This window comes from Bradyrhizobium sp. JYMT SZCCT0428 (genome assembly GCF_018131075.1).
Lineage (GTDB): Bacteria > Pseudomonadota > Alphaproteobacteria > Rhizobiales > Xanthobacteraceae > Bradyrhizobium.
Map to the genome: position 1 here is coordinate 282,965 of NZ_JAFCLS010000001.1, position 55,160 is coordinate 338,124.

61 protein-coding genes (1 of these 61 cut by a window edge) are annotated in these 55,160 nt (G+C 61.2%); 22 read left to right on the plus strand and 39 right to left on the minus strand.

From position 1 onward, the window contains the following. The first annotated feature begins 206 nt into the window (after positions 1-206). Entirely contained in the window at positions 207-482 is a 276-nt protein-coding gene (locus JQ575_RS01465; protein WP_312015862.1) for a hypothetical protein, read from the plus strand. Between the two features lie 23 nt (positions 483-505). Here JQ575_RS01465 and JQ575_RS01470 read toward each other — a convergent pair whose 3' ends face one another. The 3 genes from JQ575_RS01470 to JQ575_RS01480 form a co-directional block, all read right to left on the minus strand. Beyond that, positions 506-1,318, minus strand: a complete 813-nt coding sequence (locus tag JQ575_RS01470; RefSeq protein WP_212031506.1) for an aspartate dehydrogenase — start codon at positions 1,316-1,318, stop codon at positions 506-508. Positions 1,319-1,460: 142 nt separating this feature from the next. Beyond that, the gene (locus tag JQ575_RS01475; RefSeq protein WP_249166359.1) at positions 1,461-2,510 is read right to left on the minus strand and encodes a ShlB/FhaC/HecB family hemolysin secretion/activation protein; all 1,050 of its coding nucleotides are present in this window, start codon (positions 2,508-2,510) and stop codon (positions 1,461-1,463) included. 195 nt (positions 2,511-2,705) lie between these two features. Further along, positions 2,706-3,515 carry a helix-turn-helix transcriptional regulator gene (locus tag JQ575_RS01480; RefSeq protein WP_212031507.1) on the minus strand — a complete coding sequence of 270 codons (810 nt, stop codon included), beginning with the start codon at positions 3,513-3,515 and terminating at the stop codon, positions 2,706-2,708. Positions 3,516-4,365: 850 nt separating this feature from the next. Between JQ575_RS01480 and JQ575_RS01485 the strand changes: the two genes are divergently transcribed. Together JQ575_RS01485 and JQ575_RS01490 are read left to right on the plus strand one after the other, a co-directional pair. Beyond that, positions 4,366-5,001: a DsbA family protein gene (locus JQ575_RS01485; protein WP_409364753.1), complete on the plus strand. Its 636-nt coding sequence runs from the start codon at positions 4,366-4,368 to the stop codon at positions 4,999-5,001. Between the two features lie 86 nt (positions 5,002-5,087). Continuing rightward, positions 5,088-6,056: a tripartite tricarboxylate transporter substrate binding protein gene (locus tag JQ575_RS01490; RefSeq protein ID WP_212031508.1), complete on the plus strand. Its 969-nt coding sequence runs from the start codon at positions 5,088-5,090 to the stop codon at positions 6,054-6,056. 9 nt (positions 6,057-6,065) lie between these two features. Here the strand turns inward: JQ575_RS01490 and JQ575_RS01495 are convergent, their stop codons facing one another. Then, positions 6,066-6,332, minus strand: a complete 267-nt coding sequence (locus tag JQ575_RS01495) for a PilZ domain-containing protein (protein ID WP_212031509.1) — start codon at positions 6,330-6,332, stop codon at positions 6,066-6,068. Positions 6,333-6,543: 211 nt separating this feature from the next. Between JQ575_RS01495 and JQ575_RS01500 the strand changes: the two genes are divergently transcribed. The 3 genes from JQ575_RS01500 to JQ575_RS01510 are packed head-to-tail and all read left to right on the plus strand — an operon-like array spanning position 6,544 to position 8,352. Next, positions 6,544-6,699 (plus strand): hypothetical protein, encoded by a 156-nt coding sequence (locus JQ575_RS01500; protein WP_212031510.1) that lies wholly within the window; start codon positions 6,544-6,546, stop codon positions 6,697-6,699. Between the two features lie 27 nt (positions 6,700-6,726). Continuing rightward, positions 6,727-7,923, plus strand: a complete 1,197-nt coding sequence (locus JQ575_RS01505; RefSeq protein ID WP_212031511.1) for an acyl-CoA dehydrogenase family protein — start codon at positions 6,727-6,729, stop codon at positions 7,921-7,923. 27 nt (positions 7,924-7,950) lie between these two features. Then, on the plus strand, positions 7,951-8,352 hold the full coding sequence (locus JQ575_RS01510) for a VOC family protein (protein WP_212031512.1): 402 nt from the start codon (positions 7,951-7,953) through the stop codon (positions 8,350-8,352). A 351-nt stretch (positions 8,353-8,703) separates the two neighbouring features. Here JQ575_RS01510 and JQ575_RS01515 read toward each other — a convergent pair whose 3' ends face one another. Beyond that, a complete protein-coding gene (locus JQ575_RS01515) occupies positions 8,704-9,453 on the minus strand; it encodes a Spy/CpxP family protein refolding chaperone (protein ID WP_212031513.1) in 750 nt (249 codons plus the stop codon). Positions 9,454-9,917: 464 nt separating this feature from the next. On the opposite strand from JQ575_RS01515, the gene JQ575_RS01520 reads away from it, so the two are divergent. From JQ575_RS01520 to JQ575_RS01550, 7 genes are all read left to right on the plus strand, one after another. Continuing rightward, complete coding sequence (locus tag JQ575_RS01520; RefSeq protein WP_212031514.1) at positions 9,918-11,258, plus strand: ABC transporter substrate-binding protein; 1,341 nt, start codon at positions 9,918-9,920, stop codon at positions 11,256-11,258. Positions 11,259-11,401: 143 nt separating this feature from the next. After that, on the plus strand, positions 11,402-12,334 hold the full coding sequence (locus JQ575_RS01525; RefSeq protein ID WP_212031515.1) for a carbohydrate ABC transporter permease: 933 nt from the start codon (positions 11,402-11,404) through the stop codon (positions 12,332-12,334). Beyond that, on the plus strand, positions 12,334-13,248 hold the full coding sequence (locus JQ575_RS01530; RefSeq protein WP_212031516.1) for a carbohydrate ABC transporter permease: 915 nt from the start codon (positions 12,334-12,336) through the stop codon (positions 13,246-13,248). The genes JQ575_RS01525 and JQ575_RS01530 overlap by 1 nt, the downstream gene beginning before the upstream one ends. 4 nt (positions 13,249-13,252) lie before the next feature. Continuing rightward, a complete protein-coding gene (locus JQ575_RS01535; RefSeq protein ID WP_212031517.1) occupies positions 13,253-14,353 on the plus strand; it encodes an ABC transporter ATP-binding protein in 1,101 nt (366 codons plus the stop codon). Positions 14,354-14,385: 32 nt separating this feature from the next. Continuing rightward, positions 14,386-15,372 carry a hydroxyacid dehydrogenase gene (locus JQ575_RS01540; protein ID WP_212031598.1) on the plus strand — a complete coding sequence of 329 codons (987 nt, stop codon included), beginning with the start codon at positions 14,386-14,388 and terminating at the stop codon, positions 15,370-15,372. Between the two features lie 339 nt (positions 15,373-15,711). Further along, complete coding sequence (locus JQ575_RS01545; protein WP_212031518.1) at positions 15,712-16,317, plus strand: RNA ligase family protein; 606 nt, start codon at positions 15,712-15,714, stop codon at positions 16,315-16,317. Then, positions 16,314-16,469, plus strand: coding sequence for a hypothetical protein (locus JQ575_RS01550; RefSeq protein ID WP_212031519.1), 156 nt, complete (start codon positions 16,314-16,316; stop codon positions 16,467-16,469). The genes JQ575_RS01545 and JQ575_RS01550 overlap by 4 nt, the downstream gene beginning before the upstream one ends. Before the next feature lie 80 nt (positions 16,470-16,549). On the opposite strand, the gene JQ575_RS01555 is transcribed toward JQ575_RS01550, so the two are convergent. Continuing rightward, positions 16,550-16,897, minus strand: a complete 348-nt coding sequence (locus tag JQ575_RS01555; RefSeq protein WP_212031520.1) for a putative addiction module antidote protein — start codon at positions 16,895-16,897, stop codon at positions 16,550-16,552. A gap of 72 nt (positions 16,898-16,969) precedes the next feature. Continuing rightward, positions 16,970-17,731 (minus strand): outer membrane protein, encoded by a 762-nt coding sequence (locus JQ575_RS01560; RefSeq protein WP_212031521.1) that lies wholly within the window; start codon positions 17,729-17,731, stop codon positions 16,970-16,972. A gap of 348 nt (positions 17,732-18,079) precedes the next feature. On the opposite strand from JQ575_RS01560, the gene JQ575_RS01565 reads away from it, so the two are divergent. Beyond that, positions 18,080-18,406 carry a hypothetical protein gene (locus JQ575_RS01565; protein WP_212031522.1) on the plus strand — a complete coding sequence of 109 codons (327 nt, stop codon included), beginning with the start codon at positions 18,080-18,082 and terminating at the stop codon, positions 18,404-18,406. Here the strand turns inward: JQ575_RS01565 and JQ575_RS01570 are convergent. From JQ575_RS01570 to JQ575_RS01650, 17 genes are all read right to left on the minus strand, one after another. Beyond that, positions 18,403-18,906 carry a hypothetical protein gene (locus JQ575_RS01570; protein WP_212031523.1) on the minus strand — a complete coding sequence of 168 codons (504 nt, stop codon included), beginning with the start codon at positions 18,904-18,906 and terminating at the stop codon, positions 18,403-18,405. The genes JQ575_RS01565 and JQ575_RS01570 overlap by 4 nt on opposite strands. Before the next feature lie 539 nt (positions 18,907-19,445). Continuing rightward, complete coding sequence (locus JQ575_RS01575) at positions 19,446-20,246, minus strand: 3'-5' exonuclease (protein WP_212031524.1); 801 nt, start codon at positions 20,244-20,246, stop codon at positions 19,446-19,448. A gap of 14 nt (positions 20,247-20,260) precedes the next feature. Next, positions 20,261-20,707 carry a hypothetical protein gene (locus tag JQ575_RS01580; RefSeq protein WP_212031525.1) on the minus strand — a complete coding sequence of 149 codons (447 nt, stop codon included), beginning with the start codon at positions 20,705-20,707 and terminating at the stop codon, positions 20,261-20,263. A 461-nt stretch (positions 20,708-21,168) separates the two neighbouring features. Beyond that, on the minus strand, positions 21,169-21,648 hold the full coding sequence (locus JQ575_RS01585; RefSeq protein ID WP_212031526.1) for a helix-turn-helix transcriptional regulator: 480 nt from the start codon (positions 21,646-21,648) through the stop codon (positions 21,169-21,171). A gap of 277 nt (positions 21,649-21,925) precedes the next feature. Continuing rightward, positions 21,926-22,633 (minus strand): ATP-dependent Clp protease proteolytic subunit, encoded by a 708-nt coding sequence (locus tag JQ575_RS01590; RefSeq protein ID WP_212031527.1) that lies wholly within the window; start codon positions 22,631-22,633, stop codon positions 21,926-21,928. Positions 22,634-22,961: 328 nt separating this feature from the next. Beyond that, on the minus strand, positions 22,962-24,524 hold the full coding sequence (locus JQ575_RS01595) for a terminase TerL endonuclease subunit (protein ID WP_212031599.1): 1,563 nt from the start codon (positions 24,522-24,524) through the stop codon (positions 22,962-22,964). Then, positions 24,521-24,937, minus strand: a complete 417-nt coding sequence (locus JQ575_RS01600; RefSeq protein ID WP_212031528.1) for a hypothetical protein — start codon at positions 24,935-24,937, stop codon at positions 24,521-24,523. The genes JQ575_RS01595 and JQ575_RS01600 overlap by 4 nt, the downstream gene beginning before the upstream one ends. A gap of 834 nt (positions 24,938-25,771) precedes the next feature. Continuing rightward, positions 25,772-26,173 carry a hypothetical protein gene (locus tag JQ575_RS01605; protein WP_212031529.1) on the minus strand — a complete coding sequence of 134 codons (402 nt, stop codon included), beginning with the start codon at positions 26,171-26,173 and terminating at the stop codon, positions 25,772-25,774. 1 nt (position 26,174) lies between these two features. Continuing rightward, complete coding sequence (locus tag JQ575_RS01610) at positions 26,175-26,711, minus strand: hypothetical protein (protein ID WP_212031530.1); 537 nt, start codon at positions 26,709-26,711, stop codon at positions 26,175-26,177. A gap of 79 nt (positions 26,712-26,790) precedes the next feature. Further along, positions 26,791-27,039, minus strand: a complete 249-nt coding sequence (locus JQ575_RS01615; RefSeq protein ID WP_212031531.1) for a hypothetical protein — start codon at positions 27,037-27,039, stop codon at positions 26,791-26,793. Further along, positions 27,036-28,391 carry a DUF3631 domain-containing protein gene (locus JQ575_RS01620; protein ID WP_212031532.1) on the minus strand — a complete coding sequence of 452 codons (1,356 nt, stop codon included), beginning with the start codon at positions 28,389-28,391 and terminating at the stop codon, positions 27,036-27,038. The genes JQ575_RS01615 and JQ575_RS01620 overlap by 4 nt, the downstream gene beginning before the upstream one ends. Beyond that, a complete protein-coding gene (locus JQ575_RS01625) occupies positions 28,388-28,612 on the minus strand; it encodes a hypothetical protein (RefSeq protein ID WP_212031533.1) in 225 nt (74 codons plus the stop codon). The genes JQ575_RS01620 and JQ575_RS01625 overlap by 4 nt, the downstream gene beginning before the upstream one ends. Beyond that, positions 28,609-28,830, minus strand: coding sequence for a hypothetical protein (locus tag JQ575_RS01630; RefSeq protein ID WP_212031534.1), 222 nt, complete (start codon positions 28,828-28,830; stop codon positions 28,609-28,611). The genes JQ575_RS01625 and JQ575_RS01630 overlap by 4 nt, the downstream gene beginning before the upstream one ends. Beyond that, positions 28,823-29,701: a hypothetical protein gene (locus JQ575_RS01635; protein WP_212031535.1), complete on the minus strand. Its 879-nt coding sequence runs from the start codon at positions 29,699-29,701 to the stop codon at positions 28,823-28,825. The genes JQ575_RS01630 and JQ575_RS01635 overlap by 8 nt, the downstream gene beginning before the upstream one ends. Positions 29,702-29,901: 200 nt before the next feature. Beyond that, complete coding sequence (locus tag JQ575_RS01640) at positions 29,902-30,144, minus strand: AlpA family transcriptional regulator (protein ID WP_212031536.1); 243 nt, start codon at positions 30,142-30,144, stop codon at positions 29,902-29,904. Positions 30,145-30,229: 85 nt separating this feature from the next. Continuing rightward, positions 30,230-30,673 carry a hypothetical protein gene (locus JQ575_RS01645; RefSeq protein WP_212031537.1) on the minus strand — a complete coding sequence of 148 codons (444 nt, stop codon included), beginning with the start codon at positions 30,671-30,673 and terminating at the stop codon, positions 30,230-30,232. Further along, positions 30,660-31,877 carry a site-specific integrase gene (locus JQ575_RS01650; RefSeq protein WP_212031538.1) on the minus strand — a complete coding sequence of 406 codons (1,218 nt, stop codon included), beginning with the start codon at positions 31,875-31,877 and terminating at the stop codon, positions 30,660-30,662. Before JQ575_RS01650 ends, JQ575_RS01645 begins: the two co-directional genes overlap by 14 nt. Positions 31,878-32,075: 198 nt before the next feature. Here JQ575_RS01650 and JQ575_RS01655 point away from each other — a divergent pair, with 198 nt between their 5' ends. Beyond that, a complete protein-coding gene (locus JQ575_RS01655; protein ID WP_212031539.1) occupies positions 32,076-32,603 on the plus strand; it encodes a hypothetical protein in 528 nt (175 codons plus the stop codon). Between the two features lie 9 nt (positions 32,604-32,612). On the opposite strand, the gene JQ575_RS01660 is transcribed toward JQ575_RS01655, so the two are convergent. After that, the gene (locus tag JQ575_RS01660) at positions 32,613-32,720 is read right to left on the minus strand and encodes a DUF1993 family protein (RefSeq protein WP_312015866.1); all 108 of its coding nucleotides are present in this window, start codon (positions 32,718-32,720) and stop codon (positions 32,613-32,615) included. A gap of 39 nt (positions 32,721-32,759) precedes the next feature. Here JQ575_RS01660 and JQ575_RS01665 point away from each other — a divergent pair, with 39 nt between their 5' ends. Together JQ575_RS01665 and JQ575_RS01670 are read left to right on the plus strand one after the other, a co-directional pair. Beyond that, the gene (locus JQ575_RS01665) at positions 32,760-33,539 is read left to right on the plus strand and encodes a transporter substrate-binding domain-containing protein (protein ID WP_212031540.1); all 780 of its coding nucleotides are present in this window, start codon (positions 32,760-32,762) and stop codon (positions 33,537-33,539) included. A gap of 186 nt (positions 33,540-33,725) precedes the next feature. Then, positions 33,726-34,562 carry a DUF2147 domain-containing protein gene (locus tag JQ575_RS01670; RefSeq protein WP_212031541.1) on the plus strand — a complete coding sequence of 279 codons (837 nt, stop codon included), beginning with the start codon at positions 33,726-33,728 and terminating at the stop codon, positions 34,560-34,562. A gap of 189 nt (positions 34,563-34,751) precedes the next feature. Here the strand turns inward: JQ575_RS01670 and JQ575_RS01675 are convergent, their stop codons facing one another. Together JQ575_RS01675 and JQ575_RS01680 are read right to left on the minus strand one after the other, a co-directional pair. Beyond that, positions 34,752-35,156, minus strand: coding sequence for a cupin domain-containing protein (locus JQ575_RS01675; protein ID WP_212031542.1), 405 nt, complete (start codon positions 35,154-35,156; stop codon positions 34,752-34,754). 23 nt (positions 35,157-35,179) lie between these two features. Further along, the gene (locus tag JQ575_RS01680) at positions 35,180-35,878 is read right to left on the minus strand and encodes a ribonuclease activity regulator RraA (RefSeq protein WP_212031543.1); all 699 of its coding nucleotides are present in this window, start codon (positions 35,876-35,878) and stop codon (positions 35,180-35,182) included. Positions 35,879-36,132: 254 nt separating this feature from the next. Here JQ575_RS01680 and pxpB point away from each other — a divergent pair, with 254 nt between their 5' ends. Genes pxpB through JQ575_RS01695 form a run of 3 tightly spaced genes read left to right on the plus strand, consistent with a single transcriptional unit; the run spans position 36,133 to position 38,722 of the window. Next, entirely contained in the window at positions 36,133-36,864 is a 732-nt protein-coding gene (pxpB, locus tag JQ575_RS01685) for a 5-oxoprolinase subunit PxpB (RefSeq protein ID WP_212031544.1), read from the plus strand. Next, complete coding sequence (locus JQ575_RS01690) at positions 36,861-37,916, plus strand: biotin-dependent carboxyltransferase family protein (protein WP_212031545.1); 1,056 nt, start codon at positions 36,861-36,863, stop codon at positions 37,914-37,916. Before pxpB ends, JQ575_RS01690 begins: the two co-directional genes overlap by 4 nt. Positions 37,917-37,951: 35 nt before the next feature. Then, positions 37,952-38,722: a LamB/YcsF family protein gene (locus JQ575_RS01695; RefSeq protein WP_212031546.1), complete on the plus strand. Its 771-nt coding sequence runs from the start codon at positions 37,952-37,954 to the stop codon at positions 38,720-38,722. A 5-nt stretch (positions 38,723-38,727) separates the two neighbouring features. On the opposite strand, the gene ggt is transcribed toward JQ575_RS01695, so the two are convergent. Genes ggt through JQ575_RS01710 form a run of 3 tightly spaced genes read right to left on the minus strand, consistent with a single transcriptional unit; the run spans position 38,728 to position 43,494 of the window. Further along, complete coding sequence (gene ggt, locus JQ575_RS01700) at positions 38,728-40,350, minus strand: gamma-glutamyltransferase (RefSeq protein WP_212031547.1); 1,623 nt, start codon at positions 40,348-40,350, stop codon at positions 38,728-38,730. Between the two features lie 39 nt (positions 40,351-40,389). Beyond that, positions 40,390-41,475 carry a TRAP transporter substrate-binding protein gene (locus JQ575_RS01705; RefSeq protein WP_212031548.1) on the minus strand — a complete coding sequence of 362 codons (1,086 nt, stop codon included), beginning with the start codon at positions 41,473-41,475 and terminating at the stop codon, positions 40,390-40,392. A 42-nt stretch (positions 41,476-41,517) separates the two neighbouring features. Continuing rightward, positions 41,518-43,494 carry a primary-amine oxidase gene (locus JQ575_RS01710; RefSeq protein WP_212031549.1) on the minus strand — a complete coding sequence of 659 codons (1,977 nt, stop codon included), beginning with the start codon at positions 43,492-43,494 and terminating at the stop codon, positions 41,518-41,520. A 121-nt stretch (positions 43,495-43,615) separates the two neighbouring features. On the opposite strand from JQ575_RS01710, the gene JQ575_RS01715 reads away from it, so the two are divergent. Next, entirely contained in the window at positions 43,616-44,590 is a 975-nt protein-coding gene (locus JQ575_RS01715) for a helix-turn-helix domain-containing protein (protein ID WP_212031550.1), read from the plus strand. Here JQ575_RS01715 and JQ575_RS01720 read toward each other — a convergent pair. Genes JQ575_RS01720 through JQ575_RS01745 form a run of 6 tightly spaced genes read right to left on the minus strand, consistent with a single transcriptional unit; the run spans position 44,578 to position 50,592 of the window. Further along, entirely contained in the window at positions 44,578-46,029 is a 1,452-nt protein-coding gene (locus JQ575_RS01720; protein ID WP_212031551.1) for an aldehyde dehydrogenase, read from the minus strand. The genes JQ575_RS01715 and JQ575_RS01720 overlap by 13 nt on opposite strands. A gap of 40 nt (positions 46,030-46,069) precedes the next feature. Next, a complete protein-coding gene (locus JQ575_RS01725) occupies positions 46,070-46,795 on the minus strand; it encodes an ABC transporter ATP-binding protein (protein ID WP_212031552.1) in 726 nt (241 codons plus the stop codon). Further along, the gene (locus tag JQ575_RS01730; RefSeq protein ID WP_249166361.1) at positions 46,788-47,561 is read right to left on the minus strand and encodes an ABC transporter ATP-binding protein; all 774 of its coding nucleotides are present in this window, start codon (positions 47,559-47,561) and stop codon (positions 46,788-46,790) included. The genes JQ575_RS01725 and JQ575_RS01730 overlap by 8 nt, the downstream gene beginning before the upstream one ends. Then, positions 47,522-48,469: a branched-chain amino acid ABC transporter permease gene (locus tag JQ575_RS01735; protein ID WP_249166362.1), complete on the minus strand. Its 948-nt coding sequence runs from the start codon at positions 48,467-48,469 to the stop codon at positions 47,522-47,524. Before JQ575_RS01735 ends, JQ575_RS01730 begins: the two co-directional genes overlap by 40 nt. Further along, positions 48,466-49,335, minus strand: a complete 870-nt coding sequence (locus JQ575_RS01740; protein WP_249133094.1) for a branched-chain amino acid ABC transporter permease — start codon at positions 49,333-49,335, stop codon at positions 48,466-48,468. Before JQ575_RS01740 ends, JQ575_RS01735 begins: the two co-directional genes overlap by 4 nt. Positions 49,336-49,365: 30 nt before the next feature. Further along, positions 49,366-50,592 carry an amino acid ABC transporter substrate-binding protein gene (locus JQ575_RS01745; protein ID WP_212031553.1) on the minus strand — a complete coding sequence of 409 codons (1,227 nt, stop codon included), beginning with the start codon at positions 50,590-50,592 and terminating at the stop codon, positions 49,366-49,368. Positions 50,593-50,760: 168 nt separating this feature from the next. Between JQ575_RS01745 and JQ575_RS01750 the strand changes: the two genes are divergently transcribed. Continuing rightward, a complete protein-coding gene (locus JQ575_RS01750) occupies positions 50,761-51,672 on the plus strand; it encodes a helix-turn-helix domain-containing protein (protein ID WP_212031554.1) in 912 nt (303 codons plus the stop codon). 69 nt (positions 51,673-51,741) lie between these two features. On the opposite strand, the gene JQ575_RS01755 is transcribed toward JQ575_RS01750, so the two are convergent. The 3 genes from JQ575_RS01755 to JQ575_RS01765 form a co-directional block, all read right to left on the minus strand. Next, complete coding sequence (locus tag JQ575_RS01755) at positions 51,742-51,894, minus strand: hypothetical protein (RefSeq protein WP_212031555.1); 153 nt, start codon at positions 51,892-51,894, stop codon at positions 51,742-51,744. Positions 51,895-52,091: 197 nt separating this feature from the next. Further along, positions 52,092-53,690 carry a sulfite reductase subunit alpha gene (locus JQ575_RS01760; RefSeq protein ID WP_212031556.1) on the minus strand — a complete coding sequence of 533 codons (1,599 nt, stop codon included), beginning with the start codon at positions 53,688-53,690 and terminating at the stop codon, positions 52,092-52,094. Beyond that, positions 53,687-55,160, minus strand: the 3' portion of a protein-coding gene (locus tag JQ575_RS01765) for a NirA family protein (protein WP_212031557.1). It continues 311 nt past the right edge of the window; only the last 1,474 of its 1,785 coding nucleotides appear in the window; its start codon lies beyond the right edge, outside the window; the stop codon is at positions 53,687-53,689. Before JQ575_RS01765 ends, JQ575_RS01760 begins: the two co-directional genes overlap by 4 nt.

The window sequence follows — 55,160 nt, forward strand, 5'->3', positions numbered from 1 at the left end:
GAATCCGCGTTACTTCGTCGGGTTGGGCGTCTAAATTATTCTGGCTACGCGTGCGAGGCCACGTGGCTAGCACCGTAGTTCTTCAGTTCCAAAATCCAATTTTGACAGTCCAATCAGCACGGTTGACAGGACACCTCTTCCGTCAAAATTAGACGTTATCCAGCCCATCCTGCTATCCTGGGCTTTACACCCTCGGACTTTGCCAAATGGCCATGCATGATTTCGAGAAGGCGACGCGCGTGCTGGACGCCTTGAAAGCTGCCGAAGATCAACCGGCGCAATTGGCCTTGCCGATACTGAACGGACTGGTCGGCCTGGTTCAGGGAAGTGGCGAGCAGCCGCTGGAGGTCGAAGAGGCGCGCTCTGGTGCATTCATGGCGATCTGCGAGGTCGGCAAGGCGCTGCACCGCGGCCAGCCTGCGGACCAGCTTTGGTCGGCGGCGATCGGCGCCACGGAGCGCTGGATGTCGCTCACGAAGTGAGGCCTGCCCTCACCGCCTGATCCTCAGGTCCCGACGCGCAAAGCTGAACCTTGCTTGCGCAGATAGGCAATGACCGAAAGTGCCGTGATACGGCCAGTTTTCGGGTTCTCCGAGGGAATGTTCTCTATCGTCATCGAAAAGCGTGCGGAGTCCGATTCCACTTCAACGCGGTGCACGTTGCGGGTCACGGTTGGATCGGCCCAGATCTGCAGCATGGTCCGGTCCGGCCCAAGGCCCGCCAGCGACAGCGCCACGGCAACATTGAGATTCGCCGGGAAGCCCTTGGCGGCATCACGGGCGGTGCCCTCGAAAATCTTCAAGGGCTCGGTAATGCCCGCAATGTCGATGTTGTTTTCGACCAGATAGGGAGCCCCGGCGAGGCCGTTGAGCGGCTTTCGCGTCACCATCCTGACCGACTGGATATTGCCTTCCGCCGCGGCAGTGACCGCGTCGAGACCGATCAGCGCACCGGTCGGCACGACGATCTGGCCGCCGTTCTGCCTGGCCAGTGCAATGAGATCCTCGTTCTCCAGAAGCGCGCCCACGCTCAGGACGATCGCAGTTTTACCGCGGTTCACGAACGGGATGACAATCGATCGAACGAGCTTACTGGGTGCGCACTCGATCACGATATCGGCCGCCGCGCAGAGATCGTCGATCGGCAAGACGGCCGGCGATCGCTTCAATTTGCCGAGAAAATCGCCATGCTTGGCCGGGTCCTGTACCGATACCGCCGCGAGGACCAGACCGTCGATGCCTTGATCCAGGGCTTCCACGACCTTCCGCCCGATTGGACCAAGGCCGACGACGGCGACGCGCCGAGATGGGTTGGGCATCGTACGAACTCCGCTGAAATTGCTCATGTGCCCTGCATAGCATTTCCGGGACGCGCGTCGAGAATGGCAACGCGGTCACCGGGCATGTCAGCACATTGGCCGGGATGTTTCGGGGCGCCTCGCCAGAATCCTGGCCGAGTGCCTATCCGGGCACGTTTTGCTTTGGGAACATCAGCAGGGGCCGGAAGATAAACCGGCCATAGTATTCGTAGTGCCGCTGAGTGGAGATCGCCAATTTCAGGGGCGTTGCATAGCTGCCCTCGAACGTCAGCGACGGCGCCATCGTCCACGAGAACCCCACCCCGATCGAACTCAATTCGACGATGCCGGGGAATGTGGAGAACACCGCGCCCCAATCGGTGAACACATACGTGTCCAGGCCCTTGAGAATGTACGACCAGTTGTAGTGCAGTTCAGCGTTGACGTAATAGCCGCTGTCGCCGGCCACCGCATTGGTGGGATAGCCGCGCACGGTGGTCGGGCCGCCGATCGAAAAGATCTGGTCGCCGGGCAACAGCTTTGTCGGCGAATACTGCCAGCTGCCCAAGAGATTGGCGCTGAAATTGGCAGGTCCCGTCCCCGTCGCTATCGCACTGCCGGTGTATGTGTTGAAGGTTCGGTTGCCGTTCAGAATGTAATCGTGCCATTCGATGTAGTTCATCGACGGCGAGACGGTGATGGAATAATTGTTGCCGGAATTGGTCAACGAAAACCCGCCCGTGGTTCGCTGATAGCGGTCGCTGGTTACCGCAACGGTGCTAAACCGGCTTACTGTATTGCCGTCGGTCTGGGCCGCATTGAGCAGCAGCAGCCAGTTTTGTGTAACCCAGGCCGGCTGGCTGAAGTTGATGGAGGCCTGGGTCGACCGCCCGGTTACGTCGAGCGCAACGAACGGTCCGTCGATGATCTTGATCTTGCCTTGCGTGTAACTCACGCCGACGCGGCCGCCCCAGGGGTTTACTGGAATGTTGTAGGCGACGTTGCCGTTGAGATTGCCGTCCGACCTCACCCCATAGAACGTCAGGCGATCGTCCACGCCGAACAGGCCGTGACGTCGGTAAAACGCGCCACCCTCGAACCGGCCAGTGTTCTGGACACCCTGATTGTCGGTAAATAATTGCAGTGTATCGGTGGGTGGTTCGATAACGGCGAATTGCAGGTCGGTCAGGCCGAAGCTGGTCCCCGGCTGCAACAGCTGACGGCGTCAGATCATTCCGCTGCTTTTGATTGGTTGTTGTTCAAAGCCCCAACGGGCTTGTATGAGTTTTTGAAAATGAAATTTTAGAATGCGTTTTATGTAGTCTTTAGAAATCGTCGCGGTCAAGTCAAGCCACACGTCAACAACAAAATAGCCTCCCCTAAATGGGTTAGGCGTTAACCAGTAATCCTACGTGACTTGATTGATCGTTACGCCGAGCAAGCTGACCAATTCCGCTTGCCGCTGCACTCCTGTCTTTTGAAACACCGATTTCAGGTGAGATCGAATCGTGTTCTGAGCTATTCCGGTTGTGGACGAAATCTGTTCGATCGATTTGCCTTCGGTGATCTGACTCGCCGTGCGTGCCTCCGCCGGTGTGAGATCAAAAAGGGCCTGCAACAATGGCGACGCCGGGCTGGTGCTTGGCACCATCGACGTGATGAAAACGATCGACAAGGCACCGGTGAAAACATCCCGTCCGCCGCCGTGCAAGGGCACGACGTGAGCGACAAAAGCCGGGTCAGTCCTGGTGGCTCGGACCGGAATGGAGCGGCCGATTCCATTCGAGGAACGCCCGCCGCTCGAAATGGCTTCCATCAGCAATGTCTGAGCCGGTTCGGATGTAAATTGAATGAGGTTTCCCGCGCCGACGCGGACATGACCCTTGCTCGCGAGGAAACCGGCATTGGCCGAGATAACGCGACCAGTGGACGCCAACGCCGCAGCCGGCAAGTCGATCGCGTCCAGCGTCGCGACTGTCGATATCGCCCGATCCAGCCCCAGTCGCGCCGAGAGGACCGATGCCCGTGCAAGATGCGGACGCAAATGATCCAAGGTCTCCGCAACCGAACGCGGCACCGGGCCCTTGCTGTGAGCCTTCTCGATCGAGAACACCAGCGTATCGCCGGCCGGTGAACGTATCGACGTTCCAACGCACCATCCAAGTCCACGAGGGCGCAACAGTTCGGTATAAAAATCGGAGGCGTCGATCTCCTCCATCGTCAACTCGTCCAGATCGGTCAGGAACCTCGGTTCGTCGATTGGAACGAGGCGCTGGCCGCGTGGATTGTCGAGATACCATTTGCTGCCGGTCCATTCCGCGATGAACCCCTCAATGGATCTGGATGACAGCCATCGGGGATCTCCAGGGCCAGCCGCGAACAGCAGCGTACCCTCGGCATCGGCTATTTCCGCCAGGCGATCGAGGATGGACCGCCATTTCTCCGGAACGACCGCCGCTTCATAGATCTCGTCTATGAATGGATCTATCGCCACTGCCCCCTCACCCTTCTTGCCCGCCGGCTTTCAAAGCCAGCTCGCCCGGTATGAATGGATTGCCAGATTTTCCCGGTCAACTGGTATCGTCGATCATCGTAAGCAAGCACGATTAATTCAACCGTGCAGATCGCAGACCGTCACGTTGTGCACATCTCCCGCGAGCGAACATATTCAACTCTGGTAGCCCGACCACGTGGACCGGCATCCGTAGTTCTACGTGATGTCGACTGAAAATCCGCGTTGCGTCTGCCGCCGTCATGGTCTCGAAAAGCACTGATCCATTTCGGCAAGAGCCGGGTGAGGTTGGAAGTTCCGGGAAATGTCAAAACCTCTGCATGATAAACCCTGAGAGGTTTTCAGCCACTCCATCAACTTCAGGACGTTTGCTGCACGCGTCGGCGATGAAGCTCCGACCAGCGATATCGGCGGCCATGACGGCGCGCAGCTCCACGCGGATCGACCGCTGCTGTGACACATCCGGCTTTCGTCTTTGCTTGTTGAAGAATATAGATAATTTCAGACACGGAAGAACCGGACAGACTCTCCCCGCCCATCAATTTGGAATAGCCCGTTGAACGCCCGTCGCTGCATCGCCTTTGTCGCCCTGCTCGCTTTCACCGCGCCGTTTTTCACAGGCCCCGCCGTCGCCCAGAGCGCAATGGCGGCGGCTGTCGCCAAGCCGGTGTCGCTGCCGGACATCGCGATCGGCTCGCCGAAGGCGCCAGTGACCATCACGGAATACGCGTCGATGAGCTGCTCGCACTGCGCCGCCTTCGGCGAGAACGTCTTTCCGATGCTGCGCTCCAAATATATCGACACCGGCAAGGTCCGCTTCGTGTTCCGCGAGTTCCCGCTCGACGTCGCGGCTGCGGCGGCCTCGATGCTGGCGCGCTGCATCGCCAGGAACGATTCGGAAAAATATTTCAGCGCCATCGAGGCCCTGTTCAAGCTGCAGGACCGGCTGATCAGGCAGACCAAGGAAACCCTGAATTTCGTCGGCAAGCTGAACGGGATGAGCGAACATGACGTGGTAACTTGCGAGAGGGATCAGGCGATGCTCGACAAGCTCGCCGCGGATCAGAAATACGCCCACGAAACGCTCAAGGTCGATTCAACGCCGACCTTCTTCCTCAATGGCGAGCGGCTGAAAGGCTCGATGTCTTTCGAGGAACTCGAAGAGCGGATCAAGCCGCTGCTGAAGAAGTAACGACTGCGCCGCGCCACGCCTCCCCCTTGTTCTGCGGCGCGCCGTCGTTGATGATGGCGTCAACAAACATAAAATCGGGGGGCGTCATGGCGGCCGTTCTGCAAATCTTGCTCGCTGCGGCGCTGCTGCTGGGCGGCGTCCCGACGGCCTCGGCACAGAACTATCCGAACCGCCCGGTGCGCGTGGTTGTCGGGTTTCCCGCCGGCGGCCCGACCGACGTGATCGCGCGCATGGTGTCGCAAAAGCTCTCCGATGCACTCGGCCAGCAGTTCTTTGTGGAGAATATCGGCGGCGCCGGCGGCAACACTGCGTCCGGCCAGGTCGCCCGCGCGACGCCCGATGGCTACACCATCATGGTCGTCAGCACCGGCTTTGTGGTCAATCCCAGCCTCTACGCCAAGGTGCCGTACGATGCGGTCAGGGATTTCGCGCCGGTGACGCTGGTCGCGGTTTCCCCGAACGTGGTGGTGGTCAACCCGTCGGTGCCAGCCAAGTCGCTTCCGGAATTGGTGCAACTGATCCGTGACAATCCCGGCAAGTACGGTTTTGCCGGCCCCGGCGTCGGTTCGACGCCGCATCTGGGGGGTGAGCTGTTTCGGCTGGCGTTCAGCCTCGATCTGGTGCACGTGCCGTTTACCGGCGCAGCGCCTGCGATCCAGTCAACCGTCGGCGGACACACGCCGATCGCTTTCACCGCGCTGCCGCCCGCCCTTTCGGCGGTGCAAGCTGGCCAATTGCGCGCGCTCGGCGTTGCCGCAAGCGAGCGCGCTGCGCAGTTGCCAGACGTGCCGACCTTTGCCGAACAAGGCATCAAGGACCAGGAGGCCGACACCATCACGGGCATCCTTGCGCCGGCGGGAACGCCGAAAGAGATCGTCGACCTGCTCTATCGCGAAATTGCCAAGGCGGTCGGGCAGGCAGACGTGAAAGAGCGCCTGACCGCGCTCGGATTCAAGCCGGTCGCGAACCGGCCGGAGGAATTCGGCGCCCGCATCAAGCTGGAAATGGAAAAATGGGGCAAAGTGGTACGTGACGCGAAGCTCAGGATAGAGTGACGCGTCACTTCATTCCGGCGGTTCCTGTACGACATTCATGAACGTCAGGCCGATCCGGTTCTTCCTGATCCAGGCGACCCGGCACTCATGAACGATCGAGGAATCCTTCGCCATCACGAGGCGGAAGTGCTGCGGAACGAATGCAGGGTTCTCAACGTCGATCGCCGCACCCTCGAGCGAAATATTCCTCACCACGCAACGCATCACGGAGCCGCCCGATGAGACATAGGCGGGCGCCTCGATCTCGGTTCGCGGATATTTTCGCTTTTCTTCCATGCGCTCCGGCCGTGGATATCGCTCGACCTATCTAACTAGCCGAGAAACCTTAAGCAAATGGCGTGTGTGCAGCGCAACGCGATCGGCGACGATGGACCGCGACATTGTGCGGAGCGGCAGGATGGTCCTCCTCGCTTCTGCGCAGATGTGCTCCGCGTCTTCGTGGGCTTGTCGCGCGCGACGGCCCGGCGATACCCTTTTTACATAGGCGGTGACAGCGTTCGTCTATCTCGGCTGCTGGTTCCTGATGGCCGGCATCGTGTATTATTTCGTCGGCTTCGAGACCAGGGGCAAGTCGATCGAGCAGATCGACAAGGAACTGGCCGACGGGCTGAATATGTCGGCGGCGAGAGTCCGGCAGGCATAGCCTTGAATACAATGCGTCGATGGAGGCTTGGATAATTTGATCGCGACTGCTGCCGACCTTGCCGGTGACCGGGCGATCATCGCCCGTGCCGAGGCTGTTCGTCCCGATGTGGCGGCCGCGGGAAACGACATTGAGAATAAGCGCCGGCTACCGCCGGCGTTGCTCGACAGGCTGCACGACGCGCAGCTGTTTCGTCTGTTGCTGCCGCGCTCGACCGACGGGATCGAAACCGATCCCGTCACCTTCTTTCATGTCATTGAAACCATCGCCAAAGCGGATGCGTCCACAGCCTGGTGCCTCAGCCAGGCCGGCGGCTGTGCGATGTCGGCGGCCTATCTCGATCTGCCGGTCGCGCGCGCGATCTTCGGGGATCCGCGCGCAGTACTCGCCTGGGGTCCCGGGCCCAAGGTCCGTGCGATCGAATGCGAGGGCGGTTACAGGGTCACGGGCGTGTGGGCCTTTGCTTCCGGTGGTCGGCACGCGACCTGGCTCGGCGCGCATTCTCCGATCTTCGCGGCCGACGGCGCTCCCCGATTGGAAGCCAACGGCATGCCGTTGGAGCGGACCATGCTGGTACGAACCGAGGACGTCGAATGGACCGACATCTGGAACACCGTCGGCCTGCGCGGCACCGCCAGCGACCAGTTCGCGTTGAATGATTTCTTCGTTCCAACGGACCATTCCATCACCCGTGAATTCGACCGGGAATGCCGCGAGAGCGGTCCGCTCTATCGCATGGGGGCCGGCACTTGCTACCAGGTCGGCTTTGCCGGCGTTGCCTGCGGCATTGCCCGAAGCGCGCTCGACGACTTCGTCGAGGTGGCGCGCAACAAAGTGCCGCGCGGCGCCAAGGGCATCTTGCGCGACAACGCCGTGGTCCAGACCGGCCTCGCCCAGGCCGAGGTCAATTTGCGCGCCGCCAGCGGTTTCGTGCTGCAATCGATGGCCGAAATCTGGAAGGACCTCGTCGCCGGCGCCAGCATCACCGTCGCGCAGCGCATCACCGTCCGCATGGCCGCCACCAACGCCATCCACAAGGCACGCGAGGCGGTCGACTTCGCCTACAACGCGGCGGGAGCCACCGCGATCTTCGAGGGCCACCCGTTGGAGCGCCGCTTCCGCGACATCCATACCGTAACCCAGCAACTGCAAGGCCAGATCAGACATTTTGAAACCGTCGGCGCATGGATGATGGGCGTCGATGTCGATCTCACCTTTGTCTAACCCCTTTGCGGCTAAGGAGAACAAACCATGGGACTTGGCGGATTACAGCACTACACCATCGAACCTTCCGATCTCGAGCGCACCAAGGATTTCTACTGCGACGTGCTTGGACTCGAGAACGGCGACCGTCCGCCGCTCGGTTTCCCCGGCTACTGGCTCTACTCCGGCGGCACCGCCACCGTGCACCTGATGGGTACGCGTCAGCCACGCGAGGGCATCGTGGTGCGCGGTACCGAGAAGAAATACGCGGACACCGGGCGGCTTGACCACATTGCCTTTGCCGCGACTGACGTCGACGGCGTGCGCAAGCGCCTGCAGGCCAAAGGCGTAAAATTCCGGGAGAGCATCGTGCCGCGAACCGGCGATACGCAATTCTTCCTGTACGATCCCGACGGCGTCGGTGTGGAACTGAATTTCGCGAAGGCGTAGCCGGCCACCGCCGCGAGCAACGTTCGACCATTCCGCCACGCCCCAGCACTGGCCGAACTTGTTTGAATTCCGGCTTTTCGGTTTCGGCTTTGCGTTAGCGGTTCCCGACAAGGCCGCAAGTCAGCCATCAGTCGGGCGCGATCCCGTCAGGGTTTCTTCATCATTACATGGCGATTGGAACCCGCCGCGCCGCTGCGGCAGGATAGCCGGGTGCCTCGCCTTTCACCTACCCCAGGGCATGCGTGCCCGGCTATTCGCCCACGGGCATACCACTTGCCCTGCGAAAGCCAGCCCCGGACTTGATCCGGGGCGGATGACGTTCTCATGCGAACGCGCCAAGGATCGCGCGCGCTAATCCAGCCCGCGCTCGTGGCTCAGATTGACCATTTCCTGGATGAATATCTTCTTCTGCTTCTCGTCCAGGCTTGCGAATAAAGGCTCGGCGGCATCGGCCACATTGCGCTGGTCCACCGCGCGGTCATTGAGAAATTGGGCCTCGTTCCGCATCTGCTCGATGATGTCGTCGGGCGGATCGCGTTTGGCGCGCGCAATACGCAGATTGAGGCGATCGGCGCCATTATGGCCGAGATAGTGCATCGCACTGTTGAAGCCGGACCAGTTCTTCTCCTGCTCGGGCGTCAGATTCAATTGCTTCTTGATGCGCTCGATATTGGCGTCGCTGTTGGCGACGATCTGTTCGGCCGTCATTTGCGGTGCACCGGTCTGGGTCAGCACCTGCGGCTGTCTTGCTGCCGTCTTAGTCCCCTTGGCCACCTTGCCGGATTTTGCGGCATCGTCCTGCTTTGCGGTATCGCCCTGTTTGCCACCCTTCGCCGGGGCCGCTTGCTGCTGTTGCTGTTGTGCGCCGCCGGTGAGGACGCCGGTCACACCGGTCACCACCCCCACGACACCGCCGATAGCGCCGCCAAGCACGCCGCCGACCGGTCCGGCTGCCTTGTTCCCCTCCCGGGCGCCCTTTTGGACCCCCTCAACCACCTGTGCCTCCACCGTGAGCGACGCGCTAAACAGCATAAGGGCGGCCACCCCAAGGGCTGCGCACAGTCTGAGCCGCGCGCGCAGCTTCGATGTCGGGCTGGTCATTGTCTGGTCTCCATGGTCGATCGTGAGTTTCCGGCGTGGTGGTGCTGGGCCAAGGACCGCGGCCGAATCCGATTTTATCGTTTTCGCGCCGCGCGAGTCTACCTGCCGCGCCCAGCCGTCCCGGTGATGAAAACGGCGGCGTATCCCAATTTGGACACGCGGTAGGGGAACCTGCGGCGCTACTTCACATCCTCACCCCCTCCGGTGAGTTCGATAGGTGCAACGCAATATTCCGCGCCATGAGTCAGCAATGAGCGGTAGACAACGGGCTAACGGTCGTCGCTGCCTTCGATCTGCACGCAACGTTAGTTCTAGGACAGCGCCTACGTGATTTCTCGACAGACGCTGGCAATTCTGCTCTGATCGTCAATAATGAAAAATGCGCGGCGCCCGAACGGAGCCGAATAGAAAAGCAAGAACGGGAATTTCTTCATATCCGATTGGCCCATCCAGGGAGGAACGCCATGACACGGAAGAAGCTTACTCGACGCCAATTCATTGCTGCGACAGCGCTATCATCGGCGGCACTCGTGACCGCTCCCTACGTGCGCGGCGCGCACGCCGCCGGCAAGCTATCGATCGGATTTTGGGACCATTGGGTACCTGGCGCCAACAAGGCTTCTACCGATATTGTCAATGAGTGGGCCGAAAAGGAAAAGGTCGAGGTCGCCATCGACTACATCCCGAGCCAGGGTAACAAGAACCTCCTGACGATCGCCGCCGAGGCCCAGGCGAAGGCGGGCCATGACATTCTGGCGATGCCGACCTGGTGGCCGCACGCCCAGGCGGAATTGCTCGAGCCGATGAATGACGTGGTCGAGGGGCTCATCAAGCAGAACGGCGAAGTCAACGGCACCGTTCAGTACCTCGGCAAGGCCGGCAACAAATGGCTGGGCGTTCCGGCCTGCGTCGGCAGCCAGATCAAGGGGCCCTGCTCGCGCATCGATCTGATGAAGCAGCACGCCGGCATCGACGTCCAGGCCATGTATCCGGCAGGTTCGGCACCGAAAGCCGATGGCTGGACCACGGACACATTCCTGAAGGCGGCGGAGGCCTGTCACAAGGGCGGCGTTCCCTTCGGCATCGGGCTTGGCGAGACCAGCGATTCCGTCGATACCGTCGGGGCGTTCTTCCTGGCGTTCGGGGCGGAGGTCGTCGATGCCAAGGGCAACGTCGTCGTCAAGAACGACAACGTGCGGCAGGCGCTCGAATATTACAAAAAGCTGATGGCTTTTCTGCCGTCAGACGCGCCGTCATGGGACGACGGCTCCAACAACAGGTGGCTGGTCTCGGGCAGAGGCGCCCTGATCATGAATCCGCCGAGCGCGTGGGCCGTCGCCAGGCGCGATGCGCCGCAGATCGCGGAGCAATGCTGGACCCACGGCTTCCCGGTCGGTCCGAAGGGCCGCTTCGCACCGTTCCTGCCCTACTTCTGGAGCGTCTGGAGCTTCTCCAAGAACAAGGAGGCGGCAAAGAGCGTGCTGACGCGTCTGTCGCAGCCGGATGCGGTCGAGAAAATGGTGGCGGCGAGCGGCGGTTACGACCTGCCAGCCTTCGAGAAACTGACGACCCTGAAGACATGGGCCGAGGAAGGACCGCCGAAGGGCACGCTCTACCACTATCCGAATCCGCACAAGCATCAGCTGCTTTCGATCTCGGCGTCGCCCGCGCCGCCCAAGGTCGCCCAGCAGATCTACACCCAGGCAACGCTCACCAAGATGTGCGTGCGCTTCTACCGGGGCGAGCCCATGGAGAAGACGCTGGCCTGGGCCGAAGGCGAACTCGAAGGCTTCATGCGCAGCTGAGGCGATTTCGCCGCCGCGGCCCGTTGGATCTTGGGCCGTGGCAGCGTGCATCCGCCTGCCGACACGATGGGAGCCGGCGCCGCGCCGGCTTCTCGACGAGGAAACCACCCTGCTCTGAATGAAACGCGCGAGGAAGATGCATCATGGCTGATGTCGCGATTGAGCGTAACGCCGCTCCGCGAACGGCGCGCAAGCGCGCCAGTTTACGAACCGCCCTGAAGCGCAAATCGACCGCAGCCTTCCTGATGACGCTGCCGCTGATCCTGCTGATCTCGCTGCTGGTCATCTATCCCGCCTTCTACTCGCTGCATCTGGCCACCCTGAACAAGTCGATGCAGCGCTTCATCGGGCTCGGAAACTTCCAGTTCCTGTTCAAGCGGGAAACCTTCTGGCTGGTGGTCGAGCAATCCTGCATTTTCGCGATCACCGCCGTCTTCTTCAAAGCGCTGATCGGCTTCATCGTGGCGCACTTCGTCCACAACATTCCGGCCAAGGGCCAGCGCAAATGGCGCGGCATGCTGCTGGTGCCCTGGGTCATCCCACCGGCCATGAGCACATTGGCCTGGCTGTGGCTGTTCGATCCGTCGTACAGCGCCTTCAACTATTTGTTGGCCGGCGTCGGCGTCGACCGGATTCCGTGGACCGGAGAGACCGGCTGGGCCCGATTCTCGGTTATCCTGGTGAATATCTGGTTCGGCGCCCCGTTCTTCATGATCATGTATCTGGCTTCGCTGAAGTCGGTGCCCGATCAGCTCTATGAGGCCGCGGCCATCGACGGCGCCAACTGGTGGCAGCGCATCTGGTACGTGACGCTGCCGATGATGCGCAACATCATCGCGATCACGACGCTGTTTTCGGTGATCGTCACCTTCGCCAATTTCGATATCGTGCGCATCCTGACCGCCGGCGGTCCGCTGGACCGTACCCATGTCTTCGCCACCTGGGCGTTCCGCATCGGTATCGAGGGCGGCGACATTCCGCTCGGCGCCAGCGTCTCGCTGTTTATGGTGCCGATACTCGCAATCGCGGCAGTCTTCATCCTGCGCGACATCAACAAACGCGGGAACGAATCCTGATGACCAGCACCGTCGTGATCGACAAGGCCGCCCCGACCCGCCCCGTCAAACTGCGCAGCATGAGCCGCGACCGCACCTGGGCCCTGCGATGGTCGTACTTTTTCCTCACATTGTTCGCGGTGTTCGCGCTGGTGCCCCCGCTCTACATGGTGATTACGTCGCTGAAGACCAGCGCCGAAATCTCCGCGGCGACGAACCCGTGGTGGGTTTACCATCCGACATTGTCGAACTACGTCGAGTTGCTGACATCGAACCAGTTCCTTACCTTCTTCCGCAACTCGGCGCTGGTCTCGATCTTCGTCGTGACCATCACCATGCTGATCAGCGTGCCCGCGGCTTTTGCGCTGGCGCGGATGCGGTTCTGGGGCTCGGCAACGCTCGCGACCGGCGTTTTCCTGACTTACCTCATCCCTGAAACGCTGCTGTTTCTCCCCTTGTTCAAGATGTTCGTGGCGTTCGGCGACCTGACCGGGATCCAGCTGATCAACAAATGGTACGTGCTGCTGGTGATCTATCCGACGCTCACGGTTCCGTTCTGCACCTGGATCATGATCGGTTACTTCGCCTCCATCCCCAAGGAGCTCGACGAGGCCGCGATCATCGACGGCGCGTCCTGGTTCCAAACGCTGACGCGGATATTCATTCCCGTCGCCCTGCCCGGCCTGATCGCCGCGACCATCTTCGCCTTCACCGTTTCCTGGGCGCAGTTTCTCTACCCGCTGGTTTTCACGACATCGACGGATCAACTGGTGCTGCCGGTCGGTATCGTCACGACCTTGATCAAGGGCGACGTGTTCGCATGGGGCCAGATCATGACCGGCGCCCTGCTCGGCGCCGCGCCGCCGCTGATCATCTACGCGTTCCTGATGGACTATTACATTGCCGGCCTGACCGCCGGTGCGACAAAGGGTTGAACTCATGGCTGATGTGACGTTGCGCAAGGTTGTCAAGAAGTACGACGACGTCGAGGCGGTGCGCGGCATCGATCTCGATATCGCCGATCATGAGTTTGTCGTGCTGGTGGGCCCGTCGGGTTGCGGAAAATCGACCACGCTGCGGATGATCGCGGGGCTCGAGGACATCACCGACGGCGACATCATGATCGGAGGCGACGTCGTCAACGACGTACCGCCAAAGGACCGCGACATCGCCATGGTGTTCCAGAACTACGCGCTCTACCCGCACATGACGGTCGCGGAAAACATGTCGTTCGGGCTGCGGCTGAAACGCTATCCGAAGGCCGAGATCAAGACCCGGATCGACGAAGCCGCGCGCATGCTCGACATCGTCGAACTCGTCGACCGCAAGCCGAAGCAGCTGTCAGGCGGCCAGCGCCAGCGCGTCGCCATGGGCCGCGCCATCGTGCGTAATCCGAAGGTGTTCCTGTTCGACGAGCCGCTGTCCAACCTCGACGCCAAGCTCCGCGTCCAGATGCGGATCGAGATCAAGAAGGTGCATCAGAAGGTTCGCACCACAACGGTTTACGTTACCCACGACCAGGTCGAGGCGATGACGCTCGCCGACCGGGTCGTGGTGATGAACCATGGCCGGATCGAACAGATCGGAACGCCGAACGAGCTCTATCACAAACCCGCCACCAAATTCGTCGCAAGCTTCATCGGTTCGCCGGCGATGAACTTCATCCCCTGCCGGCTCGAGGAAGCCGGCGGCAAGCTGCATATCCGGATCACCGACCGTCTCGCCTTCCCGCTGCCGCCTAAACGCGCCGCCAGATACCAAGGCGTGTCGCGGACCGACAAGCTGCTGCTGGGGCTGCGGCCCGAGCACATCACGGAAGCCAGCCCGCATGCCGAGCCGGGTGTCGAGAACTTCGATGCTGTGCTCGATGTGACCGAACCGATGGGAATGGAGACGCTGATCTACTTCCCGATCGACGGCACGCAAGTTTGCGGCCGGGTCAATCCCAACGCCGGCGCACAGGATGGCGCCCCGCTCCGATTGGCAGTGGACCTCAACAATATGCACCTGCTAAACGAGGTGAGCGGCGCCGTCATTTGACGGCGGAGACAACCGTCACCCAAGGGCAGGAAATGGCGACCAACAAGAAGAAAATCTTCGTCACGGAATCGATGTCACAGCAGGGGCGTGCGTTGCTCGACGCACGCGAGGATATCGAACTCGTCGAATTCCCCAACATGATCTCGCAACCGGATTTCCAGGCCAAGCTCAAGGAGCATGCGCCGGTCCACGGTGTCGCCCTAGGCGGCACCCGTTTCGGTGAAACGGAGCTGGAAGCTTCCAGGGACATGTTGGTGGTGACCCGGATCGGCGTCGGTTTTGATGCCGTCGATGTGCCGGCGTTGAGCCGCCGCAAAGTGCCGCTGATGGTCGCCGGCACCGCGAATTCGCCCTCCGTTGCCGAGTGCGCATTGTTCATGATGCTGACATTGGCAAAACGCGCGGTGGAAATGCACTCCATCGTCAGGGACAACAAATGGCCGAGCCGGCTCGGGATGCTGCCCTACGACCTCTATGGCAAGACCGTCCTGATCGTTGGCTTCGGCCGCATCGGCACCCGCACCGCCAAGCGCTGCCAGGCGATGGAAATGAACGTGCTGGTTTTCGATCCCTACAAGCCCGCGGCCGACATTAAGGCCGCCGGCTGCGAGCCGGTCACCGATCTCGACGCGGCGTTGCCGCGCGCCGACTTCGTCAGCCTGCATTGCCCGAAGACCCCGGAGACGGTTGGAATGATCAATGCCGCGCGCTTGAGGCGGATGAAGCCGACCGCCTATCTGATCAATACCGCGCGCGGCGGCATCGTCGACGAACCCGCGCTGCATGACGCGCTGGTGTCCGGCAAACTTGCCGGCGCCGGGCTCGACGTGTTCGAACAGGAGCCGCCGCCCGCCGGCCATTCGCTGTTCGCGCTTCCGAACGTCATCTTCGCACCCCACGTCGCCGGTGTGACCAGGGAAGCCGTCGATCGCATGAGCGAACAGACCGCGCGCAATATCCTGAGCGTGCTCGACGGCGATCCGTTGCGTCAGAACGTTATCAATCAGGACGTGCTCTGACCGATCCGGCATGATCAAACCGGGCGACGGCTCAACCATCGAGCCGCCGCCTGGGATGTTTCATACCGGCACAATTATAAGGAAACCTTATTCCGTATGACGGGCTAACCGCGCAGGTCCGCGCCCGGCATAGCCGGTTCTGCGCCTGAACGGACAAAACTCAGCCTCATTCGGAAGCGAGGAAAAGATACCGGGCGGCAACGGGGACACCGATTCCGCACATGGTGCATCAAGATATTGATTTTCAACGATAAATTTAGGGAGACGCATTCGTGCGCACAATCTGATGTACAATGACCTAAGAGACGCATTGTCTCTGCGCTAGCCTATCTAAGCCGCATGCGTACCAGTGCTTTCGAACCCTGCATCCCGAGCCGCGCCACCAAGGTTCCGACCTCCAAAAGCTGGATCCATGAGGTGAAGCACGACGGCTACCGGCTGATCGTGCATCGCGAGGGCAAGCGCGTGCGCCTGTTCACCCGCAACGGTTTCGACTGGAGTGACCGCTACCCGCTGATCACCGAGGCGGCGCTGCGCATCCGGTCAACGTCGTTCGTCCTGGATGGTGAAGCGGTGCTGCTCGGCGTCGACGGGATCTCCGACTTCGACGGCCTGCATTCCCGGAAGCACAATGACGAAGTGCAATTCTACGCCTTCGATATGCTGGTGAGCGACGGCGAAGATATCCGCAAGCTACCGCTCACCATGAGGAAGACAAACCTCGCCCGGCTGCTGGCGCGGCGCGTTGACGGCATCTTCATTTCGGACTTCGAGCGCGGCGAGATCGGGCCAGAGCTTTTCCGGCACGCCTGCATTATGGGGCTTGAGGGCCTGGTGTCGAAGCTCGCCGACCGACCATATCGGCCCGGCAGGTCACCCAACTGGGTGAAGATCAAAAACCCCGCCTCTCCCGCCATGCTGCGGGCCAAGGATGCCTTCTCATGAATGTCTGGGTCTACGTCGACACGAGCAAGCAGGTCGGAGATATCGACCATCTGCAGGTATTCGCGAGCGAGGCCGCAGCCGAGGCTTGGTTTCGAGATCACGATCCTGAGGGCGTAGCCTTTGAATACCCGATCAGGGACGAGCCGGCCTGACGGACGAGCAAATACCCCGGCTGACTCGCCGGCGCGATCCTGAGGCCCCCAGCGAGACGTGGCACTCTGGTACGATGACGTCAGGGTCGGGACGATCGCGGCCGTAGAGAGCCTGCTTTGGAGCGCACCGCTCCTGCATTCCGGCGCAGCGTCACATGCAACTGGAAGCCCATCGCATCGAGTACTCTAAAAATCGTCGTGAAGTTCGGTTTTTGTGGATCGCGTGCAAACGCACGATGAATGCTTGTCCTCGCAATCCCAGATTTCTCCGCAAGGTCAGAAATATTGTAAAGGTGGGTGGCTGCGCCAATGGCATGAAAAATTTCGGCGACATCCGATTTCGTGAAAGCTTCATTTATAAGATCGGCAGCCGCGCGTCGCGAAGCCGGCTGTGGCCGAGTTGGGCACCCGATCGATGTTTTGGGCATGTAATCCCTCTAATAAAATAGGCCGGCATTTCTGCCGGCCTACTTTACTAAAGACGATGTGATAGGGCGAGGTCAGTATCTCGCTGCGATTGGCGCGCCGTAGCCGCCGAAGCGATAATTCAGGCGCAGGGTGACCATATCCACGTCTTGGCTGATCCGGTTATTGACAAAAGCGGCGGGAACCGCTGCAGCCGTGAACGTATTGTTGGCATCACCCATGAACAGATGGTTGTATTCGACACCGAACGACCAGTTTGGTGTGAAGCCGTACTCCAGTCCAACACCGATGGTGCCGCCCCAGCGGGTTGCGCTAGCTGAGGCCAGTTCAGCGCCGGTAAGGGTACTGAGGATGCTAAAGCGGTTGCTCGTCACTGCCGCGCCGCCCTTTACGTACAGCAGCGCTGCATTCCAGGCGTAGCCTATCTGGCCGGTAAAGAGGCCAATACCATCGGTCGTGGTGCGAGTGGAGAACGCGGGATTGATGATGCTGATGCGCTGGTTGCTGAGATCCGCCCAATCACCCTGAGCTTCCAGGCCAATCACCCAAGTGCCCGACTGCCAACGATAACCGATCTGCCCGCCAGCGAGGCCGCCCGACCGTTCCCGGCAACCGTCAGCGACGACTACGCCAGCCACATCGACGAAATCCCAGCAGTTGCGGCTCTGACCCCAACCGCCGTTGCCGCCGATGTAAAAGCCGGTCCAGTCGTAAATCGGGGCCACCATCGGAGGCGGTGCCTTGGTATATGGCCGAGCGGCCATATCAGCAGCCGTGGCGGGAGCGCCCAATCCGAGCGCAATCAACCCGACCGTCCCCAGCAAAAACTTTTTCATCATAACTTCTCCATCCCCGTCGCCTTATCGCGACCGTCAACCGCAGTGAATTGCAACTTGCTTGATTTTCCTGGAAAAGTCCGTGCCTGGGGGGCAACAGTCCGTTTTTCAATTGTGCCCGAACTGTGACGGCACGGAGCACCCCGTGCCGTTGTCAGCTCGGATTAGGGGCCGAAGGCCTGGTCGGCCGGTCACCCAACTGGGTTAAGGTCAAAAACCCTGCCTCTCCGCCATGCTGCGGGCCAAGGATGCCTTCTCCTGCTGGATGGCGATAAGCCCCAGTTGACGCGGCGCTGCTTTCCTGAAGCTCCGAGCGAGACATGGCACCTTTGGTATGACGATGTGCGTGTGGGGACGATCGCCAAAGCGGAGGGGCTAAGGGGTTTCACCTATTGGACCTGGGACTGCGGTTTCAGCATTAACGGCGCCAGTCGCGACCACCGATCCGGCGCAGCCGCGACCTATGAGGACGCGCGCGTGGCCTTCCTTGCCGCCTGGGCCGAATACCTTCCAAGGCGAATACCAGAGGACTTTGACAACTGGCGCCATGAAGCCGCCTGGACAGCCGAGAAGTATGCGCGCTGGGACCGCGACGAACGAACCGCTCCGCCGTGGCCGCTGCCTGGGTTCATGTTCCGGGCGAAGAAAAACCCGCCTCTGCCCGACGTCCCCTAATCAGAAAAAGCCGCCACATCGATATTTTCAGCGCTCAGCGCCTCATAAATTAACAGCGCGGCCGCTACGCTCTTTATTGCTGCCTCGTGATACCTGATCAACCTTCGGGTTGTCGCTCGCATACGGGGCTCTCTGCGATCCCACTGATCGAAAGTGAGATCTGCATTGTCTAACATTTCCTCGATCCGGTAGCGGTCGTCAGCGTCTCCACCCTTGGAAAGGCCTAGCAATACGGCTTCAGCTTCCGCACCGGCCATTTTCGCGAGGATAAAGCCACGCCAGGGCAGGTTAGGTTTGCGGTATCGCCCCCGCGCTCTCCAACCTGACAAAATCCCGGACTCGTCCGGGTCTTCAATGTCAGCGAAGCCCGCGAACTGACCATCCCGGACGATCGACGCGCCGCCGCACTTCAAGCCCAGTGCGCGGCCTATTACGGCGTGCCCAGCTTCGTGAATGGCGGTGTGTCGAAGGTCGTTCAATTTCGTCAACAGATTCGACAAATCAGTTTCCTTTTCAGACTCTGAAACAACCTTGAAGGTTGTGCGTTCCGAAATCGGGATCTGCAGCCTGCAAACACGCGAACGCTTCCTCTCGCGTCGCGCCGTCAGCCATCATCGTTAATAAATTTGACAATAGCTGCGTTGAGTTCAGGTTTCTGTTGGCTTCATCGTCGTCCACATTAAGGCACGTCCCTAAACGGGAAACCCGCCGGGCGTGAACCGGCGGGCTTGAACTTTGAAGCCGACTATCTCAAGCGCAGTCGTTACCCCACAAAACGCGCCGCTGGACGGAAACCGAAGTGGCTGCATTACGTTCAATGGCTCAGGCCGGAAAAGACGCCCGCAGCATCGGCATAGAACTTCACAGGTCTTTTATGGGCGTCCGAGCCAAGGCCAAGAAACTTTAGCTTACCTTGCGTCGCATGAGGGTATGATCGTGGAGGAAGGCCCCTCTCGGGAAAACGACATCATGATCGCGACGATAGCCGGGCTTGTTAGCCTGGATGATTCCTTATCAGCAATTTCGTTAGATCGCCGTGTCAGGTTGCTGAGAGGGCGGCCTGTTCGCTGCACGGCACGAACATCGGCATGGGCCGAGACGTCGCGCGCCAGCGGTCTAGGAAGGCGCCTAAGTGCGGGCGTACATCCCTTTCAGTTTCCAGGCACTCGATCAGACTTTGAAGCGATGCGTTGTGGCCTGCCGGATCGACCCTGCCGCTCAGGAGCGCCCACCGAATGTACAATACGAAAAGATTGAGGCAGTCACCTTCGCAGTAAGCGCGAACGTTGTCGATCTCGCCGCGCCGAACCATCGCCTCGACCTCAGATCCATGGCCGCCGATCTTGCCTGGAAGTCCGAGAGCGACCGCAACATCATCCAAGCTCATCGAAGCGCACGCCCTGTAGTCCGAGAGCTGCTCCATCAAGTCACAATGCCAGTCCGGAGCAAACCGCTGCATGTAGTTGTCCCACTTTGTACCTTGCTGGTACCAGCTATGCGTGGAGATGCCGTAGATCATAGCGCGGGCGCGAAGCACCGGAAGGTCAAACCCTTTGCCATTCCAGGTAACCACTCGCGGCGCGCGTTCCGCGAAGTACTGCCAAAATTTCGAAAGGAGGCGCTGCTCGTCCCAATCTGCGTCACCACCGGATCGACAACACTCAACCGCGTACCTCACTGGAAGTCCCTTGTCGTACTCGATACGCGCCTCAACGAAGGAGATCGCAACGATCTGATGCCAGATAGGCTTGGGCGGAAACTTTCCGTCATTCCATTCGGGAATAAGCCTGCGGTCTGGGATAGTCTCGATGTCAAGGCAAATGATCCTATCGTGTTCCACGGTTCAAGCTCCGTTCAATGCTGGCAGTTGAAAACGTTGAGGGCGCGAGTCCAGCTTTCAACCTCGCTGTCGGCGCGCAGGAAGTCCGCCGTGCTCAAGCGGATCGAGGCATGCACGCCCGAAAAGAACGCGACTCGCTCAAGGGACAGCGAGACGCACGCGGTGATGTCGAAGTCAGTGGCCGTGTAGGCGTAGGCGCCAGAGCCGGTTCTGGGGTTTCCGCGGACAAAACGAAAATCCCATTTCCCGTGATGCGCTCGCTCGCGTCCTTTGACCTGGACGCGGCAATACCGCCTCTTTCCGAGGTCAACGCCAATGTCATAGGGCGCATCGCGGCGGGCACCATGGGCATCGAACCCTGCCTTGAGCAGCTTCGCGATGACAAACGCTTCCGCAGCGTCCCCGGACCGAATGTCGCTCCGAACCGGCCTTGTGGGCTGCCGAATATCCTCGGCGAACAATGAGAGTTGAGCCATAGGCGTTTATCCTTTTGGAATTCAGGCGTGCGAAGTCGCTCCTCCCATTCAGAGCAGCAGCGGAGAAGTCACGCGATGAAGGCTGTCAGAATGGAATTTCGTCGTCGTCAAGCGTCCGGGCTGGCGGGATGTCGCTGTCGTCGAGTGTCGGAAGCTCCGCGCCGTTTACCCAGACAATGGTGCTGCTGTTGCGGGCTTTGTTGGGAGCAGGAGCGAACCTAGGGGGCAGCGATCCTTGAAAGATAGATGCTCGCCGCGGCTGCGTGCCACCCGGCTCCACCGATAGAAGGACGGTACGGGAGGAGCGATAGTTCACTTTGGTCAAATAGTCGTATTCGTACTCGTAAATCTCTGACTCGCAGGCCCAAAACAGGTAGTCGGCCCCAAGTAGCATAACGCCGTGATCAGCGAACCTCTCCAAGCGGGCAGCGATGTCGTCTGCCGTCTTAAGGCGATTGAGTTGGAATTGTAAACTGGGGTCTCCATCCCAAGCCTCCGGCACATTCACGTCCAACTGTTTTCCGAAAATTTTCCACCGCTTGTTCGAATTCCACCAGAAATGTGCGCGCCGCGTCGTCGCGGACCGGGGCCTTCAAATGCCACCGGAGGTTTTCGGCTCCCGTGAGAAGTTCCTCCAGTCGCGCCCAATCCAGTTTGCGCAGCATGATGGTTCCCGGCTCGGGATCGCCACCGCTATCATCAGTCGCCTCTGCGGTCGGAGGATTACGAAAGTACTCTTCCGTCACCTGCAGCTTGTTTATCACTTGCTGAAGTGTCTCCAACTTCACCTCCTCTCCGCGGTCAATCTTCGACAAGGTTTTCCGGTCAACACGCGTCTTCTCGAACGCGTCCATCCGCGTAAACCCTTTGATTTTCAACAGCTCTGAAAGGGCTCCGGGGCGGGGGCGTACTTTGATTTTGGCCATGTGAAACCTCCCAATGCGGAGAGAATGGCCCTAAAAAAGCGGAAAGAATAGCGGAATTATCTGAGGACTTTTATGAACGGCGTGCGGAATTTTCTGTGTCGAAGGGATTTTTGGTGAGTTCGGGTAAGTTGTTCGTGCGCAAAGACGGGACCAAGCCCACCCCCCAAATCGCTGTCATTTAGCCCCAAACACTAATGGAGGTGGGCTGAACAATGAAGTTGCTATTCTGAGTAGGAGGAGAAAGACTTCGCTCGCTCGCAGTAAAGCGTTGAATCACTCAACAACGGTAAGACGTGGTGAACACGCTCGGAGCTGCCAGGTCCACTTTCTCTGTTTTCTTGACTTCAAAGAATGCCGAAACCCGGCACGCCTCATAATAATTTTTCGACGTCATGTAGGTTGGTAAGAAAAGGTTTCTGGTTTCCTTCAGCATCCGCTGCGCAGCGTCAGGCCAGCCCGGATCGCAAGCTGGAGTGAGCCCCTCAAACTCGTGAACGATTCCGGTCTCAATAGCTGCCGCGCAGCCCAAGGTATCTTCCGTCCCCTTCTCGGTCTCCAGAAACGATTTGGAGTAACCGGTGCGATCAGCAAAGATATCGACCGTCCGCGCGTCGATCCTCGCAAGACCGTCGGCGTAGGCTCGGAGGACGTCCGCTGTCACTTGTTCTGGCAATTCACCCCGATCGCGGTGCGTCGGATGCAGCAGAAATTCTGCGCCTGCCTTCGCCCTACGCAACCCCGCTGCCATATAGACCAACAACGCAGATGAAAAACACTCGGCGGTCGCCGTCGCTACGATCGGAACGGGTAGCGCCCTCAGTAGGGTGTAAATGGCGAAACCTTCCTCCGAACTTCCGCCGGTCGAAATGATATCGATGCTGAGCGCACTATAAGATCCTGCAGTGTCCAGCTTTTCACGAATAGCCCGCACTGATATCGGTTTGTCCGGGCCAACTGCGCCCTTTAATGTGAGTTCTAAAATCATGACCGACGTTTCCCTGCTCCCTCGCCAGACGACGTCAAGTCGGGCCCCTGCAGATCCGACAATCCGTCGGGGCGATATCCATAAGCGCGCCAGCAAGGCGCAAAGAAAGCATCGTCGCACCTAGTATTCTCGACGACCGCATCTGAGTGCCTAAGCCGCAATACTTCGGCCATGGTGACACAATGCTGCGCGTAGTCGCGCGTTTGCAAAGCACCCTCCGGACAGGTTTTGTCCAGCCTGAGTGCATGGGCAAAACATTTCGCCGCTTGTTGCTCGTAGTGTTCGGCGATCTCTAGGTCCGAGTACTGTTTCCCCATCGAGCCCTCCTTTATACAAAAAGAATCTGATACGTCGGCGGTGGCTTTGCGTCATCCATTGGAACGGCACCGCGGGCCATGGTCAACGCGACCATGCCGTCAATACGTCCTGCGCTTCGATTCTTAGACAGCTTTCTGTTTGAGGCATCCTTCCCGTCGACAACGCAATTCGCTGCGCACATAGAAAGGACAGGATGCCCGCCGTGGGCGATCCGGGCGTTGAGGATGTCACCCTCGAGTTCTCGCAGCGCTGGACTCATGGATTGAGTGCCTTGCCCAAATTCCTTGAACCGCTCCGCAATAAACGCTTCATTAAAGCCAGCTTTCAAAAGCCATGGCTTCAAGTGCTTCATGTTCCAGCGATCGAAGGCAATCGTCCGAATATTGTATTTGTCAAATTCACCCCGCAACCAGGACGCCACATATTCATAGTCAACTGATTTGCCCGGCGCTGCCAGGAGAAATCCCTGCTCGTGCCACAGGTCGTAAGGGACACGATCCTTGCGTCCCCGTTCCGCTAAGCCATCTCCGGGAAGCCAGAAAGTTGGCTTTACATGCCACACACCATCGCCATTCGGCTTGCCGATTAGGACACATGCCGTGAGGTCTCCGACCTCACTGAGGTCCAAAGCACCCCAGACAGGAATCTGCTTCGAGAATTCCATCACCGGACCCGAGCACGACTTCCACAGTTCGCGCGAGATGAATGGGGACGCGGCTTCAACTCGGCGGTTCAAAACTAGATTTTCAAACTCAGACTGTCGCGCCGGCATTCGCCTAGCGTCTTCCGCCATCGCCAGAACTTCTTTTTTATTCATAAAGATATCGAACGCCGGGTTTGCGGCCCGGATGGCATCAACTGAAAAGGGGTCTAGTTCTGACGAAGCGGTATGCAGGCGCAAAACCGTGCGCGGATCGTTACCAGCGGCAGCATCGTCAATAAGGACGCTAAGCAAGTCCGCATCGGTAGCTGCCTGGGTTGAAATGATCACAGTCAAAGGCTGGTCCTGCATGGCGGTTGCCAATTCCATCGCCTCAAACAGTTCTGATCGAGCGCCGCGCACCTGACCGAGCTCATCAGCGATATGGAGCGCTGGCGACAAACCTAAGGCCGTTGGGGCGTCTGCCGAGAGCGCCCGGTAAACCGTGCCAAGTCCCTCGCAATAGAGCTGCTTGCCGCTTTCACGAATCCCAACATGCTCAATCAGCAACGGCGAGAGGCGAACTATTTTCGAGGCAATCGAAAATAGAATTGCAGCCTGATCGCGTGACAGCGCCGTGCTGTACAATTGAGAATTCGCTCGCGCTTCCGGGCCGCAGAGGTGCAGCAACACGATTAAGGCAGATTGGGAAGTCTTTAGGTTTTTCCGGCCCCTGCTGATAATCGCTCTCCGGGTTGTTGCGCGTTTATTGTCGTAAATGGCGATGAAGTCGGCCCGCATATAGTCGGGCAGGATGAAGGGCTTGCCAATTTTCCGACCTTCTGGAATGCAGCAATGCTGTTCGATCCACGCAATGTTGCGCTCTGCTCGAGTTCGCAGCGCTTTCGGCTTCCGTCTCTTTGCCGCTTTCATGGATCCCACGGCAGTTTTCCCGTTGGCGGGAGTTTCTTTTTTGATTTGTCATAGAGCGACTGCTGCGAAAGCCGCATTCGGGTCGCAAGGGACGAAATAGCGCGACCCTCGCGTTCCTGCATAATCAGAAGCTGGTTGTAGGCGTCGATATCGAAGGCATCGGCCTTCATGGCCTGCTGGATCAACTGAGCGACCCGCCGAGCTGAAACGATGTGGCGGCAATACTGCGAAAGTAACCCATGGGTTTCACGGGGGAACCAGTCAGCCGGCAGCCTGTTTACAACCGCCCACCATTCCGCCGATTCCTCGTCCGTTAGATCGTAAGGACTGTCTGGCCGAGGGATGGCCTCCGGACGTGCCAGGGTTGCCACCGCAAGCGATGCCGATGATTTACGTCCTCCTTTTGCCTTCATGGTGCTCAGCTTTCTTACTCAAGAACCTTTTTTGGGGGAACGTTGCAGAGTTGTTCTACCCGAGCGGTAGAAAGGCCCTAGCTCACCATGTTTTGGACGCCCCCCCTGGGGTGTAGGAAGCCGTCCGGAGTTCCCTGGGTGGTTCGGAGAGGTTGGCCAGCCATCCGGGCCAATTGCCGTACTGAAGCCACGGCGCTCCTGCCTCTGTTTGCTGGCGGAATGGTGCACGCCGCACAAAGACTGAAGCGGCGCGTTCCAGAACCTCTCGGGGTCGCCGTCGTGGCGTGTGACGTGGTCCGCGACCGTGGCAGAGACCATATGGCCAGCCTCGCGACAAAAGCGGCAGTAGGGTTCAGCTTTCAACTGCTCGGCGCGCCGCGTCTTCCACCTGGCTGAGCCGTACCACGCGCGCCACCCATGGGTTGCCGTGCTCCGCTTGCTGCTCATTTCACGACTCGATGGCTTAGCCGCCACCGCCACCACCACCCGCGGCATCCTCCGGAGGGTCGGCGGCGCGGAGCCGCGACAATGATGTAAATTTGAGTCGCGGCCGTCATCTGAGTTAGCCCAAAACCGCTAGCGGCCTGAAGAACTCCCGGCGATATCGCTGAGGGTCGAAAACTTCGCCTGGCTGTAGATCGAACCAGATCGCGACTGCATCATTTTCGTCATCTAGGTCGACATATGCCATGACCGTCGCGGCGTCCTCGCACAATACAAAGTGCACAGCGACAATCTTTCCTGATCTGCCAGCGTTCCGCAGTTCTTGAATCCGCTGGTGAATTAGCGCACGGCATTCGAGCAACATTCGTGGCATTTCAATAACCCCCAAAATTATTTCGCCCCGCCCGATTTCACGCAAAGGCGCCAACAATCCTGCCCCGCCGAGCCTGGCCTTATTCCCTTCGAAGTTGAGCGCGAGATCCACATTCCTCCGTTGTGGGTGACGAACACGCCAGAACGGTATTCTTTCGTTTCGTCGAAAACCTCCCATTCAACAGGCGGGCGACTCTCGAGCTGACAAATCCGTCCGATCAAAGGCGAGACGCAATCCTTGACATATGTTTTCACGAGAGGCCCTAATGCCTCGGCCATGGCTTCAATTTGCTGCAGTGTACTGTCGCTCAGGCCAGCCTGCTTCGCAAACTGTCGCTTCTGATCGTCAGAAGGAGATTCCAGAGCCGCAACCTGTTCCGCGGTTAGCGTCTTGCCGTCGATAATGTATTTACGGGCCACGTCAGGTCTCCTTTAAAATCTTGCCGGCCAGGCCCTTCATTGCGTCTGAATAAGGCACCGGAAACGACCGAGGCGGCGATAATCCCGCTTCCGAAAGAATTTTGTTCGAGTCGCCAATGGCTCGGAGAGCTTCTTCGGCCAAGTCGACCGCCTTGATCAGCCTTTCGGCGGCGCGCCGGCGCGACGGTGCCAATGCCAAGCCCAATGCGCGCGCGTGATCCGGCATAATCGTCGCGATCTGGCGATGCAGTGCACTGGATCGGTGACGTCGCGATTCCACCTCGCAATTGAGCTTGCCGCGTTCGGCTTCAAGGGCGTCGTGCTCCGAGCCTAAAAGGTCTTCGCCGACCTTCTGGAAATCGACGCGTTCAGAGATCTGGCGCAGCCGCGCTAAGGCTTCGGAATTCTTTGCGTTGATCTCGAGCAATTCGCGCTCCGCCGCAATCAGACCGTCAGGCTTTGCAACACCGAACGCGATCGCTGAAGCCTCCGAAACCCGTTCGGAAAATATTCTGGTAATGGTGGCCACGACGTTCATTCGCTGGCGTCCTAATTCGAGTGGTGAAGCAGCTTCGCAAAACAAATATCATCCCCGGTTCGCCGAAAGCGTAACGACGTTACAGGTCCAGCTTTTTGCGGAGCGCCAAGACCGCCGCAATCGCTACAGCGAGCTCGCGCGGGTCAGGCCGCTCAATGGTCCAAGCTTCCAGAAAGCCAAGGTCGGAGAGATTGTCGGCATCCGCCGGTGTGACCTCGAGCTTGACCAATACTTTCTTTGCCTTTTTGCGGGCCCGGCACGCGCGAACGCGCTCGGCGACAGTTTTGGGCTGGGGCCGCTCCCTCGGTCGATCGGTGGCGTCGCTCATGCGGCGGCACCTGCTCGCACGTCAATGTTGGCCTCCCAATCGGCCAAGCACTCCCGGTGTAATTTGGCCGATGTCGCTCCCCGGGTTACTTCAACGAGATCGCCAGATTCCCCGCATGAGCAGCACTCCTGAGAAAGGGCGCCGCTGGCGCAAACGTGCGCTACCAGCGCTACCTCCGCTACCGGTTTGTTTTGATTAATCAATTCAGTAGCGGTGGTAGCGCCGGTAGCGCTTAAGTCCGGCAGGTATCGGTTCCAGGCATCGGCGAAGGTCTCGGCCTGATATCCTTTCTTGTTGGTGCCCTCGATTTTGACGTCGCAAGACTTGATGCCGTAGCCCTTGAGGCGCTTTGCCAGCCCGCGATCGTCCAGGGGGCGGCCAAAGATGATCCGCCATGGCGATTCAGGGCGGTCATGCAATCGCTGCAATAATGTTTCGGTCCAGAGTCTCACGTCCGTGCCGAACGCATCACGAATGTGCTCCAGAAGTTCAACCCCAGGCGATGTGGCCTCCGCTTTCCCGCCCTGTACAAAATAGGATGCGGCTTTCCGTGCTAATTCTGGCCAATTGCCGCCTGCGGCGTCGGCGATTAGCAGCAAAGGTTCCCAGCACTCAGCGGCCCGGTCCGTCACACCCGGTGGCATCTGCGCTGTTTCCCTGCTCAAGTCAGGTAGTGATGACGTCCACAACGCGATCTTATCGAAGATGCCGGTAGCGATCGGCTGCACCATTCGTGTCCGAAACTGCTCCACCACTTCATCCGGCGCCCTCCTACGCATCCGGATTATGATGGCGCGCGAGGCCAACGTGTCCGGCAGATCCTTGAGTCCAGCCAACGCGACGGGGGCAAACGAATCCAGCTCCTCGACTTCAATCCGTTTACCAATGGTGATGCAGCGGTAGGCCTTTGCACCGCGCTTATAGCCAGAGTTCAAAATCGATCGGACGTCGAGGTTACCCTCTTCGCGTTTACTGTTGCCGAACAGTGCGTCGATCTCGTCAAACAAGATCGTGTGACCGCCTTCCGCCACCTTCCTCACCAATGCAGCGGGTGACAAATTGAAACTGAGCAGAGACCCGGGTGTCAGGATTTCCGTCACTTCGAGGGCGCGAGTCTTTCCGCTCTCTTTCTCCTCCGACATAAAGGCAATCCGCGGCGTCGTGTGCCAGTGCTGCATGCAATGCGAATGTGCAATCCAAAGCGCGTGAGCGGTTTGGGCATGTTCGGTCGGGTAGCGGACGTAACGTCCCAAGAACCCGAACACCTGCCGGAGTACGCGGTCACCGGTGGCGGCGTCGTGATCCGCAGCGAAGCGATCAAGTTCTGCGTTAGTCAGCGTTTCCGGATTCATTGACCGACCTCCATCGTATCGGCGACGGTGTCCAGACATCCAGGTGCGACATACGCAGCCCATTCGACTGCGTCGCTCGAACTAATCCGGTCGGTCTTCAACGCCATACCGATCTCGACCAGCTCTTCCGCGATAAGGCGCACTCGGCTGATCGCTACTCGAATTCTTTGCAACGTGAATTCCCGATCTTCATCGCGTTGTGTGGCGATAGCGCTGGTCATGCAGAGAACCTCGCGCCGCTGAAGTCGCTGATGGCAATGCCGGCGATATGGGCCTGGGCAGGATCCTGAAAGCGGCAGGTCGAAAGCCACCGTGAATGACCGGCCGAATAGCGAATGGCCAAACTGCTCGTACCATCTGAAGGATCGCGAACTTCGACGATATCGACGACGGCACCAATTGCGCGCGAGACGGCTTGAATTGCTGTGGCCTCACTCATCGGACACATCCAGTGCGCCGACTAGGCGCTTGATGATTTCGCGTTCACTCGCTTCCGCGATCTTCATGATCTCGAATTGGTGCCGTGGTAGGTGCCGCTCGATTACTCTCTCGACAAGCCGACGAAGCTCTCCCGGCGGAATAGCATCAAGCTCGACGTACACGTCGCCGAAGCCCTTGGACCGTGAGTCCGAAGTCTTGGTTGGCCGCGTTGGCAACTCCATTGCCTTGATCTGGTAGGGCGTGACGGCGGCGCGGTGGAAGTGGATCTCCGCCCATGGCACCATCTCCCGCAACGTCGACTCGATCTTCTCTCCGGCGTTGACGCCGGACGGGTCGAAGTCGCCGAAGTGGTAAATGTAGGTGGGGACGTCCAACTCGCCGATGTACTCGGCCGCTCCGTACAGGAACGAGAGGCTTGCGTAGCCCCGCGCCACCATCAACGGGACGTCGTACATGCTGGTAATGGGGAAGATCACGCCCGATAGGGCGTCCTTCTCCAGCCATATCTCGACGTAGCAGTCGGCGTCAGCCCAGAGTGACTTCCTGTACAGCCTCGCCGTCTCGTCCAGCGCCGCCTGGACGCCGTCATAGGTCCGCGGGCGACGCTGAAACCGGGTGTTGTCGGCGATCCATCCGTAAGGCAGCGCGCCGCTCTGGCGCATCTGCACGAGGTCTGTCTGGACCTTGGTGTAACCGGACTCCGACTTCTCCACCAAGCCGAGGACCGTGGCCTGGTAGAACACCTGACGAACCGTCATCGGGTGCATCGCGGCGATAATGTTATGCAGTTGTTTGCGCCGATGGCGAACCTCTTCCCTGGAGGCTCGGTACCGCTTTATATGGCTTGCCTCATAAACGGTTGCGGTCATGCGGCACCGCCTTGGCCGAACACGAGGGGCCGCAACATCTCCGCTACAGGGGCGCTGATTGCGTAGCGGCGCTTAAGGCGTGAGAGCTGCAGAAGCTGTTGCAGTTCGGACTGATCTGGCCTAAATTCCGCGGCGTCCTGGCAGACACCGTTGGGAATTGGCTCGCCTAATTGGCGGGCCTTTTCTATTTGGGTCATGGATTATTCAGCCTCCCCATCGCGCGCAGCAATGCGGTCCTGCTGATGTGCCAACACCTCGCCTTCCGGCCAGCCGACGGCGCGTCCATCCGTGTCGAGCTTAATGGGTTTGGAAAACTTGCCCGCCTTGATCTTGTCGTAAAGGGTCGCGCGCGACCATCCGGTCGCTTCCAAGACGGCAGGTAGGCGCAGGATGCGCTGCAAACCCGCGCCTCCTTTGCCTGTAACTTCCGGTCGAACCAACATGTGTGTCTCCGAATAAGACGGCTCCGTGCGTTGGAGGCCTTATCCGGACATAAAAGGAGGATGGCGCCGTGTAACGCCGGAAGTTTTACCTTTTTCGCGGCGTTCGGCGGGAAGGTTTCTTGGTATGGAGCTTGTTCACTTCAGAATACAATTCCTTGCAAACTGTACGACCGATGCCAAATTTCTTTCCCACTTCTTCAAAAAGAACGTCGTCGATCGTGCGATCGCGCTTCTCGTTCAAGTGGCGAATTGTTACATAAACGTCTAGTTGGATGCTTTTTTTGAACGCCGCGCGGTCGATGTGAATCCCATCGGGATGCGGCTTGCCGAACGCGTCGTCTAACGAAGCGGCATCGAAGCTTCGAATTCTTTTGTAGCCGGTTATAAAGGCCCTTGCGGCCCATTGCGGCAACTTCAATCCGTGTACAGCGCAGTGGTTTATTGCGGCGAAGAGGGAAATACGCTTTCCTTCTTTGAAGCTTGCTTCATATGCATCGAGCATAAGCCCAGCTTCGTCATGATCCGACATGCTGACCACCGGCACAATAAGCAGCCCAATCATTCATCAGAGCGCGACGCTTTTCGCGCATGTCGCCGCGTCGATACGCCGCCTCCGTTTTATCGGAGACCGTATGGGCCAAAGCCATTTCGAGCATTTCGTTTGGATAGTTTGTTTGCTCTGCGCCCCAATCGCGAAACGCTGACCGGAAACCGTGAACGGTCACCTCCTCGCCAACCAATTCTTTCGTCAACCTAATCATAACAGCCGGCGAGATCGGCTTTCCCGGATCCGTGCCAATGAAGATGAAATCCGCGTCTCGCTGCAAACCGTTCAACAATTCGATCGCCCGATCACACAGGGGCACAACGTGATCGCGGCGCAGTGAGCCCTTCCTGGACTTTATACGCGCACCAGGGACGATCCATAGGCGCTCTACAGCGTCGATTTCGTTCCACGTCGCTCCGATTACGTCGCCTGTGCGGGCGGCGGTCAAAATTAAGAACTCCAGCGCACGGGCATTAACGCCAACCTGTTCTCGCAGATCTGTCATAAATCGCGGCAGATCCCGATAGGGCATCGCCGCGAGGTTCTTGACCGGCGCGATGCGAGCACGGGCCGGAAGCAGTTGTTCTAGGTGGCCGCGCCAGCGCGCCGGATTTTCTCCACCACGGTAGTCACGCGCCTTCGCCCAATCCAGCACGGTCTCGATTCGCCCCCGAACACGGCGCGCGGTTTCCGTCTTAGTGAGCCAGATCGGCTCCAGCACGGCCAGCACATGCGGCTTCTCGACGGCCGAAACCGGCATGTCCCCGACAACCGGGTTTACATACTGATCGAGTGTTACTTTCCATTGTTGCTTATGCCGCGCTGACTTCCAGCTTGAGGCGTGCGCATCGATATATTTTTTAGCGCATTCCCGGAATGTTATGCCCTCGCTCAGGGCGACCGCCTGCTCGATCTTCTTTTTGTGCCTCGCCTCGATCGGGTCGACGCCTTCCCATATCTGGCGGTGCATGTCCGAGGCTCGCTTGCGGGCTTCGGACAGCGACACCGAATGGATTGGTCCCAGACCCATCTTCCGAGCTCGACCGGCGATCATGTACCGGTAAACCCATGCCTTGGTTTTCTGGGCGCTGACTTGCAAATAGAGCCCGTGACCGTCACCATATAGGCCCGGCGGCAGGTCGCTCTTAACGCGCAAAGCAGATAATCTGTGTGCGACTCGAGGCATTCGAGGCTCCGTCAACAACGCACAACCCAATGTACAAATTGTTCTCGGATTGTACCGGATGACAGCGGACGAAGCCAGACGGTGATTATCTAAGAAATGCCCTATTCATGGGGATAAGTCGGACAGTAGCGGACACTAGCAGACACATCCGTAGCGGACACCGATTCCGCGGACGGAGTTCGATCCGGAGGCCGAATCGTGAGCCAAAACGACCCGACCGACAACGCCCTGGCGGCGATCGCCAGCATTCTCGATCAGCCGCCCGTGATCCCGCGCGAGCGCGAACGGCCAGCCGCTGAAGACGCGCCGGCCACCCCTCCGCCGCTCGAACCTCCGCCGCTCGAAGAATTTCAACCGATCGAAGCACTGCCGTCGCTCGCGGTTCCACCGCCGCTTGAGGCCGCCGCGCCGATCGAGGCCGCCCCGCCGCCTGAGGTCTTTCTACCTTTCGAGGCCGATGGCTATTCCAAGGTCGGGCCCGGACCAATGGCCGCGATCCGTTTCAAATGGACGGTCCGCGAGGACGATGGCGACTATTACGTCGACGAGACCATTGGCGAGAATTCGACGCCTATTGTCAGCGGACCGATGAACAAGGATGCCGCGATCCAGCTGGTCGACGACCGCGAAGCCGCGGCACGTCGCCGGTTCGAGCAACTGAAAAGCGAAATGACAGGACGCGCCGCCGTCGCCAATCTGGTGCGCAAAGACAACGGCGAGACATAATCCTACACGCTATTTCGGCGGCCCCAGGAAATCCTTCTTGGGGAGATCCACGCCGGCTTGGCGCAGGATGTCGTAAGCCGTGGTGACGTGCATCTGGTCTAAATCCTGCGCTAACACAACCAAGGTGTCATCGAACTCACCGGCGGAGAAGAACTGATGTTTCGAATGCTATTTGGTCTGGGCATGGCTGTCCTGTTGACGATGTCAGCCCATGCCCAGCAACCGGCCCCTTCCCGCCTCGACGACATCATCAAGCGCGGCACGCTGCGGGTCGGCATGACCGGCGACTACCGGCCCTTCACCTATCTCGACAAGACGACTTCGAAATTCAGCGGCTTTGACGTCGACATGGCGGAAGCGCTCGGCAAGGCGCTCGGCGTCAAGGTCGAATTCGTCCACACCGCATGGCCGCAACTGATGAAGGATTTCGAGGCCGACAATTTCGACGTTGCGATGGGCGGCGTATCGATCACGCTTGACCGGCAGAAGAAGGGCCTGTTCTCGACGCCGATCATGCGTGAGGGCAAGACGCCGATCGCGCGCTGCGCCGACAAGGGTAAGTACGAAACCATTGCCGACATCGATAAGCCCGGCACGCGTGTGATCGTCAATCCCGGCGGCACCAACGAACGGTTTGCCCGCGCCAACGTCAAGAACGCGGAAGTGAAACTGCACAACGACAACGTCACGATCTTCGACGAGATCGCCAAGGGCAATGCCGACCTGATGATGACGGATTCGTCGGAGACGCTGTACCAGCAGAAGCTGCATCCCGGCGTGCTGTGCGCGGTGCATCCCGAAAAGCCGTTCGACTTCGCCGAGAAAGCCTATTGGCTGCAGCGCGACGTCGCCCTGAAAGCCTTCGTCGATCAGTGGCTGCACATCTCAACCGAGGATGGCAGTTTCAGGAAAATCTGCGCCGCCTGGTTCGATTGATCGGCCGGCAAATATGCAATTTTCGCCGCAAATTGACCGTTTGTCGGGGGCAAATTGGGCTGCGCGGACGACATTGAACCAAAGCCGCTGATACACGACTTATCGTTTGAAAGTGATCTGGATCACGTTTTGCGAGCTGCCATTGCGTAGCTTCGGGGGTTGGGATTCCCTGCTCAGGAGGTCATTATGAAGAAGCTTCTGGCGATCGCCGCGTTTTTGCTGGCGAGCAGTGCCGCGCAGGCGCAGTACACTTTCGATTACGGCGGCCGCACCATTCGGATCGATCCCGATCGCGGCACCGTTCAGATCCCAGGCGTCTACGACAATACGCCGAAGGCCAAACGCTCGCGCAACGAGGACGGTGATCGCGACCGTCCGCGCAAGCAGTCGCCGCAACAGGCAAAGACGGACTCCAGGACGCAGCCCGACACGGTCGCTCCCGCCGCACCTGCTCCCGCCGCGCCTCTCCCCGCCGAGCAGGCCGCTGCTCCGGCGGCCCCTGCACCCGTTCCTGCAACTCCCGCACCGGTCGCGCCCGCTGAACCGTCGGCTGTCGCCGTTGCCCCGGCGGCCGATCCGGCGACTGTGCCGGCCGCTCCACTGCCGCCCAGCGCACCCGCCCCGCAGGTCCAGCAAGAGCCGCCTCCCGCGCCAAAGCCTGCGCCTGCCGTCGCCGCGGTAACGCCGCTGCCCGCACCGCCGCCGGCCGCCCCGCAGGCAGCGAACTCGCCGCTTGGCGTCTGGCTGACGGAAGAGAAGGAAGGCAAGGTCCGCATCGAACAATGCGGCGCCAATCTTTGCGGCTATTCCGTCGACAAGAAGTCAAACCGCAACGGCGAGCAGGTGCTGATCAACATGAAGCCCGGCAAGGACAACAAATGGAGCGGCCGGATTTTCGATCCGAATTCCGGCAGCACCTATGATTCAACGCTCGCGATGAAAGGCTCCGACAGCCTGCGCGTTCAGGGCTGCGCCTTTGGCGGCATGTTCTGCGGTGGCCAGACCTGGACCCGCGTGAACTGAAACGCCAACAACCCGCATTCAACTAAAGGCCCCGCCTGCACCGGCGGGGCTTTTTGTTTGCGGTTCTCGTATCGCGTCGGACCGTCCGGTTCACACTATCGGTGATGAACGGCAGGGCCCGAACAAAAAATCGCGAAAACAACCCCATGCAAAGTAGAACGGGCCTCGGCTCGCTTCATCCGGGAGACGCTAGCCGACCTTCGCCGCATACTGGGCGTCCGTGACCTTCTCCATCCAGGTCGCGTAGCTACCGTCGAGCGCTTCCTGCATCGCGATGTGGGTCATGCCATTGGTTGGCGAGGCGCCATGCCAGTGCTTCTCGCCGGGCGGGATCCAGACCACGTCGCCGGGCCGGATTTCCCGGACCGGCCCACCCACGGCCTGCACTCGGCCGATCCCCGAAACCACGTAAAGCGTCTGCCCAAGCGGATGCGAGTGCCACGCCGTACGCGCGCCGGGCTCGAAAGAGACGCGGGTGGAAACCAGCCGTGCCGGCGCCTCGGTAGCGATGATCGGATCCTGCCAGACCGTACCGGTGAAATATTCGGGCGGAGCCTTGCGCGTCGGCCGCGAGCCGGAGACGTGGATATCCATGGCGTTACCTCGCTTTGTTGATGTTATTTCTTGCTCGCCGCGTAGCGCGCCTTGGTCTCGGCATTCATGGGGTAAAGGCCGGGAAGCGCCGCGCCGTTGTTCACTTCGTTGACGATCCAGGCTTCCATCCGCTCCTGCTCGGCGCCTTCGGCCAAAATGAGGTCGAGGAACGCTTGCGGGATCAGCACCGCGCCGTCCTGATCGGCGACTACGACGTCGTTCGGAAATACCGCAACCCCGCCACAGCCGATCGGCTCGCCCCAGCCGACGAAGGTCAACCCGGCGACCGACGGTGGCGCCGCGTAACCATCGCACCAGACCGGAAGGCCGGTGCCAAGCACACCCTCGACGTCGCGCACGACGCCGTCGGTGATCAGCGCCGCGACCCCACGCTTGACCATGCGCGCGCAAAGGATATCGCCGAAGATACCGGCATCCTTGACGCCCATCGCGTCGATCACCGCGATACAGCCCTGCGGCATGGCCTCAATCGCGGTGCGGGTGGAGATCGGCGACGACCAGGATTCGGGAGTGGCGAGGTCCTCGCGCGCGGGCACGAAGCGCAGCGTGAAGGCCGGCCCGACCAGCCGCGGCTGTCCCGGGCGCAACGGTTTGGTGCCGCGCATCCAGACGTTCCGCAGGCCCTTCTTCAGCAGGACTGTGGTGATGGTGGCAGTGGACACGCGGGACAGGGTCGCGATCGCTTCAGGGGTCAGGGACATCGGTAAGGCAACGCTCCAATGGGAGGGGATCAAAAGGTAGCGCATCTTGCGGGGCGCGGGCATCGCGTCAAGGGTTCGTTCGAAGGAGTTCGATCACAACAGCTTATCACTGCCATGCAGATTAGTTTATTGAACTTGCTCAATGATTTCGCACGAAGCGAATTCCACTGGCGCGTGAAACACGCTACAGCTTGATCTCAGCCCAACGAGTCACCAGCCAGTCCTGAGACAGATCCCGAGGCAGTACCGAGGCCATGGCCGCGACGCTACCCCCGCCCCGCCTTTTGCCCAGTGGCGACAGCGCCATCACGGTGGAGTTTTCCCGCAACATCGACGATGCCGCGAACGGGCGGGTGCTGGCGCTCGACCGCGCGATGGCTGACACACCAGTCGAGGGCGTCACCGAGACCGTGCCGACCTATCGCTCGCTGCTGGTGCATTACGATCCCGTGCGAATTTCATTTGAAGCGCTTGGCGAGCATATCCTGGCGCTGGCGCAGCTGCCGATACCGGAGGCGACAAAGACCCGGCGCTGGCGCATCCCCGTGGTCTATGGCGGCGAGCACGGCGTCGACCTTGAGGACGTGGCCAAGACGCTCAAGACCACGCCCGACGACATCGTGGCGCGGCACGTCGCCGGCGATTACCGCGTCGCCATGATCGGCTTTACGCCGGGCTGGTCCTATCTCTCTGGCTTAGCGGCCTCGATGCAGATGCCGCGCCGGCAAAATCCGCGGCTGCTGACCCCGGCCGGCACGGTCTCGATCGGCGGCGTGCAGACCGGGGTGCAATGCCTGGCCGGGCCTAGTGGCTGGCACCTGCTCGGACAGACTGCAGTCCGCACCTATCAGCTGCATCGCGATCCGACTTTCCTGCTGGAACCCGGCGACGCCATTACGTTCGTGCCGGTCGACACCAAAACCTTTGCCGAGCAGGACCGCGCCGCGGCAGCGGGAGAGATCGTGGCCGAGTTGATGCCCTCATGAGCAAGCTCGTCATCACCTCGATCGGCCCGGCAAGTTCGGTACAGGATGGCGGCCGCCCCGGCTCGCAGCGCTATGGCCTGGTGCCGAGCGGCGCGATGGACCGGCTGGCGCTGGCGGCGGCCAACACGCTGGTCGGCAACGAGCCGTTTGCGGCCGCTGTCGAGATCGGCCCGTTTGGCGCCGCCTTCACCGCGCGCGGCGGCGCCGTTCGCATCGCGCTGTCAGGGGCGTCACGCAATGCCGACATCGCCGGACGCCCGGTTGCGGTCGATACGTCTGCGACGCTGGCCGACGGCGAGACCATGACGCTTGGCTTTGCCCGCAGCGGTTCGTTCAGCTACCTCGCGTTCGAGGGCGGCATCGCCGGCGAACCTGACTTTGGCAGCCTCTCCGTCAACGCGCGCGCCGGGCTCGGCAGTCCCTACCCGCGCCCGCTGCAGAGCGGCGACGAATTGCAGACGAAACCGGCCAGCGGCGCACCGGAACGCCGGATCGAGCTGCCGGCCACGGCAGAGGCGTCGATCCGCGTGGTCTGGGGACCGCAGGACGACGAATTCGCTGATGATGCCAAACAACTGTTTATCGACAGCGAGTGGAAGATTTCGGCCACCAGCGACCGCATGGGTTATCGGCTCGAAGGCCCCGTCATCAAACATCTGCACGGCCACAACATCGTTTCCGACGGCACGGTGAACGGCAGCCTGCAGGTTCCCGGCAACGGCCAGCCGATCGTGCTGATGCCGGATCGCGGCACCAGCGGCGGTTATCCCAAGATCGCGACGGTGATTTCCGCCGACTTCGGGCGGTTTGCGCAGACGCCGGCCGGGCGCGCCTTTCGCTTCAAGGCCGTCAGCATGGCGGAAGCCCAGGCCGCAGCGCGCCAATTCGCTGATTTGTTGCGTTCCCTGCCCGACCGGCTGCGGCCAATCGAAAGCTTTGATCTCAACATCGACGCGCTGCAAGATGCCAACGTCGCCGGCTACGCCGTCAGTGCCGTCGATGCGGCCACCTGGCAGGTTGCCTCGCCCGCTGACGTATCGGGCCCGGACTAACTCTAGATCCACTCACCAAGAAGCGGACCAACACCATGACAACCATCGACCTCAACTGCGATCTCGGCGAAGGATTTGGCGCGTGGGAAATGGGCAATGACGCCGCGATGATCGAGCTTGCGACCTCGGTCAACGTCGCCTGCGGTTTCCATGCCGGCGATCCCGATATCATGCGCCGCACGGTCGAGCTGGCAAAGGCGCGCGGCGTCAGCGTCGGCGCTCACCCCGGCTACCGCGACCTGCACGGTTTCGGCCGCCGGCCGATGCCCGGCCTGAAATCATCCGAGATCGAGAACCTGATCGCCTACCAGATCGGCGCGCTGCAGGCGATCGCGACCGCGGCCGGCCACAAGGTCACCCACGTCAAGGCGCATGGCGCGATCTCCAATGTCGCCTGCGAGGACGACATGACCGCACGGGCAATCGCCAACGGCATCAAGGCGGTCGATCCCAATTTGATCTTCGTGGTGCTGGCCAATTCCAAGCTGGTGACCGCGGGCGAAGCCGCCAACCTGCCGATGGTGCACGAAGTGTTTGCCGACCGCGCCTATGAGGACGACGGCCAGCTGGTGTCGCGCAAGAAGCCGGGCGCGGTGCTGCACGATCCCAAGATGATCGCCGACCGCGTGGTGCGGATGGTGCAGGACGGCGCCGTGGTCTCGGTCACGGGCAAGGTCATCAAGATGCGCACCGATACGGTCTGCATTCATGGCGATACGCCGGGCGCGGTCGAGATCGGGCGCGGCGTGCGCCAGGCATTGAAGGAAGCCGGGATCGCGGTCGCACCGTTCAAGACCGCAAACTGACGTTTTCAGTATCCGACCGCCGCGCCATCACTGCGCGGGTCCGAACCGCCGCTCAAGGTCCCGTCGTGCCCTGAGATGGTGATGCCGTGGGCGTGGCCGGCCATCTCTTCCCACGCACCCCAGCGATGCACGGTGTGGCCGCGTTGTTCCAGCGCACGGATCGTTTCCGCGGGAAAGCGGTTTTCCATGTGCAGGGTATCGCGGGCTTCGCCGAGCCCGAAGCGGCCGGACAGGAACCGCGGCAGTTCGATCGCCTCCTGGATGTCGAGCCCATGATCGATCATCGCCGAATAGAGCTGCAGCTGGATCTGCGGCTGGCCATCCGCGCCCATGCAGCCCAGCACGCTGCAGAGCTTGCCGTCGCGTTTGGCCATCGAGGCGATCAGGGTGTGCAGCGGGATTTTCTTGGGCTCGAGCCGATTGCGATGGTTGGGATCGAGCGAGAAGTACGCGCCGCGGTTTTGCAGCACGACGCCAGTGCTACCCGCCACCACGCATGACCCGAACCCGCCATAGAGGCTCTGGATGAGCGAGGCCGCATTGCCGTCGCGGTCGACCGCGGCGATGTAGACGGTATCGCCCGCCAGGCTGCCGAATGACGGCACTTCATCCCATTTCAGTGCGCGCGCCGGATCGATCAACCCGCTGCGCTGGCGTGCGTAGCCTTTGGAAATCAGCGTTTCGACGGGCACCTCGGCAAAGGCGGGATCGGCGAGCACGAGATCGCGGTCGTGATAGGCGATCTGCTTGGCTTGCACCATCAGGTGCAATCGGTCGGGTCCGAGCAAATCCATGCGATGCGGTTCGAGCGGTTCGAGCAGATTGAGCATCTCGATCACGGTAAAGCCCTGCGTCGGCGGTGGCGTGTTGAAAATGGTGACGTCGCGGTAGCGGCCGGTCAGCGGTATACCCCAACTCGCCCGTTGCGCCTCGAAATCTCCGGGCTCAAAGAAACCACCTCGCGCTTGCGAGAAGCGCACCATTTCAGTGGCGACGGGTCCCTCATAAAATCCGGACCATCCATGATCCCCGATCGCTTCAAGCGTTCTGGACAGATCGGGATTGGTGAGCCTTGTGCCTGGCGACGGCACCGCACCACCGGGCAGAAAGATTCCGGCGGCTTCGTGTTGCTGAAGGAGATCGTCACGCATCATTTCGATGAAGCTCGCCAGCCGCCCAGTGACCGGAAAGCCGTCGCGCGCATAGCCGATCGCGGCTTCGAGTACCCGCCGCAAAGGCAACCGGCCATGGCCATCATGCGCCGCGGCCCAGCTCGCAACCGCGCCCGGCACCGTCAGCGTCGCCGGGACGATCCCGCGCAGCGGGATTTCTTTCAGCCCTCTGCCCGCCATCGACGCCAGCGATGCGCCCGCTGCCGCCTTGCCGCCGCCGTTAAGGTATTTGATCTCTCCGCTGCGGCCGTCATGCACGAGCCAGAACGCATCGCCGCCCAGCCCCGTCATATGCGGATAAACGACCGCCAGCACGGCGCTGGCGGCAATCGCGGCATCGATGGCGGATCCACCGGCGCGAAGCACATCGACGCCGGCTGAGGACGCCAGCGAATGCGGTGACGTCACCATGCCACGAGGCGCGAGCGAAACCGGCCGCCCGGTGCGAATATCCAAATGCGTCTCCGGTTCTGGCGAGCCGCCGGCGATATCAGCCTAGCCGCGGCTTCGCCGGATCATGTAATTGTCGTAGGTGGCTTCGCAGACCTGATGCCACTGATATTGCTCGTTGCGGAACGCCGTCATGGAGTCGTTCAGGGCTTTAAACTTGGTGTTCTTGGCCGCGACCTCCGCAAACAGCTCATTGGTCTCCTTGAAGCAGGCGTCGAGGATGTCGGTCGAGAATGGCCGAAGCTGCGCGCCGGCGGCGACCAGGCGTTTGATCGCCTGGGCGTTGCGGGTGTCGTATTTGGCGGTCAGGTCGGCGGCCACCTGCGCGGCCGCAATCGTCATCATGTCCTGATAGACTTTTGGAAGCTCCGCCCACTTCGCCGTGTTGATGTAGAGAAAGCCGTTGGCGCAGCCTTCCCACCAGCCGGGATAATAGTAATAGGGCGCGACCTTGAGGAAGCCGAGCTTCTCGTCGTCGTAGGGGCCGATCCATTCGGCAGCGTCGATCGTGCCTTTCTCAAGCGCGGGGTAGATATCCCCCGGCGGAATCTGCTGCGGCACGACGCCAATGCGGGCCAGCACCTGCCCGGCCACACCGCCGACCCGGAACTTCAGACCCTTCAAATCATCGAGCGTCTTGATCTCCTTGCGGAACCAGCCGCCCATCTGCGCGGTCGTGTTGCCGAACGGCAGGCCGTAGATGCCGTAGGGCTTGTAAAGTTCGTTCATTAGTTCGAGCCCGCCGCCATAGGCGAGCCAGGCATTCATTTGCCGCGTGTTGAGCCCAAACGGCACGGCAGTGCCGAACGCGAACGCCGGATCCTTGCCGATGTAATAGTATGACGCGCTGTTCCCCATCTCGACGGTGCTGTTGGCGACCGCATCGAACACCTGGAAGGCCGGCACGATTTCACCGGGGCCATACACGCTGATCTGGAACTTCTGCTCGGACAGATCGGCCATGGCCTTGCTGAACATCTCGCACGCGCCATAGAGCGTATCGAGGGATTTTGGGAACGACGTCGTCAGCCGCCAGCGCAGCGTCGGAGTGGACTGCGCGATGGCGGGCGCGCTGACCGCCGTTGCGGCGGCGGCAAGACCGGCGCCTTTGAGAAGCTTCCTGCGGTTCATGGCCCATCTCCTGTTTGGATCGGATGCGAAACCAGTCGCGTGTCAGGCGCAGCACGCCCCCTTCTCCCTGACGTCGCGGCTTGCGTCGTTGCGATCAGGCGGCAAATCCATCGCCGGATTCTCGGCGAAGAAGCCGTTCGGTTTGAGGGCGAAGCCGACATACTCCACCGGCATGACCGGGAAATCCTCGGGCCGGCAGACATGGGTGGCGCCGAACGTGTGCCAAACCACGATGTCCTCGTTTTCGATTCCGCGGTTCTGCGCCACGTATTTCGGCAGACCGTCGCCGCCGGCATGCTGGTTCGGGAATTCGCCGCTGGCATAGCGTTCGTCGGGTGCATAGCGCGTGACCCAGAGGTGCTTGGTGGCAAAGCCGCCGCGCGCGGTCATGTAACAATTTTCCTGCGCCAGCATGACCGGCGCCGCATGCGCCAGCAGCTTGTACCCGGTCGGCCCGCCGACGCTGTTGGTCTGGTTGGGATTGATGATCTTCCAGTAGCGCCCGGTGCGGCCGTCGGCCTCGCGAGCCGCATCCTGTTCGCTCGCCAGCGTTCGCGCAGTGGTGTCGAACACGTTGCCGTATGGATTGTCCTTGCCGAAGGGCCGTGGCTTGAATTCGTGCTCGGTGACGCTGTTGCGCTCGCCATCGACCATCATATGCAGGCGCGCGTTGAAGAAGTGCTGGTGTGTCGGACCGCCGAGCCCCTCCGCGACCATGCCGCCCCAGGGATAGGATTGACCGGGCGCTACCGCCGCGGTCTGGATAATGCCGGTCAGCTTGACTTCAAGCTGGATCGTGCCGTCCTGATAGAAATACCAGTAGAAGCCGTAATCATAATTGCCGACGGTCGTGAAGAACGAGATCACGAGACGGCGGGAGCGCCGCACCTCGAAGGTCTCGTTGCGGAATTCATAGTGCTTCCAGAGGATGCCGTAATCCTCCTCGTGCAGGCAGATCGCGTTCTTCATGACAGACGGCTTGCCGTAATCATCGGCGACCGGAACGTCGAAATAATGGATGTGCCCGAGGCAGTCGCAGCCAAGCTCCAGCGCATTGGCGAGCTTGCCCAGCCCGTACTCGCCGGCGTCAAACGCGCACTTCCAGAAATGGTTCGCGGTTGGGTCGGCATAAGGCACGATCATATCGGACACACTTGCCCGATAGATGATCGGCCGCTCGCGTCCGCTGTCATTGAAGCCGATCTGATGCAGCACGAGGCCTTCGCGCGCGGTCCAGCCGACGCGGAACGACCAATTCTGCCAGGAAACCTTCCAACCCTCGACGGAGAAACCGGGACCGTCTTTCTGCACGATGTCGAGCGGCTTGACGTCCTCCCGCATTTTCGGGATCGACGCGCGATCATAGTTGCGAGATCGCTTCGGGATCGGAACGATTTCCTGCTCGTCCACGAGCTGGACGACCTTGTCCTCGATCAGATCGACCAGCGCGACCACGCCCTCGATCGGATGGGCATAGCCATTGTCCTTGATATCGCGGCGCCAAAAGGAAACCCCACTGACAAGCCTGCGGCCCTTCTCGACGTCCCGGTCGAAATAACCGGCCGAGAACGGATCGACCTGGACCAGTTCGATGTCCTCGTCCGTCAGCCCGCGTCGCTTCATCGCGTGCCGCCATCCGGCATCACGCTTGACGATGTCGCCGACCTTGAACACCTCCTCGATCGTGACCGGCGGCTGGCCATAAGGATGCGCCTTGGTTGGATGCTCGCGCCATGCCGTCACTTGCCTTGACCCGAGATCGACGGTCGCGACATGGGTCGCCCCGGTCTTGCAGTCGAACAGCGTGACCGCCGCCTGCCTCGGCAACTTGGTGCCTGATGTCCAACCCAGGATGTCGGCCTTGGCCGGTTCCTCAAGCTGGACGTGGGAGAAGCGGGTATCCGGACCAAGTTGCTTGGCGGCCCGCAGCAGATCGGAGGCCAGCACCACCTCAGCCTCGCTGAGCGGATCGAGGGGATGCGTGACGGCCGTACCGGCCGGTTCTCTCGTCAGGTCCATATTCACACCTTGCAACATTGGACCGCACGTTAGGATAACCAGGGTGCACCGTCTTGAATGAACCTGCCAGCTTTTCGATCTTGCCAGCCGGGCCGAATTCGGGCGACGGTGAGCCATCACCTTGTGGGCCGCATCCGCGATGCCGATCAGCGTCTCGACAGACCAAATCCACCCCGCCGAACGCCAGGCGTTCTGGACCGAGTCGATCTGCCGGTCATTCGCCCATATCGAGACCAGGCCGATCGGTCCGACGCGGGTCAGCGGTCACTTCGAGTTCGTGGAACTCGGCAGCGTCAAGCTCGTGCGTTTCGACAGCAGCCCGCAATGCTACAGCCGCGACGCAAAGCTCGTAAGCAGGGCGGGCTCGGACGAATTCATGTTCGATTTCCAGCGTCGCGGGCGAAGCTCGATGGCGCAGGCAGGTAACGAAGGCACGATCGAGCCGGGATATGGCGTACTCTATGACGCGCGGCGGCCGTTCGAGGATCGGCTCGATGGACCCGAACAGCGTTCCGAAGTGCTGATCGCAACGGTACCCGCCGCGACGCTGCTCCAGATGTTTCCGCAAGCCGAGCGACTATGCGCCAGACCCGTCCCTCTGTCGGGCGCCATCGCGCGTTCGATCGCGGCGTTCATTCGCGCTGCCATCCGTCTGTCGGATGCGCGGCCAGGCCAGGACGAAACGGATATCGTCGCGTATCTATCGACCCTGCTTCGTCTCGCAACCGGCGACGACCACGGGCTTACCCGCGCCGAGCTGTTCGGCCTGATCGACACCTACCTGAGGGGAAACATTGCGGCGATCCGGCCGGCCCCGGCGATTGCGGCCGCCTTCGGCGTTTCGGAGCGAACCTTCCATCGCGTCTTTGCCGACCAGCAGACGACGTTTGAACGCCACGTGCTCCAGATTCGTGTCGATCACTTTCGAGAGCTGCTGCAGCAACCTGCCCTGTCGCAAACTTCAATTGCCGCGCTCGCCATGCAATGCGGTTTCGCCGACGGCGCGCACGCGACCCGGACGTTCAAGAGTTTCTTTGGCGTCACGCCGCGGGATTTCCGCGGCGCGATGTCAGCCCAACACCCTCAGATCGGATAATGCTGCGGACCGGTCTCGATGGTGATCCAGCGCAGTTCGGTAAATTCGGCGATCCCTGCCTTGCCGCCGAAACGGCCATACCCGGAGGCCTTCGTACCACCGAACGGCATTTGCGCTTCATCGTGCACCGTCGGCCCATTGACATGACAAATGCCGGACTCGATCCGCTTGGCGACTTCCATGGCGCGTGCGATATCGCGGCCGAACACTGCCGCTGACAATCCATACTCCGTATCGTTCGCGACCCGCACGGCCTCATCGACGCTGTTTACACGCACGATGCTGACCACCGGACCGAACGATTCCTCGCCATAGATCCGCATGACAGAGGTGACGTGATCGAGCACGGTGGCCGACATCAACGTCCCCTCCGACCGGCCGCCGGCCACGACACGCGCGCCCTTAGCTACCGCGTCCTTGATCAGACCCTGGATACGATCAACGGCATCCGCGCCGATCAGCGATCCCAGAGGTGTGCCGCCCTTGCGCGGATCGCCCGCCACCAGCGAGTCGGCCTTGGTCGCCAGCTTGGCGACGAAGGCGTCGGCGACCTTGTTGTCGAGCACGATCCGTTCCGTCGACATGCAGATCTGTCCCTGGTTCATGAACGCGCCGAACGCGGCAGCGGCGACCGCAGCATCGATGTCAGCGTCATCGAGCACGATCAGCGGCGCCTTGCCGCCAAGTTCGAGCAGTGCCGGCTTGAGATATTTTGCCGCCGTCTGGGCGATGATGCGGCCTACGCGGGTCGAACCGGTGAAGTTGATGCGGCGCACGGCGGGATGGGCAATCAGGGCCTCGATCAGATCAGGCGCATCTTCCGGCGCGTTCGTGATGACGTTGACCACGCCGGGCGGCAAACCGGCATCGCGCAGGCATTCCGCGATCAAACGGTGGGTGCCCGGGCAGATCTCCGAGGCCTTCAGGATAACCGTGTTTCCGCACGCCAGCGGCAGCGCCACCGCGCGGACGCCGAGGATCACCGGGGCGTTCCAGGGCGCGATGCTGAGCACGACGCCGGCCGGCTGCCGAACGGCCATCGCGATGCAGCCCGGCTTGTCCGACGGGATCACCTCGCCCGAAATCTGCGTCGTCATGGCGGCCGCTTCGCGCAGCATCCCCGCGGCAAGACCCACATTGAACCCGGCCCAGCCGGCGGTGGCGCCGGTTTCGGTCGCCATCAGTTCGATGAACTGCGCCGTCTTGGCTTCGAGCGCGTCGGCTGCCTTGAGCAGGATCTTTCGGCGCAGGCCCGGTCCGGTTGACGACCACGCGGGGAACGCCGCCGCAGCTGCATCGGCAGCGCGTTTGGCATCGGATATCTGCGCGGCGGAAGCGCGGGTAGCGACTTCGCCCGTGATGGGGTTGAGGCGATCGAACGTGACGCCGTCAACCGCCTGAACATCCTGGTTTTCGAGCAGCAGACTGATCTGGTTCATGGCGTGATCCTCCGTGTTTTCAGGTTGTTTTTCGTGAGTTTCAAACCGCGCTTGCGACGATGCCGCCGAGATAGGCGCGCTGTACGGCATCGTTGGACATCAGCTCGGTCCCGGTGCCGCTGCCGGTGATCTTGCCGTTCTCGATGAGATAGCCGCGATCGGCAATGGCGAGGCTTTCGCGCGCGTTCTGTTCGACCAGCAGCAACCCGACTCCGCTCTCGCGCACCTTGCGCAGGCTTGCGAACAATTCGCGCACCAATAGCGGCGACAGGCCGAGCGAGGGCTCGTCCAGCAGGAGGACGTCGGGATTGGACATCAGCGCGCGACCGATCGCGACCATCTGCTGCTCGCCGCCGCTCATGGTCCGCACCGTCTGTCCGAGCCGTTCGCCGAGCCGCGGAAACAGCGACAGCACCCGCTCCCGCCGCGCCGCCTCCCCGACACGGGCGCGCTTCGGGTTGGCGCCCAGCAACAGGTTTTCCGCGACCGTCAAATCAGCAAAGATGCCGCGGCCTTCCGGCACCAACGCCAGACCGGCTTCGACGATCTCGTGGGCCGGAAGAGCCGAGATATCGCGCCCCGAAAGCGTGACGCGCTTGCCCGGAAGACAGGCCACGATGCCGGCGATGGCCTTCAGCAGTGAGGTTTTGCCCGCACCATTGGCGCCGAGGATGACCACGATTTCGCTACGGCCGACGCTCAAGCTGGCATCCGTCAGCGCGTGGTGCTGGCCATACGTGACGCTGACATTTGCGACCTCAAGCATTGGCGGGCGCTCCGAGGTAGGCCTCGATCACGGCGGGATCGGAGAGCACCTTGTCCGGCGTTCCCTCGGCAATCTTCCGGCCGCTGTTCATGACCACGCAGCGATCGCAAAGCGAACGGATCGCGTCCATGACGTGTTCGACCAGCAAGATGGACAACCCCTCCTCTTTCAACGAGCGGATCAGCGCGATGCCTATCAAAAGCTCGGAAGGATTGAGCCCGGCCAGCCATTCGTCGAGCAGCAGAAGCCGCGGCTTCAGCGCCAGCGCGCGTGCCAGCTCAAGGCGCTTGCGGTCGATATAGGTCAGCTCGGTTGCCATGCGTTGATCGGCATCTTTCAACCCGACCCGCTCCAGCAACCGGATGGCGGCAGCGTCCATTTCGCCGCGTGCGAGGCGTGCAGGATGAAAAGCGAGACCCGCCCGGACGTTCTCGGCACAGTTCATGCCGTCGAGCACGCGGACCAATTGGAAGGTTCGCCCGAGGCCCAGACGCGCGATGCGATGCGTCGCCATCCCGGCAATGTCGTGCCCGGCGAAGTGGATCGCGCCGGAATCCGGACGCAGCACGCCCGAGACGAGATTGAGCGCGGTGGTCTTGCCTGATCCGTTCGGACCGAGCAGTCCGACGATCTCGCCAGACCCGACCGTCATGTCCAGCGCATTGACGGCAACAAGGCCGCCGAACGCCCGGACCAAGCCTTTGATCTCAAGGACAGTGGAAGCCATCATGCTTTGGCCTCCTGCTCGACCCGCCGTGGCCGCCATTGCCGCCGGAAATTGTCCCACAGGCCGACGACGCCGGCAGGCAGCGCGTACACGATCAGCAGAAAGATGACGCCCATGATCAGCGTCGAGGCGGTCGGAAACCGCGCCGCCAGGAACTCGAACAGCAACGTCAGCGGAATGGCGCCGAGCGCCGGCCCCCAGAGCCGGTGCGCGCCGCCCAGCAGCGCCATGATTACGACTTCAAAGGAAATCGTGGCGTTGAAGACGATCGACGGCTCGATGTAGGTCCAGCGCGGCGCCATGATCGCGCCGACCAGCGTCATGAACACGGCGCTAATCGTGAACAGCGTCACCTTGGCAACGGTGACGTTGATCCCGCAATGCTTGGCGACGGTTTCGTCCTCGCCGATGATACGCAGCGCAAAGCCGAGCCGCGAACGCTCGATCAGCCAGCCGATCACGAACACCGCGACCGCCAACGCGAGAAGCTGCCAGTAAATATCCTTCTGGGTGATGTCGACGAACACGTAGCGGCCGAGCACGCGGGACTTGTTGACTTCGAACCAGATCACGAGCTGGCGAATGAGTTCGGCCAGCCCGAACGTGAAGATCACGAAATGCAGGCCGCTGAGCCGCAGCGTGGAAAGGCCCACGACAACGGCCATCACCGCGCCGATCGCGGTCGCGATCAGCAGCACCAGTGGCCAGGGCAGCAGTTCGCCGAGCACCGCCACCGTATAGGCGCCGACGCCGAAAAACGCCGTCGTTGCCAGTGAGACGTAGCGCGTCGGTCCGGAGAACAAGCCCCATGCGGTTGCCAGCACGGTGAATTGCAACAGGCCGATCGCGAGTGCGAGGTAGTAGGCATCGACGTACACTGGCAGCAGCGCCAGTACGGCAAGGCCGGCGCAGGCCGCGAGCGCGGCGGCAAGGCGCATTGCGCTCATCGCTGCGCCCTCCCGAACAGGCCGGCCGGCTTGACCAGCAGAACGCCGAGGAACAGCGCGAAATTCACCGCCAGTGTCAGGCCCGGGTCGACGAAGGTCGCGACCAGTGATTCACTTAAGCCCAGCGCCAAACCGGCAACGAGGCAGCCAAGCAGATTGCCGACGCCGCCCATCACGACCACGATCAGTGCCTTCATCGTGAAGATCACGCCCGATGAGGCGCTGAAGGTCAGGAACATGCTGATCAGAACGCCGGCGGCGGCGACCAGCGCGCCGCCAAGCGCGAACGCAAATGCGGATGTCCTGACGACATCGATCGCTACCAGCTGCGCAGCCATCGGATCGACCGCAACGGCGCGGATCGACGTGCCGAGCCGGGTGCGGGTCAGCGCCAGATACAGTGCAAGCCCGACCGCCACCGCCAGGCCGAACGCGATCAGCCGGTTCAATGCGAGGATTTCACCGAACAGGCTGACCGGGATCGCGAGGAAGGAGTAGCTGAAATAAGCGCCGCCGAACATCGACAGCATGATGCCCTGGACGATGAACATCATGCCGAACGTCGCCAGAATGCTGTCGACTTCGAGCGCGCCCCGCGTCCGCGCCCGGCGCACCAGTGGCGTGAGCAGGACGCGGTACAGCAACAGGCTCACGCCGAAACCGGCGGGAATGACGAGCGCCAGTCCAAGCAACGGGTTCAATGCCCATCCCGTGAACAGCCAGTAGGACGCAAAGGCCGCCGCGACGAGAAACTCGCCGTAGGACAGGTTCATGATCCGCGCCACGCCATATTGGAGCGTCAGCCCCATGGCGATCAGCGCGTACATGCCCCCGAGCATCAGGCCGGTGAAGATGGCGTTCGTCATTTACTCAGTGCCGTTCGGATCAATCGCCGATCACGGCGCCTTCCATGCCGGCTTCGGGACAACAGGCGTACGCGCGCCTTCGTTGGTGGCCGGGCCGACGCCGTAGAATTCGCCGTCCTGCCACTGCCCTACCCACCAATATTTGGTCGGCAGGTTGTTCTCGAACTTGACCTTGCCGATGATGGTATCGAAGGTCCCGGTCTGCAGGTCCTTGATGACGGCCTCACGGTCGATCTTGCCGACGCGTTCGATCGCCTGCTGCAGCATCTGCAGGCTCGCGTAGGTCACCGCGCTGGCCCAGCGATCCGGCTCGGCGCCGTTCGCCGCTGCCGCCTTGTGGCGCGCCAGATAATCCTTGATCGGGGCGCTGTCGCCGCTCCAGCCGCCGATCCCCATCACGCCCTGCGCGTTGGCGCCGAACTTCTGCTTGAACAGCGGGAAAGCCGTGCCGACGCCGGTGTAGAAGATTTTTGGATTGAAGCTTGCGATCCGCGCCTGTTCGGTAATCCCGAGCGTATCCGGCGGATAGCTGAACGCGATGAAGACGTCGGGATTGAGCGCCTTGACCTCGTTGACGATCGGGCTGAGGTCTTGCGTGCCGACCGGGTAGGTCTTGTCATAGGCCAGCTTGAAATTGGCTTTTGCCAGTGCAGGACGCGCTGCGCCCGACAGGTCGATGCCAAAACCGTCGGCGACGCTGACCATGGCGACCGTGTCGCCGATCTTGCCTTCGCCGCGCAGCTTGACCAGGAGATCCACCAGCGTGTTGGCGGCGCCGGCGCTGGTGCCGAGCAGCCAGAAGCTGTTGGGCCAGCGCTTGGCCAGTTCAGGCGCGCGGTCGGTCACCGCGGTCGATGCGAGGTGCGGATAGCCGGCCTTGTTGAGGATCGGCCCGACCGCCAGATTGAGGCCGGTGCCCCAGGGCGGCAGGATGAAGTCGACCTTGTCCTGGGTAATCAGACGCTCGAGCGACCTTGCCGCCTCTTCGGCGCTGGAGCGATCGTCATATTGCACCACTTCGATCGGCACGCGCTTGTCGCCAAGCTTCAGGCCGCCTGCGGCGTTCACTTCCTTCACCCACATTTCGTAGTTCGGCAGCGTCGTCACCGCGGCGCCGCCGGCATTCGGGCCGGTGCGCGAAAGCGCGTAGCCGATCTTGACCGAGCTTTGTGCCAGCGCCGGTCCATCGACTGCGAAAAGGGCCGCCCCGGTGACGGCGAGTAATCCCGCTGCGAAGCGGGTGACTGATGACCCCATGTTCTCCTCCCAGAGACTTTTGCGTCCATCGCCTTGGAGCGGCGTTCGACCGGATGCAGCCTATGGGAGCGTTACCGGCATAGAATTGGACGTATCCGGGGATTGATTGTATCCTTCCGCCAAAGACCGCCTGCGACAAGCGGTAGATTGTCACGGTTGAGGGATGCCATGCAGTTGGGTTCGGGGCTGGAAGCCTTTGCGGAGAAGCCGATTCCGGCCCTCCATGCGGAGCGGTTTTCCGCCAGCCTGGCGCCGGCTCAATGGGTCATTCGTCAGCGCGGACTTCGCCGTTCCCACCTCCTGGTGATCGAGGCGCGGCGAGGCGCCGTTGCGCTGCGCGGCACAAATGTGGCGTTTGAGGCGCCGGCGCTGCTGTGGCTGCCGGCCGATCTCGAAGGCGATCTGCAGGTCGAAGCCGGCGCGCAGGGCTATCTGGTCGCGATCTCCGAAGACTTTCTCACCAAGACCGTCGCTGGCAGTGCCGAGGCGCTTCACCTCCGCCGCACCATCGACCGGCTTGTGCTCTTGAAGGCGGGACAGGTCGGCGAAGCCTTCAACGCCGTGATCCATGGCTGCGACGCGCTGGTGCGCGAACTGCATTCTCCCGGACGTGGCACAACGACGATGACGTCATCGCATGTGCTGCTGCTCTGCCTGCATCTGTGGCGTTCCGTCATTTCAGGCGAACCGCCCGACGAAGCCGCGCACCGAGGTGACGGCACCCGCCTGGTCGGAAATTTTCTGCAGATGGTCGAATTGCATTACCGCGATGGCTGGCAGGTCGCGCGCTATGCGGCCGCGCTGGGCGTTACCGAGGACAAGCTACACGCCCACTGCAAACGCGAGAAAGGCGTCAGCCCTCGCGCCGTCGTGCATCTGCGACTGATCGAGGAGGCCTGCACGCGCCTGCAACAACTCGATCTTCCAGTCGAGCAGATCGGTTACGGCCTCGGATTTCGTGATCCCGGATACTTCAGCCGGTTCTTTCGCAAGCACCAGGGCGTTTCGCCGGGCGCCTACCGGCGTCGCTCCCGGCTGGAGCAGATGCGGCGCGGCGCGTCCTACGCGGCCTGGCCGTAACATAGTGTTTTCGAGCGAAGTGGCTTCCGGTTCGCGTTAAGAAAACGCTTCAAAAAAGAACGCTTCAAATCAGAACGGGTGAACCGAGAGCGAGCTGAAGACGATGGCCGCGATGAGCGCGAGCGAGCTGTAGAGCGCGGCGGTATGAAATCCGGTTCCGGTCCGTCGGGACAGGGAACGTGCATAGAGGTGCAGGCGGGCCTCCGCCGATAGTTCGCGCATCGTCGATCTCCAACGCAGCATGGGCTCCATATGGAATATCGTTCGCGCCAACTTGCAAGCGGGCCCGAAAAATAGTGATACGGCCCCTCCTGCGGACTCACTTTCCAGTGAAAAATTCTCTCGACCCAATTCGGGCGAGAATTTTATTCGGGCCGATTTGAGCGAATTGGAACCCGCGGGGCTACGATTGTACCCCCTCAGTAAACGTCCTGCTGGAACCGGCCCTTTTTCTTGAGTTCCGCCACGAACAGGACGGCCTCGTCGGTGGACCGGGCGCCGAACTGGGCGACGATATCGACCAGCGCGCGCTCGACGTCCTTGGCCATCCGCTTGGCGTCGCCGCAGATGTAGACGTTGGCGCCCTCGGCGAGCCACGTCCACACTTCGCGGCCGACTTCACGCATGCGGTCCTGCACGTAGAACTTCTTGTCGCCGTCGCGCGACCACGCCAGCGATAGCCGCGTCAAGAGCCCCGACGTCTTCATCGCGTTGAGTTCATCCTGGTAGAAGAAATCGCAGTCGCTGCGCTGATGGCCGAAGAACAGCCAGTTCTTGCCGGGCGCGCCGGTGGCGCGGCGATCATGCAGGAAGGCGCGGAACGGCGCGATGCCGGTGCCCGGCCCGATCATGATGATCGGAATTTTCGGATCCTCCGGCAGCGCAAAGCCGTGGGCCTTCTGCACATAGACCTTGGCCTCGTCGCCGGGCCGGATGCGTTCGGCGAGGAAGGTCGAGGCAAGGCCGAGCCGCTTGCGCTTGTTGATGACGTAGCGAACGCAGTCCACCGTCAGCGAGAGCTTTCCGGGCGTCGCATTGTGCGAGGACGAGATCGAATAGAGCCGCGGCTGCAACGCTTCCAGCGCTTCCACGAAGGCTTCCGGATGCGGCCGCACGTTGGGAAACTTCTGCAGCACCGCCATCACGTCAAGCGTCGCGGCATCGCCATCGGGATCTTCACCCTGTGCCAGCGCCCTCGCCTTCTCGCGCTGCGCGCCGCCGGTGAGGTAGGAGATCAGTTCGAACAGCGAATCCGGTGCCGGTGCCAGCGAGACATCGTCGAGCAACACCTCACGCAAGGTCTTGCCGCGGACTTCGTTGGTGTGCGATGCGCCGAGCAAGGCAATGATCTGATCGACATTGCCGAGATCGTTGCGCGCGAAGATGCCGAAGGAATCGCCGACGACATAATCGAGCCCGCAGCCCGACAGGTCGAAGTCGATGTGCCAGGTTTCCTTTTCCGATTGGCCCTTGTTGAGCAGATAGCGCCCGAGGAATTTTGCCGGCGCGGGATTGTCGCGCGAGCGGCCCGGCTCTGCGACAACCGCGGGCGCGGCAGCGGCGGCGGGTGCGGCAGCCGCCGATGATGGCGCCGCCGGCGCCTTGTCCAGTTCCTCATACAGCGATTTCAGCATCCGGGCGGTTTCCTTGCCGCCGGGGACGCAGAGATTGAGCCGCGCTTCGGTCTTGCCGGCGATCGCGTCCGAATAGTCGTTGCAATTGTAGCCGCACTGGCCGCAGTCCTGCTGCGCCATCGCCGCCATCATTTTCCGCCGCAGCGGGCGGCCTTCCGCGAGTTTCATGCGGTCGGCAATCGGCATGGTTTGGTCGTGCCACGGCGCGCCGTCATCGACATCGCCGCCATCCATGACGGCAGCACCTTGCTCGGCCGACAACGGCGTCGGCGCGTCGGACAAGAGCCCGGCAAAGAACCCGTTCAGCCACGAGCGCTGCGCTTCGGAGAACGGCGCGCTGGAGGGAATGATCTCGATCTTCGGCGGCGGCGTGATCTGGTTCATGAGGACACCTCAGCGTCGGCCAGCTTGCGCAGCGTCTCGCCGTCATGGCGGCGCGCAAACGTCAGGAAGGTTTCATCGGGCGAAGCGCGATGCGCCAGATAGGCCTTCAACAGCCGCTCGACATAGACAGGCACGTCCTCCGCCGTAACATCGTGAAACACCTCCTGCCCGACATCGGCGTCCGGACCAAAGCCGCCGCCCGTAAAGACATGAAAGCCATCGACCGTGTCGTCGGTATCGCCGACCGGGATACGCGCGCCGATCATGCCGATGTCGCTGATGTAATGCTGCGCGCAGGAATGGTGACAGCCGGTGAGATGGATGTTGATCGGCGTCTCGATCGGCACCCTCGGATCGCACCAATCCGCAATCCTGGCGGCCGTGCGCTTGGTGTCGGCAAGGCCGAATTTGCAGCCCGCGCGGCCGGTGCAGGCAATCAGGCCGGCGCGGAGTTCAGAGGTCCCGATCGCAAGCCCGATCGCCTCGATCGCGGCCGTAGCCAGCGCGACCTTGTCGTCGGGCACACCCGGAATCAGCAGGTTCTGCCAGACGGTCAGGCGGATATCGCCGTCGCCGAGATCCTGCGCGATTTTGGCGAGACCGCGCATCTGCGCGCAGGTCACTTTACCCAGCGGCAGTGCGACGCCGATCCAGTTCAGGCCATCCTGCTTCTGCTTGTGCACGCCGATATGGGCGGTGCGGTCGAAATTGGGCCGTGGCGCCAGCGCCTCCGCCGGCACGCGCGTAAAGGCGTCGCCGAGTTTCTCCTCGACCAACACAAGGAATTTTTCCATCCCCATGCCGTCGATGACATATTTCAAACGCGCCTTGAGCCGGTTGGTGCGGTCCCCGAGATCGATGAAGACACGGACGATGGCATCCGACACCTTGGTCGCATCGCCCGGCTTGACGATGATGCCTGTATCGGCGGCAAAATCCCGGTGGCCCGTGATGCCGCCGATGCCGAGCTTGAACCAGACGCCGGGCTCGACGCCAAAACCGTCTTTCACCTCGACGGCGGAAAACGCGATGTCGTTGGTGTCTTCCAGCACGGCGATCTTGCCGGCGCCATCGAAGGCGACGTTGAACTTGCGCGGCAATCCCGTCAGCGAGCGGTCGTTGAGGATGTGATAGTGCCACTCGCGGGCGTATTCGCGGGTGTCGAGAATTTCCTGCGGATCGATCCCCGCCGTCGGCGTCCCCGTGACGTTGCGGATGTTGTCGGCGCCGGAGCCGCGCGAACACAGGCCGAGGTCCTGAATGCCCTCGATGAGTGCCACGGCATTCTTCGGCGGAATCTCCCTCACCTGCAGATTGGCGCGTGTGGTGACGTGGCAGAACGGTCCGCACAGCGGTTCGATGAGATCGGCAAGCCCAGCAAACTGCCAATGCTTCATGATGCCGTTCGGGATCCGCAGCCGGCACATGTAGGAATCCTGCGCCGGTCCCACATAAAACAGGCCGTAATAG

Bases quoted from the DNA above. Each gene is read 5' to 3' on its own strand.
- JQ575_RS01610 (WP_212031530.1), bottom strand. From the start codon at position 26,711: ATGAACGTCGTGGCCACCATTACCAGAATATTTTCCGAACGGGTTTCG.
- JQ575_RS01515 (WP_212031513.1), bottom strand. From the start codon at position 9,453: ATGACCAGCCCGACATCGAAGCTGCGCGCGCGGCTCAGACTGTGCGCA.
- JQ575_RS01520 (WP_212031514.1), top strand. From the start codon at position 9,918: ATGACACGGAAGAAGCTTACTCGACGCCAATTCATTGCTGCGACAGCG.
- JQ575_RS01740 (WP_249133094.1), bottom strand. From the start codon at position 49,335: ATGACGAACGCCATCTTCACCGGCCTGATGCTCGGGGGCATGTACGCG.
- JQ575_RS01480 (WP_212031507.1), bottom strand. From the start codon at position 3,515: ATGGAGGAGATCGACGCCTCCGATTTTTATACCGAACTGTTGCGCCCT.
- JQ575_RS01645 (WP_212031537.1), bottom strand. From the start codon at position 30,673: ATGTCGGATCATGACGAAGCTGGGCTTATGCTCGATGCATATGAAGCA.
- JQ575_RS01635 (WP_212031535.1), bottom strand. From the start codon at position 29,701: ATGACCGCAACCGTTTATGAGGCAAGCCATATAAAGCGGTACCGAGCC.
- JQ575_RS01545 (WP_212031518.1), top strand. From the start codon at position 15,712: ATGCGTACCAGTGCTTTCGAACCCTGCATCCCGAGCCGCGCCACCAAG.
- JQ575_RS01600 (WP_212031528.1), bottom strand. From the start codon at position 24,937: ATGAAGGCAAAAGGAGGACGTAAATCATCGGCATCGCTTGCGGTGGCA.
- JQ575_RS01495 (WP_212031509.1), bottom strand. From the start codon at position 6,332: ATGGAAGAAAAGCGAAAATATCCGCGAACCGAGATCGAGGCGCCCGCC.
- JQ575_RS01470 (WP_212031506.1), bottom strand. From the start codon at position 1,318: ATGCCCAACCCATCTCGGCGCGTCGCCGTCGTCGGCCTTGGTCCAATC.
- JQ575_RS01720 (WP_212031551.1), bottom strand. From the start codon at position 46,029: ATGAACCAGATCAGTCTGCTGCTCGAAAACCAGGATGTTCAGGCGGTT.
- JQ575_RS01510 (WP_212031512.1), top strand. From the start codon at position 7,951: ATGGGACTTGGCGGATTACAGCACTACACCATCGAACCTTCCGATCTC.
- JQ575_RS01530 (WP_212031516.1), top strand. From the start codon at position 12,334: ATGACCAGCACCGTCGTGATCGACAAGGCCGCCCCGACCCGCCCCGTC.
- JQ575_RS01525 (WP_212031515.1), top strand. From the start codon at position 11,402: ATGGCTGATGTCGCGATTGAGCGTAACGCCGCTCCGCGAACGGCGCGC.
- JQ575_RS01725 (WP_212031552.1), bottom strand. From the start codon at position 46,795: ATGCTTGAGGTCGCAAATGTCAGCGTCACGTATGGCCAGCACCACGCG.
- JQ575_RS01555 (WP_212031520.1), bottom strand. From the start codon at position 16,897: ATGCCCAAAACATCGATCGGGTGCCCAACTCGGCCACAGCCGGCTTCG.
- JQ575_RS01690 (WP_212031545.1), top strand. From the start codon at position 36,861: ATGAGCAAGCTCGTCATCACCTCGATCGGCCCGGCAAGTTCGGTACAG.
- JQ575_RS01755 (WP_212031555.1), bottom strand. From the start codon at position 51,894: ATGCGCGAACTATCGGCGGAGGCCCGCCTGCACCTCTATGCACGTTCC.
- JQ575_RS01620 (WP_212031532.1), bottom strand. From the start codon at position 28,391: ATGAATCCGGAAACGCTGACTAACGCAGAACTTGATCGCTTCGCTGCG.
- JQ575_RS01710 (WP_212031549.1), bottom strand. From the start codon at position 43,494: ATGGACCTGACGAGAGAACCGGCCGGTACGGCCGTCACGCATCCCCTC.
- JQ575_RS01670 (WP_212031541.1), top strand. From the start codon at position 33,726: ATGAAGAAGCTTCTGGCGATCGCCGCGTTTTTGCTGGCGAGCAGTGCC.
- JQ575_RS01595 (WP_212031599.1), bottom strand. From the start codon at position 24,524: ATGAAAGCGGCAAAGAGACGGAAGCCGAAAGCGCTGCGAACTCGAGCA.
- JQ575_RS01745 (WP_212031553.1), bottom strand. From the start codon at position 50,592: ATGGGGTCATCAGTCACCCGCTTCGCAGCGGGATTACTCGCCGTCACC.
- JQ575_RS01760 (WP_212031556.1), bottom strand. From the start codon at position 53,690: ATGAACCAGATCACGCCGCCGCCGAAGATCGAGATCATTCCCTCCAGC.
- JQ575_RS01705 (WP_212031548.1), bottom strand. From the start codon at position 41,475: ATGAACCGCAGGAAGCTTCTCAAAGGCGCCGGTCTTGCCGCCGCCGCA.
- pxpB (WP_212031544.1), top strand. From the start codon at position 36,133: ATGGCCGCGACGCTACCCCCGCCCCGCCTTTTGCCCAGTGGCGACAGC.
- JQ575_RS01750 (WP_212031554.1), top strand. From the start codon at position 50,761: ATGCAGTTGGGTTCGGGGCTGGAAGCCTTTGCGGAGAAGCCGATTCCG.
- JQ575_RS01640 (WP_212031536.1), bottom strand. From the start codon at position 30,144: ATGTTGGTTCGACCGGAAGTTACAGGCAAAGGAGGCGCGGGTTTGCAG.
- JQ575_RS01615 (WP_212031531.1), bottom strand. From the start codon at position 27,039: ATGAGCGACGCCACCGATCGACCGAGGGAGCGGCCCCAGCCCAAAACT.
- JQ575_RS01695 (WP_212031546.1), top strand. From the start codon at position 37,952: ATGACAACCATCGACCTCAACTGCGATCTCGGCGAAGGATTTGGCGCG.
- JQ575_RS01675 (WP_212031542.1), bottom strand. From the start codon at position 35,156: ATGGATATCCACGTCTCCGGCTCGCGGCCGACGCGCAAGGCTCCGCCC.
- JQ575_RS01535 (WP_212031517.1), top strand. From the start codon at position 13,253: ATGGCTGATGTGACGTTGCGCAAGGTTGTCAAGAAGTACGACGACGTC.
- JQ575_RS01665 (WP_212031540.1), top strand. From the start codon at position 32,760: ATGTTTCGAATGCTATTTGGTCTGGGCATGGCTGTCCTGTTGACGATG.
- JQ575_RS01630 (WP_212031534.1), bottom strand. From the start codon at position 28,830: ATGAGTGAGGCCACAGCAATTCAAGCCGTCTCGCGCGCAATTGGTGCC.
- JQ575_RS01650 (WP_212031538.1), bottom strand. From the start codon at position 31,877: ATGCCTCGAGTCGCACACAGATTATCTGCTTTGCGCGTTAAGAGCGAC.
- JQ575_RS01680 (WP_212031543.1), bottom strand. From the start codon at position 35,878: ATGTCCCTGACCCCTGAAGCGATCGCGACCCTGTCCCGCGTGTCCACT.
- JQ575_RS01730 (WP_249166361.1), bottom strand. From the start codon at position 47,561: ATGGCGGCCACGGCGGGTCGAGCAGGAGGCCAAAGCATGATGGCTTCC.
- JQ575_RS01490 (WP_212031508.1), top strand. From the start codon at position 5,088: ATGGCGGCCGTTCTGCAAATCTTGCTCGCTGCGGCGCTGCTGCTGGGC.
- JQ575_RS01465 (WP_312015862.1), top strand. From the start codon at position 207: ATGGCCATGCATGATTTCGAGAAGGCGACGCGCGTGCTGGACGCCTTG.
- JQ575_RS01590 (WP_212031527.1), bottom strand. From the start codon at position 22,633: ATGATTTTAGAACTCACATTAAAGGGCGCAGTTGGCCCGGACAAACCG.
- JQ575_RS01560 (WP_212031521.1), bottom strand. From the start codon at position 17,731: ATGAAAAAGTTTTTGCTGGGGACGGTCGGGTTGATTGCGCTCGGATTG.
- JQ575_RS01540 (WP_212031598.1), top strand. From the start codon at position 14,386: ATGGCGACCAACAAGAAGAAAATCTTCGTCACGGAATCGATGTCACAG.
- JQ575_RS01625 (WP_212031533.1), bottom strand. From the start codon at position 28,612: ATGACCAGCGCTATCGCCACACAACGCGATGAAGATCGGGAATTCACG.
- JQ575_RS01735 (WP_249166362.1), bottom strand. From the start codon at position 48,469: ATGAGCGCAATGCGCCTTGCCGCCGCGCTCGCGGCCTGCGCCGGCCTT.
- JQ575_RS01550 (WP_212031519.1), top strand. From the start codon at position 16,314: ATGAATGTCTGGGTCTACGTCGACACGAGCAAGCAGGTCGGAGATATC.
- JQ575_RS01585 (WP_212031526.1), bottom strand. From the start codon at position 21,648: ATGGCCAAAATCAAAGTACGCCCCCGCCCCGGAGCCCTTTCAGAGCTG.